We start from the raw sequence: 57671 nt of genomic DNA, 5'->3' as shown, positions 1-57671 counted from the left end.
ATTGTTATCAACCTTAAAAACTAACAATAAGGCAATCAATGTACTAGGAAGTATTTATGCAGAAGAAAACGAGCTGGAAAATTGCCTTTTACTCAATACGGATAAAAAAGTCATTGAGGCATTAAATGGTAATTTATTTCTCATCTCTGGAGAAAATATAAAGACTCCGCCTTTAGAGGATGGATGTTTAAAGGGTATTATGAGAAAACAGATTATTGATGTGGTATTAAATTCAGGTGATTACGTGCTTGATGAATCATCAATCTCTCCTTTTGAACTTCAAAAATCAGACGAGTTGTTTGTGACCAATGTTATTGTGGGTATTCAGCCTATTCTAAAATATCGTAAAAAGGAATATGTAACTAAAATTTCCGAAGATATTTTGAAGCGCTTAAATACAAAGATAAGGTTAGGCTAGTTATAGCTAGGGTTTTCTGGAGCATTGGACCAAAGTGAATAATCACCACCAAGTTCTAGCATTTTTTCTTTCCAGAATGAACCGCAGCATTTTTCAATAAGCTCATTTTGGTAAATATTTTCTGAAATTATCCATGCATTAGATTTGAGTTCCTTTTCCAATTGGTTGGCTTCCCAGCCAGAATAACCGAGAAAAAACCTAATGTCTGACGATGTTAATTTATTATCGTCTAATAACTCCAGTACAATTTCAAAATTACCTCCCCAAAAAACACCGTGTGAGATTTCTATACTGTCTGGTATGAGATGAGGTACTTTATGAATAAAATATAAATTGTCCTGCTCAACTGGGCCACCATTATGAACATTAAAAGTAGCTTCGGTTTGTGGTACTAAATCGTTGAGTTTATATTCTAAGGGCTTATTTAAGATGAAGCCAATAGAACCCTCATCATTGTAATCTGCCAAAAGTATAACAGATCTATTGAATGATAAATCGCCGATGATAGATGGTTCGGCAATTAAAAGGTGACCTTTTTTTGGCTTTTCTATGATCATGCATATATAATTATCTAACTAATCTAAAACATATTTTCTAAATAACCAACAAAATGAGTCAATTACTAATGTATTAAAAGCAAAAAAGCTCACTTTAAGTGAGCTTTTCGTAATCTATTTAATAAGATACTAGTTTACAGCACTACTTAAATCAGAACCAGCTTTAAACTTTACTACGTTTTTAGCTTTGATTTGTATTGTTTTACCAGTTTGAGGATTTCTTCCTTCTCTTGCAGATCTTTTAGAAACTGACCAAGAACCAAAACCTACTAAAGATACTCTGTTACCTTTTTGTAAAGATCCTTCGATGTCAACTAATAATGAATCTAATGCTTTTTTTGCAGCTGCTTTAGTAATTCCTGCATTCTCTGCCATTCCATTGATTAAATCTGTTTTGTTCATAAAATTATATTTTAAATTGTTAAAAAATAGTTGGGTTAACTGTTTTTGTTATAATCCCTCTACAAATTTATACGTAAAATCCATCTACGCAAGTAATAGCAAGGGAAATGCCAATTTTTGTTGATAACTTCGGGCATTTGTTAATAAAGGGATGCATTTCAACGGATTTTTTATAAATATCAATGAATATAAGGGTTTTAGAGCATTTTGGCATTTTCATTAAAATCATATCCATTTAATAATGATTTGATATCCATTTTTCGTTTTCCAGGAAGTTGTATTTCATGTATAATAATGTAACCATCTCTAACAGCAACTTTTAATTCATTTTTAGTCGCTTTAATCTTCCCATAACTCAAATTATGGTTTTCAAGTTCTTTTTCAACTTTAAAAATCTTAATATTTAATTCCTCATCTCCATTAATAAGTTGGCACCAAGCAGCAGGAAAAGGATTTAATCCACGTATCTTATTGTATATTGTATCAAGATCTAGTTCCCAATCAATTTTACAGTTATCTTTATTAAGCTTATATGCGGTTTTTAAATTTTCTGTTTTTGGTTGGATGGTTGTGATTACTTCATCTTTTTGAATCAACTCAACGGTTTTTAAAACGAGTTGGCTTCCCATATTCATTAATTTGTCATGAAGTGTACCAACAGTTTCATCATCTTCAATAGAAATAGCCTCCTGTAATATGATAGCTCCCGTATCTATTTTTTCGTCTATAAAAAACGTGGTAGCACCAGTAACTTTTTCCCCATTTATAACTGCCCAATGTATTGGCGCAGCACCTCTATAATTTGGAAGTAGCGATGCGTGCAGATTAAATGTACCATATTCTGGCATGCTCCAAACAACTTCTGGCAACATCCTAAAAGCCACAACGATTTGAAGATTGGCTTTCAAAATCTCTAACTCTTTAATAAAAGAATCACTTTTTAAATTAGTTGGTTGTAAAATATGTAGACCTTTAGAGATAGCATACGTTTTAACAGCCGATTCATTGAGCTTTCTCCCACGTCCAGCAGGTCTGTCTGGTGCAGTAATAACACCTACCACATCATATTCATTTTCTACGAGTAGTTTTAATGTGGCAACAGCAAAATCTGGAGTTCCCATAAATATAATTCTCAATGTATCTCTTTTCATGTATAAGTTATTTTGTTTTTATTCTATATGTATTAACCGCTGTCAATTCTATTACGCCAAGTTCTAAAAGTGACTTTAGTGTTTTAAAAACATCATCTTTGCTAAACGGTAGCGTTTCTACTAATTGTCTAGAACTCAATGGTGAATTTTCTAGTTCCAGAATTAAGCGAGTTCTCAATGTTCTCGTTTCAATTTTTACTTCGGAAGTTTTGCCAACAGCGCAAACAGAGCAAATCCCACAATCAACATTAGTTTTTTCTCCAAAATAGTGAAGTAGTTGTCTGTTTTTACAGATACTGTCATTTTCAATATAATTTAAAACAGCATCAATTTGCTCACGTTTTAAACGCTGTTGTTGCTCAACAACATTTGCTATTCTATTTATTGTTTTATCATCTTCTCTGGGCTGGAGAAATACAACCTCAGAGTCTGTGTTAGAAAACAAAAAATCTACAATCCCATCTTTATGGAGTTGATGCAACATGGCGATAATATGTTTTTCATCCACCGAGGATTTATCTGAAACTAGAGTTAAGTTAATGGCGAGTTGATGTTCAAAAATGCCTCCATAAGTTCTCAAAATAGTTTTCACAACAATATTGAACTGTTTGTGGGTTTCCAAATATGAAAACATAGCATTATTGCTCACAATAAATTGCAATTTCGTTTTGTAGTTAAACTGCTGTGATAATTTAATAATACTATTTCTATCTAAAATTTGAAGCGCATTAAATGTCTTAGAACTTTTAAAATCATAAGCTTTGCAAAAATCACTAAAATTAAATCGATGTGTGGTTAATTCTCCCTCACCATAAGAAATTTGAAAAAAGTTGCACAACTTACGATATATCAATTTAATCTCATCAATAGATGGTAAGCTCTTTATAAACTGATTCTTTAAAATCTGCTCATCAGACTTGTTGGTTAATAGAATAGCGTAGGCATTTTCGTTGTTTCTACCAGCGCGTCCAGCTTCTTGATAATAACTTTCAAGACTTTCGGGTAAATTGACATGAATAACCGTTTTTACATCTGGTTTATCAATTCCCATCCCAAAAGCTGTGGTGGCAATCATGATTTCCTTTTGGTTGTGCATCCATTGATACAGTCTTTCTTGCTTATCTTTTGTGGAAATGCCACCATGAAAAAACGTGGTATTAAAGCCTTTTCTTTCTAGAAAACCATGAATCTCAACACTCATTTTTCTACTACGAACGTAAATAATCGATGCGCCCTTATGTTGCTTAAGTTTTTGTTCTAGATCATATAATTTATCCTCACTGTGAATTACCTGATATGCAATATTTGGTCTGGTAAACGAAGCTTTAAATATTTTGGGTGAAATAAAATCGAGTTCTTTTATCGTTTCTTCAATGACCTCGGGCTTAGCGGTTGCTGTTAAAGCAATAACATTGACGGTAGGTTGTAATTCTCTTAAAACGGTGATGTTTTTATAAGCTGGTCTAAAATCGTTTCCCCATTGGCTAATACAATGTGCTTCGTCCACAGCAATGAGGTTAACGTTCATTTGTGCGATGCGTTGCTTGACGATGTCTTGTTGTAAACGTTCGGGCGAAAGGTAAAGGAACTTATAGTTTCCGTAGATACAATTATCGAGAAGCGTGTCTAGTTCACTGTATTTTATCCCACTAGTAATCGCCATAGCTTTTATACCTTTTTCCTTTAGGGTATTTACTTGATCTTTCATCAATGCAATCAATGGTGAGATCACGATGCAAATGCCATCTTTCACCAATGCAGGAATTTGAAAACACACCGATTTCCCTCCACCTGTTGGCAATAGTACAAAGGTATCGTTATTGTCAAGTACCGAGTTGATAATATCTTCTTGATGCGGTCTAAATGACGTATGATTCCAGTATTGCTCTAATATGTTTATTGGATGGGACATCTATAAATTTAGGACATCTAAAATGAAATCTGCGCGATGCTTAATACTTCCAAACGGAACATCAATCAACTCATAACCAAAACGCTTATAGATGTCTAAAAGCGAATGATGGATCTCTACAGCTTGGTCAAAATTTTCGTAACGTTCGCTGTCGCTTATAAAAATGTCTTGCCATGGTGCCAATATAAAAACCGTTTGATAGGTGTGATCCTCGCATGCTTTGGTGAAATCTTGCGGATAATCACTGTTGATGTAATCCATATAAGCCAAAACATCTGGTAAACCTCTGTCTAAGAAAACGATATCTTTATCAATCTTTTCGGCGTCAATAAATTGTTGGGTTCTTGCTTTTAAAAGCAATTCGCTAAAAAGCAATGGTTTTGTCAAAAAAAGCTGGTCGATTCCATCTTTTCTAGCATCGAGAGTTACTTGTCTCGAGACCTCCTCAAAACAAGTGTGATTTCTTGAAATTAATTCTTTTATAATAGACGATTTTCCTGTACCAGGACCACCTGTAATGACAATTTTTCTTGTTTTCAATTTGGCAAGATTTTGGATGTAAAATTACTAATTAATTAACAAAGTAAAATGTAAGTAAATTGTATCTTTACTTCCGAAGAAAAAAAGCTATGAGTACAGAGAAAAAAACCGAAGAATTTTATAATAAACTAAGAGTCCAGTTGTATGAGACTTCAAGTTGGCCATCTGAATATCTTTACAAATTTATTGTCCCAACAGATGCGAAAAAAATCAATCAAATAGAAGATTTGTTCAACAATCTTGGTGCTGTGATTACAACAAAAGAATCTGGTAAGGGGACCTATACAAGTATCTCTGTAAATCTTCAAATGAAAGATCCAGATGCGGTTATTGATAAGTATAAAGAGGTAGCCGACAATGTAGAAGGTGTTATTTCTTTATAAAAAAACGGTTCAATAATTATTTTTTTGTATTTTGCAAGCATGCAGAATCACTTCGTGCATTTTACACAAATACTACACAAATTTATATTTTGATAGACGACATAGAATACAATACAGAGCGTGAGCAATTGATTATTCCAGAATACGGGAGACATTTACAAAAAATGGTCAATTACGCTAAACAATTACCCACAAAAGAAGAGCGTAATAAAGTTGCAAAATCCATCATCAATGTTATGGGGAATTTGCAACCGCATTTACGTGATGTGCCAGATTTTCAGCATAAACTTTGGGATCAACTTTTTATAATCGCAGATTTTGAGCTTGATGCAGACTCTCCATACCCAACGACTTCAAAGGAGGAGCTAAATGAAAAGCCAGAGCCTCTTAAGTACCCTCAAAATTTCCCTAAATACCGTTTCTACGGAAACAATATTAAGACGATGATTGATGTCGCAAACACATGGGAAGATGGAGATTTAAAGGATGCTTTAATTTATACCATTGCAAACCACATGAAAAAATGCTTCCTCAACTGGAACAAGGATACTGTGGAAGACGATGTGATTTTTAATCATTTATATGAATTATCTGGTGGTAAGATAAATTTGAAAGAAACAGATGAAGATCTTACCGATGCAACAAGTTTGATGCGTAATAAAAAGAAGTATTCAAATAGCAATACCAAGAAATCGCATCACAAAAAAAACAACAATTCTAACCGCAACAGAAAACGCTACTAACTACACTTCATGGCAACATTTATAATTGAAGGAGGTCACCAACTAAAAGGAAAAATTCAACCTCAAGGCGCAAAAAACGAAGCTTTACAAATTTTATGTGCAGTACTTTTAACTGCCGAAGAAATTAGAATAGATAATATCCCAGATATTATTGATGTCAATAAATTGATCGCTCTTCTAAAAAAGTTGGGCGTAAAGATTGAAAATGTTGGTAGGGGATCTTATACATTTAAGGCAGATGATCTTAATTTAAAATATTTAGAGTCTGCAGAGTTTAAAGAAGATGGAAAAGGTCTAAGAGGCTCAATCATGATCGTTGGTCCATTATTGGCTCGCTTTGGGAAAGGATACATTCCAAAACCTGGAGGGGATAAGATAGGTCGTCGTCGATTAGATACACATTTTGAAGGTTTTATAAATCTTGGTGCCAAGTTTAGATATAATAAGGAAGATTTATTTTATGGCGTAGAAGCCGATAAATTAAAGGGAACTTACATGCTGCTCGATGAAGCATCTGTAACAGGAACTGCCAATATAGTAATGGCAGCAGTTTTGGCAGAAGGCACAACCACAATCTACAACGCAGCTTGTGAACCTTATTTACAGCAATTATGTAAAATGCTTAATCGCATGGGAGCAAAAATTAGTGGAGTAGGTTCTAATATGTTGATCATTGAAGGTGTCGATACATTAGGTGGTACAGACCACAGAATGCTTCCAGATATGATTGAAATAGGAAGTTGGATTGGTCTCGCTGCAATGACAAAAAGTGAGCTAACCATTACTAATGTGAGCTGGGACGATTTAGGTCAAATTCCGAATGTATTCAGAAAAATAGGGATTACCGTAGAGCGCCAAGGTGATGATATATACATTCCTGCGCACACCAATGGTTATGAGGTATCAAACTATATTGATGGTTCTATTCTTACAGTGTCTGATGCGCCATGGCCAGGATTCACACCAGATTTGATAAGTATTATTCTTACAGTATTGACGCAAGCACGCGGTAGCGCAGTTGTTCACCAAAAAATGTTTGAAAGTCGTTTATTCTTCGTAGATAAATTAATAGATATGGGAGCAAAGATCATACTTTGCGATCCGCATAGAGCAACTGTTATTGGTCACGATTTTAAATCAACACTAAAGGGAACAACAATGACCTCTCCAGATATTAGAGCAGGTGTTTCTTTATTAATTGCAGCATTATCTGCAAAAGGAACATCTACCATTCACAATATTGAACAAATAGATAGAGGTTACGAAAATATAGATGAACGTTTACGGGCTATCGGTGCCAAAATCACCAGAGTGGACGGGAATTAATTTTTCTTCGGAAATTTGGAATTAAAAACAAAAAAACCTCAAATATTTGAGGTTTTTCTGTTTTTAGATTTATCCACGAGGTCTGCCATTGATATGATCATTGATCATTTTATAATGAAAGTCACTTAGTCGTTTTTTATCGTGTTCTTTTTCAATTAATACTGAAATATCTTTAAAGTATTTTGGTTGAGAATGTCTAAAAATGAGCCAGATATTAAGTTTTTGACAATTAATCCTTTCATCACTTATCCAACCATATTGTTTTGTTAGGTCGATTAGTTTTTCGGTATTGTGATCATCAATTTTTCTTTGCAATAATTGCATAGAATCAATCTCTTTTTTGGAATATTTGCTTTTGTGTCTTGAAAATGAATCTGGGAGCTTTGATCTGTATAGTTGATCATTATTTATCATTTCTTTTAGTTCTCTACACATGTTATCGCCATCATAAATTGACTCTTGTGCAAAGCTTCCGAAGAAAAAAAATAATGCCATAATGATGATCGTATTTTTCATGATCTAGCTTTACTACTTTAGGTTTCTAAATAATTCATGAATTAATCTGCGGGTAATGATTATTTAAAATAGATTCCATTTTCTCTTTTCCTTCAATAATGAGTTGAATTTTATGCCATAAACCATCGGTTAACAATTCCCGAAGTGGTTGCTCATTCGAGACAATTTTATTGAAGACTTTTTCAATTTTACCGTCCCATACCTTGTGGTATTTAAGTAAATCATCTGGATACACAATCTTTCTATCTGTGCCTTCATCCATAGCTTCAAAAGGTTCTTTAATATTTAAATAGCCATAATCATCTGTTAATTGTTCTCCAGGATGAATATCTCTAATAGCAATCTCAAAGTCGTACGCGGTCGTTAAACAATTGGAATTAAAACTGTGATTTACATATTTACCATTGTCCCAACACAGAATGAAATTACCTTGGTTATTTCTAAAGGAATAGGTGTCTATTATATTTTGATAATAAGAATTCATTGAATCAACATCAGCTGGACTAAATTCTCTGTCCAACTTATCCAGGACCCAAGTTATGGTTCCCGCAGGAATGAATTTTGTTGCGACAACACCGTATCCAATGTGATCACTTATATGTTTTACTTCAGTATGAGGATGTATCATAAATTATGTTTGTTTAAGCTATTGTGAAATTTCTGCTATCTCGTTAACGTGTAGCATTAATTTAAATGTATTAAATTTCATTGACATTTTAATTGTTTTATTCTTGAAAGGATTTATACTTTAGAATATTACTGATCTAAAATTAATTAAATATTAAAAAGAATTTTAACTGGTTTCTAATAAAAAAAAATCAGTTTCTGTACTACAATAAACCTCGAGCCTTAATCTCTAAGTATTTATTGATGGTATCAATGGTTAAGTCTTCTGGAGAAGTAAGTATGGATTGGATCCCATATTTTTGAAGTTCGTTGACAATCAATCGTTTTTCAAAGGCAAATTTTTCTGCAATGACTTTATCATAAGCTTGCTGTACGGTCTCTGCCTTGTCGTTGATGATTTGGTTGAGTTCAGTATTTTTAAAGAATATGACTACCAATAAATGGTTTTTAGCAATCCCTTTTAAATAAGGAAGTTGCCTGTGTAAACTGTCTAACGTTTCAAAATTGGTGTAAAGCAACATTAAGCTACGTTGTGTGATGTGTCGTTTTACATCTGAGTAAAGCCTACTGTAATCACTTTCGTTAAAATCTGTACTTACATTATAAAGTGTTTCTAAAATGAGGTTCATTTGTGAGGTACGACGCTCTGCAACCACAATGTTCTCTACCTTTTTTGAAAATGCCAAAATACCAGCTTTGTCCTGTTTTTTTAGCGCGACATTAGAAATTACCAACGATGCATTAATGGCGTAGTCTAAAAGCGTCAAGCCATCAAAAGGCATTTTCATCACGCGACCTTTATCTATTATAGAATAGACGGGTTGTGATTTTTCATCTTGAAATTGATTGACCATCAATTCGTTTCGCTTTGCGGTAGCTTTCCAGTTAATGGTTCTTAAATCGTCACCTAAAACATAATCCTTGATTTGCTCAAACTCCATAGTGTGGCCAATCTTTCTTATCTTTTTAATCCCATATTGATGCAGATTATTGCTTATGGCAATCAAGTCGTATTTTCGTAATTGCATAAAACTTGGGTAGGTTGGTACCATGGCATTATCTTCGGAAATGAAACGTCTCGAAATCAGTCCAAAGACAGAAGTGACGTAGATATTCAATTTTCCGAAGTGATATTCTCCACGCTCTACAGGACGGAGTTTGTATTCAATTTCCGAAGAAGTTGAAGCTTCCAATTTCCGAAGAATACTAAAATCCCTCACTTGAAATTGCTCTGGGATTTCATCGATTATATTGATGTTTACACTAAATGTATAATAATTGTTGATGACCAAACGTACTGGGTTTTCATCACCATTTGAGAATTTCTCGGGTAATATACGTGTACCTTTTACGCCTTTTTTTGCTGCAAATAAAATGATGGTATCCAAAACTGTTAGCGTGAACAAAAGTAAGAGCAGTAATTTAACAATGGCAAAACCACGCGGAAAGATAAAGCTCAAAACAAACAATACCATTATGGCTATGCAAGCATAGAAAAATCTGTTTTGGAGAAAAAATGGTTTGATACGTTTCAAAAATGGTTATTTGTTTATTCGTTTAATGGTTGAGTTATATAGTTCTTATTATAATTATTAAATCTACCTAAAATTGTAGTCAGTCAAATCTACTGACCACTGCCTACTATTTTCACCTAGAGTTACTCGTTTTTCTAATCTTTAAATCGGTTTCATATGATTTGTTACCCAAACTATCTTTTAAATGTGTAATGTCAATATCATATTGATAACCATACATTTTGCTAATTTTATCGAGTGTGTTTTTCTTTTTTCTAGCTATTTTTAAATTCGTACTATACATATTTAAAGGAGCAAAAGCAAACCCTAAAGCTGCGAGTCCAATAGTCATGATAATTAATGGTATTGTTGAAATAATACCTTTTTCTAAAATAAATTTTCCCAATAAAAATCCTCCTAAAATTAAGGTAAAAGCAAGAATACCGTACATAATTAAGTGACCAAAAGTATCTGTTTTAGTTTTTAATACAGCTTCATATTCTATATTCACAATTTTAATTTGCTCTTCAAAATTATCTTGCATTTTTATAACACCACACTTATTTTGAAAATCAGGTTTCTTACTTGTTAAACTACATAGTGTTCCAGTCTTAAAATCTATAATTTTATGATCACATAATTTACAATGTAGCGTTAAGTCCATTTATGTTTTGATTTTTAATTCAATCTACCTAAAATTGTAGTCAGTCAAATCTACTGGCTGCTTAAGACTGACCACTGCCTACTATTTTCATCTCGGTATCTCAACAGCTTCAATAATCTGTTTGATAATTTGTTTGGTTGTTACGCCTTCCATCTCACGTTCTGGTGTGACAATCACACGATGTTGGAGAACTGGTATGGCAGAACGTTTAATGTCTTCTGGTGTTACGAAATCTCTTCCGCTCATTGCTGCAAAAGCTTTGCTGGCTTTTAAAATAGCAATGGATGCTCTTGGTGAGGCTCCTAAATATAAAAAAGGATTATTACGCGTGTTTACGATCATATCTGCAATATATTTAATGAGGTGCGATTCTATTTTTATTTGATTGACTAAATCCTGAAACTTATTAATCTGCTCCTTACTTAGATGGGCAGTCACTTGAGCGGTTTTAGATGCTCCCTTTAAATTCTGTTCTCTGTTTAAAATTTCGACTTCTTCCTCAGCACTAGGATAATCAATATCTATTTTAAAGAGAAAACGGTCAAGTTGTGCTTCTGGTAAGCGATAGGTTCCTTCTTGTTCTACTGGGTTTTGGGTTGCCAGAACAATGAACGGGAGTTCTAGTTTAAATTTTTGTCCGTCAATAGTGATTTGGCGTTCTTCCATCACCTCAAATAAAGCTGCTTGCGTTTTTGCGGGTGCTCTGTTAATCTCATCGATGAGGATCATATTGGAGAAAATCGGACCTTGTTTAAAGTCAAACTCGGTAGTTTTCATATTAAAAACAGAGGTACCCAAAATATCACTTGGCATTAAATCTGGAGTGAACTGAATTCTACTAAAACCAATATCCAATGATTTTGCGAGTAGTTTGGCAGATATGGTTTTTGCCACACCAGGAACACCTTCAATAAGCGAATGGCCATTAGCTAAAATGGACGCGATAAGCATGTCAATCATTCCTTTTTGACCAACAATGACTTTGCTAATTTCGTTTTTTATAAGACCAATACCTTCTTGAAGCTCACTAAGATCTATACGGTTTGTAAAGCTAATATCACTTTCTAGAGCCTCCTGGTTTGGTGTGTTTTCAACAGGATCTATTGCATTGGAATCTCCCAATAATGATTCATGAAATTGATCGTTCTTAGGTGTTAAATCTTCATTTTTGTTGTCGTCTAAATGTTCCATAATTTATGTGGTATAAAAATCTTCTATTGCATTATTTAATCGTAATAAATCGGCTTCAGTACAATTGTTTTTTGCTTTTAAATATACAATCTGATTGATTAATTTTTTAATGTCATCTGCGTCTTTTCCAGATTTTAAAGCTAAATTTTTAACGAATTTATCATCTAAAATTTGAGTGTCCAAATAATAAATACGTCTAATATACTCTAAAAAGTAAGTGATTTTTTTCTCTATTAAATTGTCGTGATCTTTGGTTTCGTAATATAGATTACCAATTGTTTTTGTGAAATCGACGGTTGTATTTTTTAGTGGCTCTTTTATCAAAACGATACGTTGCCTTCTTTTGGCATTAAATATCATAAACAATACTGTGGTGATCAGTGCCAAGTACCAAGCCCAGCGCAGTGGCGGTTGACTCAGTACAAAACGCAATGGGGAATCCCCTAATTCTTTGGTAGATTTATTTCTGGAGTCAAAATAAATAGTATCGTCACGCAAGTAAGACATGGCACTTGCTGCATACTTGCTATTTTCTTTTTTTAGAATGTGATAGTTTGTAAATACAATGGGCTGGATATGTAGATAAAAGTTACCGTTGCCCCAAGGTATTTGTATAAAATTGGTGTAGGTCTCATCTCCAAATTTTTGATGGCCAAGAACTGTAGTGGCAAGCGTATCAATTTCAGAAAAATAAATATTGCTCAATCCTTTTTCTACGGAAATTGAATCTCGCTCAAAAGTGGGATTTGTAAATGAAAATTCTGCTTTTCCAGACAATGAAAAGTCATTTTGAGTGTAAAATCCTAAAGAATCCAAAAGACGATCTGGAAAATAATTGCTCGCTATAAATACATCGTTGCCATGCGATGCAAAATCGAGTAATTCTTGTGCAGATGTGTTGTCTAGATCTGGATACTCGTCAATTAAAATATAGGTTCCAGTAATGAGATAGACGCTATCTTCCCAATTGTAATATTCATCGAAATACTCATATGGTGTGACTTTGATATCTTGTGTTTTACTCTCTGGGAATATGTTATTAAGCTCTTCGTAAAACACGAATGTTCCATATGGGATTTTTTGAGTTTCGTTGTAGGTCTTTTGCCAGTTTATTGGCGGAGGTGTAGAAAATTCTATGGCAATGATTCCCACAAAGAGCAGAATTAATAGACCTATGTATATTTTTAGTGTTTTACTCATTTCCAATGGGTTCTTAAAAATTGAGTAAATGCTTTTTTAGCTTTTTCAAACTGTGGCTGGTCAATATCAAATTCGCCATACCAGATGTAATTGTACAAATATGAGGTGTATGAAAATTCCTTTTTTGTGTCTTCATTGGCGATTTCAATAAAATAATCGCTATTTGTTTTTTCTACATCATAGTCAATGATTTCTTTTTCTGAAAGCGTCTTGAGCAACCATAAATAGTAAAACCTAATGGCCAGTCTGTAATTGTTCTCATTTTCTGCTTCTGCAATTAATGTTTTAAAATCGGTTTCGTAAATGTTGTTCTCTATGTCTGTAACGGGAATAATAGACTTATCGCTAGATTTTCCGAAGATCCAATTTCCTTCTTTGTTAATAATGGCTCTGACTATAAAATAAACGACGAGTAAAAAGATAACGACATAGAAAATCTTTAGGGCGATATCTGTAATATTGGCAGCTTTGGCGTCGCTATTGATATCAAATAGGTTTTTAATAAAATCGGACAGCCACTGCTTGAATCTTGTCCACCAGCCAGAGTTATCTACCGTGCGCTCGTAGATAAATTCGTCATCATTATATTTCTCTTTGAGATTGTCGTACTCTCGTTTTTCAATAGGCTCTGTATCTACGTAAACGGAATCCTGCATGGTCTGAACTGTAGTGGTAGTATCTAAACTTGATGCGTTTGATAGTGTTATTCCGAAGAAAAAAAGGATGATATGTAGGTTGATAAATCTACTCACCAGATCCTATTAGGTCAATATCGCTTTTGGTATTGATGTTTTCGTTGTCTTCTTTAAGACTGTAATACACCACGCCTTGATTGAGTTGCACAATGACATTTAAAATGCTACTTACCAAAAATGTTAATAGAAAAATGGCGAGCATCATTACGGTCATCGTTTTTTGTATTGCCATTGGCTCTGGCGCAGTATTGGTTTCAATTTCTGTAAATAGGTTCACCATTCCAAAAATGTACGGTATGAGTGCCACAACATTTTGTGCGATGTAACTCATTAAATAAAATAGCCCAACGCACCCTATTGCTGCCCAAAATTTAGAACTTATCATTTGCCAGGCATATCCAAAACTTTCCCAAATTTGCTTTTTGTTATTTAGATATTCCATGAGCGTGCCTTGATAAAACAGACTTACAGCTCCAATTACTAATGGTAATGCTAACAAACCAATAATTGTAATGGTTAGGATGAACATTAGTATGCCAACTACTAAAATTACTGGGATACCAATGATTATTCCGCAGAGAAGAAATATAAAGATCTTTCCAATATTGGCTTTATATTCATTTATAATATCTGTTGCGTTAAAGTTTTTACCATCATTTTCATTGAACAATTTTAAATAGATGGGCATAAATGAATAAGAGATCACTGCAGCAATTAAACCTACAACCACAAAGATTATAACCAATAGAATGAACACGCCCAAGTTTTCGTTCATGTAATCGTCAATAGCTGAGCCATTACCAGTTAATAAACCTCCAAAAAGAACTTGAGTATAAAACTTACTGAAGAAATAACCTATGACTACTAAGATCAAAAGAAAAATTCCATTGATAATAAAAAAATGCTTGAACAAGTGCTTTCCGTTATGCTTTAGAAATGCAAATGTATCTTGAAAGTATTCTCCAAAGCCTCTCGATTTATATAGTTGCATGGAATTTTTTTAGTTTATGTTTAAGTATAAAGGGGTAGATTAAATAGTAAAATGAAATTAAGCTAAGTGTAAAAAGTATAATCCCAACCGATAGCCAATTGGGCATAGTATTGGAATATCTGGTAACGTAACCTTCTAAAAATCCTGCAGCAATTGTAAAAGGGAAGGTGCTTATTAAAATTTTCACACCATTTTTCACTCCCATTTTAAAGGATGTCATTCTAGAATAGGTTTTAGGAAATAAAATGCTTGCCCCTAAAATTAAACCTGCAGCACCTTCAATCACGATAGCGAAAATCTCCATAGAACCGTGAATCCAAATTCCGCGAACGCTCTCCCAAAGAACTCCTTCTTTATAGAAAAAATACTGAAATGCACCAACCATAATACCGTTATACAGCAATACTAAACCAGTACCTAAGCCAACAAAAACACCATAAATAAATGATTTAATGCCAACGTAGAGATTATTGAGCGTAATCCCAATAAAACTTCCCCAATTACTGCCACTTTTATAAACAGCAACAGGATCTCCAGCTTCAATATTTTCTAAAGTATCATTAACATAGCCATCACTTAAAATCAATCTCACAAAAGAATCATCATAAGCTGCCGAAAGTGCTCCTATGGCAACAAAACTTAAAAATATTAGGAATGCATAAAGCACATAACGTCTATATTCGTAAACAATTAATGGGACTTCGATTTTCCAAAAATGTACAAATCTATTGGTGTCTTCACGCTTGGTTTTATAAATTTTTTGAAAAGCTTTGGCAGCTAAGTTGTTTAAATAAAGAATTGTTTTACTTTTGGGATAGTAAGTTTGAGCGTAAGACAGATCATTTACCAATTGAATATAAAGAGAAGCTAAATCATCAGGATCTTTTAGGGTTTTCCCAAAAATAGCCTTTTCGAAATTGAGCCATTTTTCTTTATTTTGTTTAATAAATGCCACTTCTCTCATACGCTTTCAAATTAAAGCAATTAATGGTAGAGTTACAAATAAATACCACACAAAACGTTAATATAAATTTCATCGCAGCAAGTGTTGGTGAACGCATCTTGGCGTACATTATTGATTTGATAATTAAATTGGCTTATGTGGTTGTAGCATTTCAAATTGTCTTTAACTTACTTGATTGGAACGTTGCTATTGAGCAAATGGATGGATGGTCACAAACTGCTATTTATGTAAGTTTTTTACTTCCCGTTATATTCTATTCACTTGTATTTGAAACCTTTCTCGACGGACAAACCATTGGCAAAAGAATTCTTAAAATAAAAGTCGTAAAAATTGATGGCTACCAAGCCTCATTGGCAGATTATCTAGTAAGGTGGATTTTTAGAATTGTAGATCTTAATATGATGTCTGGTATTGTGGCGCTAATTGCGATCGTTACTAGTAAAAAGAGTCAGCGATTGGGAGATATGACCGCAGGAACATCGGTAATTACCTTAAAAAATAATGTGAATATCAGCCACACTATTTTGGAGGAACTTGAGGATAATTATGTGCCAACTTACCCAAACGTCATCAAGTTGTCAGATAATGATGCTCGAATCATAAAAGAAACCTTCGTGAGAGCAAAAGCAGCAAGGGATTATGAAACACTTATTAAGCTACGAACTAAAATCGTGCAAGTCGTTGAGATAAAAGATTACAACGGTAGCGATATGGAATTTGTGGATACTATTTTAAAAGATTACAACTACTATACCCAAGGTAGTTTTATTACCAATTCATTTTAATTTTTTTTTCTTCGGAAATATGAAATCATTTAAGTAATCCATGCATTATTCATGACATTCAATAGCAGGAAAGACATCACCTTTCAACTGATCGCATTTGGTTTTAGCGCAATTTTTATCACCATCATAGCAGTAAACCTCTTTCAAAGTGGTTTAGAAAATGAGGCATCAATTTGGAATAACTTCATATTATTGATACTATCAGCATTATTGTTGTGGCTCTATTTTGGAACACGATACGAACTGACCCAAACCCATTTAAAATACAAAAGCGGACCATTACGAGGCAGTATCCAAATCGATCAAATAACCGAAATCATAACAAATAAAACCCTCTGGTCTGGATTAAAACCAGCAACCGCAAGAAAAGGGATAATCGTAAAATATGGTAACTACGATGAAATTTACATAAGTCCAGAAACAAATGATACTTTTGTAAAAAAAATATTAGAATTGAAGGCAGATATCAAAATCACAACAGCTTCAACCCTCTAATACAACAATAAAACTAGCGTCATGTTTTTTGAAGTTATAGACATTTTAGGAACAATTGCCTTTGCTATTTCGGGCGTATTGGTGGCACTTAACAAGCGAATGGATCCCTTTGGAGTGCTCATTATTGCATTCGTTACAGCAGTAGGAGGAGGGACTTTGCGAGATGTTATGATTGGCATTGAGCCAGTTTCCTGGATGCGTAACATGACCTACGTGTATGTTATTATTGGTACAACAATTTTTGCTGTTTTACTTCGGAATAAAATTAACTATCTAAGAACCTCACTCTTTTTATTTGACACCATTGGCATAGGATTATACACTGTTGTCGGTATAGAAACCGGATTGGTTGCAGGACTACATCCAATAATTTGTATCGCACTCGGTACAATGACAGCCTGTTTTGGTGGTGTAATTCGTGATATTCTATGTAACGAGATCCCAGTGGTGTTTAGAAAAGAAATCTACGCAACCGCTTGTATTTTAGGAGGTCTTACCTATTTTTTACTTCGGAAATTCATGGCAGATACTAACTTTATTTTCGTCATTGCAGGTGTAATCGTGATCGTAGTGCGGTTAATCGCAGTAAAATTTAAGATTAGCTTGCCTAGTTTGTATAAAGAGGAAGAAGTGTAATTATTAAATGGTCATTACTGCTTTCGAGGAAATAACGACTAAACCTGGAACTAACAACTTTTCAGAAGAAAAAAAACTATAACAACTTCTCAATCTCATTTACTAGCGTTTTCATACTATCTGTAGAATAACCAGTAGAAATATACCTAATCACACCATCTTTATCAATTAAATAATTTTTAGGGATATACTTTGTCGCGTACATATCCCAAATAGTTTTGTTCGGGTCAATACCAACATTAAAATCAATTCCTTTTGTTTTAAGGCTTTCCATTTTTTGTTTTACCAAAAATTCATTTTCACCCCTAGAAATAGGAATAAATACAAAATCGTCATCTTCAAAACGCTCTAATATTTCCTTAGGGATTTCCTTAAACTCACTCATACAAGGTCCACACCAAGTTGCCCAAAAATTCACAAGCACTACTTTTCCTTTTAAATCTGAAAGTGTAATCGTCGTACCATCAATCATCTCTACTGTAAAATCTGCAGCTTTGTCTTTTATATTAAGTATTGAACCTTTGTCTGCTTGAGCAGTAACTATTATACTTGATAAAACAAATAATAGAATAACAATCTTTTTCATTTCTTTTTTTTTTTTTTTTTTTTTTTATGATTTTGAGAAGCTTATCTTGGCTTTTGATTTTTTCTTACTATCTAAATATAGCTCATAACCTTTTAATAGTTCTACTTTCTCTGTCTCTTTTGGTTTAACCGTAATTAATTCTAAAACCTTGCCTTCTTTTTGAATCCTAATAACTAAATCATTTTTTCCGATATTCTCAATAATCCCAAAACTGTTACTTCCAAAATAGGGGTTTATTGCAGCATCTTGACCGGGACCTTTTCCTGTGATTGACATACTCTGGGAGGACTCAAATTCTAAAATAGTTTGTGCAGACATAGAGTATGTACTTAGACCAAATAATAGGAGTATAAAAAGTGATTTTTTCATTCCGTCTATTTTAATGTTTAACAATTAATATAAAATCACTCAATTAAGATAATTATTGAGAGAGTTTGTAAATTTATTCAGTTGGCATAGGAAATCCACGATCTTTCATCAGCGCTTCAATCTTAGCATCACGACCTCTAAATAAGCGATATGCTTCCGCAGGATCCATAGAATTTCTTGGCGCAAATAAATATTTAACGAGTTTTTCTGCAACTTCAGCATCATAAAATCCTTCAGGAGCGTCCCTAAACGCTTCAGAAGCATCGCTTGTCAACACGTCTGCCCACATATATCCGTAATATGCAGTGGCATAACCTTCACCAGAAAAAACATGTCCAAAATGTGGTGTCCTGTGTCGCATTGGTAATTCATCAGGCATATTTAATTCTGCCAAAGTTTCGCGCTCAAACGTATCGATATCAATATTGGTAGGATCTGCTAGGTGTAATTTCATGTCGATTAGTGCAGATGCAAGATATTCCGTAGTACCAAAACCTTGATTAAAGGTGGATGCTTTTTTGATTTTATCTACCAAAGATGCGGGAATTGGCTCGCTAGTTTTGTGGTGTACCAAAAATTGATTGATCACCTCGTCTGTAGATAACCAACGCTCCAACAATTGCGACTGAAACTCGGTATAATCTCTAACACCACTATTTAAGGTTGGATATTTTACATTGCTCGAAAAGAAATGTAATGCATGCCCAAACTCATGAAAAAATGTGGTTGCATCATCCCAAGACACCAAAACTGGTTCTCCAGGAGCAGGCTTCACAAAATTAGAATTGTTAGATGCCAAAACATTGGTCTCGCCTTTGTAGGATGTATAACTTCTGTAGGTTGTAGCCCAAGCTCCAGAACGTTTGCCTTCACGAGCGTAAGGGTCTAAATACCAAAGCCCAATATGTTTTCCAGAATCTTTATCGGTCACTTCCCAAACCTTCACATCTTCATGAAATATTGGTACTTTACCGTCTTCAACAGGAGTGAACTTATAATTAAACAAACGACCAGCCACGTAAAACATAGCTTCGGTTAATTTATCTAATTGGAGATATTGCTTGACTTCATCACTGTCTAGATCGTATTTTTTCTGGCGCACTTTTTCAGCATAATAGCGATAATCCCAAGGCTCGATTTTTATAGAATCACCATTGGCATCTGCAACCGCTTGCATATCTGCAACTTCTTCATCAACACGAGCAATGGCAGCAGGCCAAACAGCCATCATTAAATCCATTGCATTTTCTGGCGTTTTTGCCATGCGATCCTGCAATCTCCACTCTGCATAATTTTCATAGCCCATTAAACCAACACGCTCTTTTCTAAGTCTTAAAATCTCTGCAATAATCTCATTATTATCAAATTCATCTGCATTATCACCTCTAGAATAATAGTTGGTCCAAACGATTTTTCTTAGCTCTCTTTCTGTAGAATAGGTTAAAAAAGGATCCATGGATGAGCGCGAATTTGTAATCGCATATTTGCCATCCTGACCTTTATCTTTTGCGATTTTTGCTGCGGAATTCATAAAAGATTCCGATAATCCACCTAACTGATTTTTATTTAAGTACGTCACATAATTCTCTTCGTCGTGCAATACATTGTTAGAAAATTTGGTGTAAAGCGACGAGAGTTCTTTATTGATCGCTGCGTAGCGTTTTTTCTTTTCTTCGGAAAGATTTGCACCATTCATCTCAAAGCCTTTATACGTTAAATCGACAACACGTTGCTGATCTTCTGGTAATGGGTTTTGTTGTGACGCATCGTAAACCGCTTTCACACGCTTAAACAATTTTTCGTTTTGCGATATTTTAGAGTTGTAGTCTGATAATTTAGGAGCAAGCTCTGCTTGGATATCTCTAAATTCTGGAGACGACATATTACTGCTCAATATTCCGTAGTAAGTAAATACATGATTAAGCTCATCTGCTGAAGCTTCAAGAGGAACAATCGTATTCTCAAAAGTTGGGGCTTCTGTATTATTGGTAATGGCATCAATGTCTTCAAGACCTAATTTCATTCCAGTTTCAACAGCTTCTTTTACATCTTGAACGCTCATTTTGTCAAAAGCAGGTAAGCCTTGGTAAGGTCCTTCCCAGTCTTGAAGTAACACATTGTCATACTCGGTTTTTGCCATTTTTTCTTCTTGATTTTTATCGTCTTTACAACTAAAACATAAAACGATACTGCATAAAATTGCAGTTTTTATAGATTTTGAAATCATTTGATTTTGCTATTGGTTTTGTGAGTTTGAAGATACTCAAAATTGGGGGAACAGATAGTTTTGCTTTTGTTAATTTCTTAGCTTTTTTGCTAAAAGCTAAAAGCTAAAAGCTAAAAGCTAAATGCTAATCCAAAATCTCAACCCGACGTATGTACACATTTTTCAGAGGCCAATCGGCATCATCGGTTTCGACGTTTGCAATTTTATCTGCAACATCTAACCCACTGGTTACTTTTCCGAAGATTGTATAATCGCCATCCAGCTCATGCACATCCCTTAACATGATAAAAAACTCATAGGGCGAGGCGAGTTTATAAGGGTTCTCAATATCACTGCTTGGCATAGAAATCACGCCACGATCGTGGTGAAAGCCACGTTTGGTGTCTGTTGGTAACAAATATCTTCCAATAAAACTGCGCTTTTTCATGACTTCTCGATTGTCTGTACTACCGCCTTGAATGATGTAATTTTCTATCACTCTATAAAATTGCGTGTCATCGAAATAGCCTTTTTTGGCGAGGTAAATAAAGTTAGAACGATGGAATTTTGTTTCTTCAAACAACTCAATATCGATGTTTCCATAATCGGTCACAATACGAACTTTATTTTCTTTATGTTCTTTATCATACTGCAGAAAGAACTCCATGGCGTTCTCATCATTTAAGAGAAACTGCCCATTGATTTCTTCGGAAATGGAATCTGTATCTTCCTCTTTTGCCATTTGCTTTTTGACGGTTGTAGAATCTATAGATTGTGTAGAAGTTTTCTTTTGAGATTGTTTATCTTCACAATTAAAAATTAGCAAGCACATTAATATTACCAAATAAAACCGCATAAGGGAATGAATTTTGAAACGTTCATAAAATCTACTTCAAAAATAAAAAATCTAAAACTTCCAGGACAGAACTCACAATTTAAATTATCGCCTCCGTTTCGCGAAGAACTTATTGAAGAGAATAAAGCAAAAATGAAAAACGCCAAACAAGCTGGTGTGATGGCTTTGTTTTACCCAGATACATCTGGAGAAACCCATCTGATTTTAATTTTAAGACGCACGTATAAAGGCGTACATTCTGCTCAAGTGGGATTTCCCGGAGGTAAATATGAAGATGGTGATTTGGATTTAGAATATACTGCGATTAGAGAAACTTTTGAAGAAATTGGTGTGCCAGAAACAGCTATTGAAGTTTTAAAAGCTCTGACACCGTTGTATATTCCGCCAAGTAATTTTACGGTTTCTCCTTTCTTCGGAATTATGCACCAGACTCCAAATTTTATAAAACAAGATGCAGAGGTTGAAGATTTGATAGAGGTGAAGCTCAAAGATTTTATGGATGATGATAATATCAAGGACGTTAAAGTTATGACATCGTATCAAAGAGAATTGCCTGTTCCTGCCATTATGCTTAATGGTTATGTAGTATGGGGAGCTACTGCAATGATGCTAAGTGAATTAAAAGACTTGTTAAAAATGATGTTGTAAGCTGCAGTTTTTTGTAAGTTTGTCTTTACGCTTAATAATAAATTTTGGATGGGATTATTTAAGAGAAACCCTTTTGGGCATATACTTTTTGTAAAAAAATGGTTAATCAGAATCCTTGGTGCATTAACACACCGACGTTTTAGAGGCTTTAATGAACTACAAATAGAAGGCTCTGAGGTTATTAAAACCTTACCAGATAATAATGTACTTTTTATATCTAACCATCAAACCTATTTTGCCGATGTCATCTCCATGTTTCATGTGTTCAATGCGAGTTTAAGCAATCGTGAAGACTCAATTAAAAATATTGGTTATCTATGGAATCCTAAACTCAATATTTATTACGTTGCTGCAAAAGAAACGATGAGGTCTGGTTTATTACCAAAAATCTTAGCTTATGTAGGTTCTATTAGTATAGAACGTACTTGGAGAGCAGAAGGAAAAGATGTTAACCGCCAAGTTAAAATGAGCGATATTTCTAGTATAGGGAAGGCTTTAGATGATGGTTGGGTAATTACATTTCCTCAAGGTACAACGACACCTTTTAAACCGATTAGAAAGGGAACCGCACATATTATTAAACGATATAAACCTGTAGTCGTGCCAATTGTCATAGATGGGTTTAGACGTTCTTTTGATAAAAAGGGTTTGCGTGTAAAAAAGAAAAATGTATACCAGTCTTTTGAAATTAAAACACCTTTGGAGATCGATTATGAAAATGAATCGATAGATTCCATTGTTGAAAAGATTGAATATGCCATTGAGCAGCACCCTTCTTTTTTAAAGGTGATTCCGCAGGAGGAATTAGAAGAAAAAGAACGATTAAATCGTGAGTTGCGAGATTGGTAACTTCAAACTATTTATCATTCTTTTTTATAGTTAATTTATTGGAATCCTTGTCTTCATCTTTTTGACAGGTTGTGTTGAAAAATGAACTAAATAAACACATCAACCCAATAAATAAAAAGAATTTTGACCAATCAAAAACCATAGAAAAAACTACTAGAACCAAGCCTGTCATAAACAGATCATCGTTTGATTTCTCTTTTATGTGTGTGTTGTTTGTAAATTCAAATGCTATAAACCCTTCATCAATAAGTACATCATTGTGAAATAATTTTACGGTTACAGCTCCAGAAGAAAATGCTTGTTTTGTTTTTATATAAAAGGATTCAGTTTTACCGTAAGCCTCTATAGTGAATTTGTGTTTTCTATATGGTAGTGATAATTTTTTAGATATTTGTTTACCATTAATTACAACGGTTTCAATACCTAACCAATTTGTTTTGAAAACGATGTCGTGGTTGTAGATATTAAATATAACGTCTTTCATAATTATACCTCCAGTTTTTTCAATTCCTTATAGTTTTTGTTGAGTCTTCTAAGTAAAATTCCGTAGATAAGACGATAGAATAACCAGAATAAAAGGACAAAAATTCCAGCAAAAGCCATCATAAGTATTGCGGTAACAAACATTTGTTTATCACTAAACTTAGCAAATTGAGATGAAACCTCGGGATTATTGTATAGCGTATGATACATCGCAAATGTAAAGGACAAAAATGCCATAATGAGATTATAGATCACATAGTACTTGATGATTTTTCTTGTTTTAAGAATCTTTTCCATCAATTTTTTTGCATTATCGGTAACAGATATCGTTTTATAGGATTTATAAAGTAGATACACAAATGTTAGGATAATGGCATAACTAAAAATGGTAATTGCCAAAAGTACATTAGTGTTGCCATACATTGCAGCTAATTCTGCACGATACGTTTCCGAAGCAAAATAAGGATAGCTATTAAGTAGGATCCAAAAAACAAGCTCAGCAATACTGATGTAAAAAAGTGTTTTTACAATAGATGATGATTTCTTGTGCATCATCGGGTAAATTTCTTTGCCTGATATATGTTGATCAACTTTCGTACTGTTAGCCTGCCAATCTTTTTTTAATAATTCTAATTCATCCATCGTATCACGGATTTAGTATTGTTCTTAATTTTTTCTTTACCCTATTCATCTTCACTCGAGCATTTACCTCACTAATACCTAGGGTTTCACTTATTTCGCTATAGTTTTTATCTTCTAAATACAAAAACACCAATGCCTTTTCAATATCATTTAATTGATGTACTGCTTTGTACAATAATTTGAGTTGTTGTTCTTCGGTATCATCATATTCTACAGACTTTATCTTAAAAGAAACACTTTCAAACTCTTGTGTTTTAATGCTACGCTTTGATTTTCTATAGAGCGTAATTGCTGTATTTAAACCCACACGATACATCCACGTACTAAACTTTGCATCGCCTCTAAATTTTGGGTACGCTTTCCATAACTGTATCGTTATTTCTTGAAACAGATCATTATGAGCATCCCTATTATTGGTATATAACCTACATACCTTGTGCACAATATTTTGGTGCTGTTCAAGTTCTTCTACAAATTTATGTTCGAGTTCTTTGTTCAAAATTTGATTAGTTAGTTATCTATAGGTAGCTATAACTTTTAAAATGTTACACCTTATTAAAGATTCTTTCAAAAATAAGGTAATACGTCCCATAAACCGTATCTTTGGTAATAGCATTTATAAGTCGTTTTCCCATGAATATTCCTGAATCAAAACTCCCTAGAGTTGTTGTGATAGGTGGAGGTTTTGCTGGTGTCACTCTAGTTAAAACGCTCGCAAAAAATAAGGTGCAGCTCGTTTTGTTAGATAAGCACAACTACCATACATTCCAACCACTTTTATATCAAGTATCAAGTTCTGGTTTAGAACCAGATTCTATTGCTTACCCCTTACGTAAGATTATAAAAAATTATAAAAATTCGTTTTTTAGACTTGCTGAAGTAAAAGATATAGACCCAAATAAAAAGCAGATAAGCACAACTATTGGAACGCTGGATTACGATTATTTGGTGATTGCTACAGGAACCAAAACCAATTTTTTTGGCAATAAAACAATAGAAGCTAATAGTATGCCAATGAAGAGTATTCCGCAGGCATTAAATATTAGAAGTCTAATACTTCAAAATTTTGAAAAAGCGTCCATTGCAAAGACCGAGAAAGAACGTCAAGCCTTTTTAAATTTTGTGATAGTTGGTGGAGGACCAACAGGTGTTGAATTAGCAGGTGCCATTGCAGAGCTTAAAAACAATATACTCCCTAAAGACTATCGGGATTTAGATAGTGGAGATATGAAAATCCATTTATTGGAAGGTTCAGATCGGTTGTTGCCACCAATGAGCGAGCATGCGTCTAAAAAGTCTGAAGGTTTTTTAAAAGACTTAGGCGTTTTCGTTCATACCAATGTGGTTGTGAAAGATTACGATGGGAAACTCGTCACTACAGATTCTGATCTGTCACTAGAAACCGAAACCCTAATCTGGGCAGCAGGCGTTACAGGTGCGCCAATACATGGTCTCAAAGCCGATTCTTTGATAGAAAAAGCCAACCGATATAAAGTAAATCAATTTAATCAAATTGAAGGCTACGATGATATTTTTGCATTGGGCGATATAGCTTTAATGAGTACAGAGGATTTCCCCAAAGGCCATCCGCAAGTCGCACAACCAGCCATACAACAAGGCAAGCTTCTTGGCAACAATTTAATGCGATTCATAAATAAGCAAACTCCAAAACCATTTGTGTATAACGATAAAGGTTCTATGGCAACCATTGGTCGCAATAAGGCAGTGGTGGATTTAAAACACTATAAATTTGGTGGCTTTTTCGCTTGGTTTATTTGGATGTTCATCCACTTAATGTCGTTGGTTGGTTTTAGAAACCGAGTGATTGTATTCTTTAATTGGACGTACAATTACATCAATTTTGATAAAGCTGCGCGACTTATCATTAGACCTTATAAAAAATAAGTTGTCTTTTAGTTCTTCGGAAATGAGCCTTTAATCTTCATAATTCATCTTCAATATTTCTTGTGTTTGATCACCTTTTTATTTATAAAAGACAACATAATCGGGACGGTTACATTTCCGAAGTGATCCTATTTTACGAGTGATTTTTGACGAAAAACGCAATTCGGTAATGGTTTTTGACAATTCAGTAATCTAGAATTTTATGAATGGTCTTTGTTTCTAATATTTGACCCATCAATAAGAAACGAACAGTTAAAACCAACACTCATGAAATCATTAATCACCACCATCGCCATCTTAATCTCATCAATTTTGGTGGCGCAGACGTCTATCTTCGGAAAAGTAACCGACACCAAAAATCAACCGGTTTTTGGAGCAAACGTCTATCTCGATGGCACCTACGATGGCGCAACAACCGACGAAAACGGAAACTTCAAATTCACAACCACCGAAACAGGAGCACAGGTTCTAAAAATTTCATTTCTATCTTACGAAAGCAAAACCATTGCTGGAGAGGTATCCACTTTAAACGAACTAAAAATCGTGCTAAGGGAAGATATGGAATCCTTGGATGCAGTGGTGATTTCCGCAGGAACCTTTGAAGCTAATGATAATAGCAAGGTTTCGGTTTTAAAACCCTTAGATGTTGTCACAACTGCCAGCGCTTTGGGAGATTTTGTGGGAGCGTTGCAAACATTGCCAGGAACATCAACCGTGTCTGAAGACGGACGATTGTTCGTACGTGGAGGTGATGCAGACGAAACGCAGATTTTTATAGATGGGATTCGTGTGTTCACGCCTTATTCTCCATCGCCAAATAATATCCCAACACGTGGTCGTTACTCACCATTTTTGTTTGATGGGATTACATTTTCTACAGGTGGTTATTCTGCGGAATATGGCAACGCACTATCCAGCGTACTCCTTTTAAACACCATTGATGAGCCAGACCAGGAAAAAACCAATATTGGCATCATGACCGTTGGAGCAAATCTTGGACATACCGAAAAATGGGACAAAACCTCGTTGAGCGTGAGTGCATCTTATATTAATTTAGCGCCATATATTGCCTTGTTTCCAGATCGTAACGATTGGGAGAAACCGTATGAAGGAGCTCAAGGTGAAGCTGTTTATCGTCAGAAATTAAATAATGGCATGCTTAAATTTTACGCAGCATTTGATACCTCAAATTTTGAATTGACCCAAGAGGATATCAATACAACAGAAGGCGTGAGGTTTAAACTCAATAACCGAAATTTTTATACCAACACATCATATCAAGGTGTATTGGGTAGCGGTTGGTCCCTAAATACAGGATTAAGCTACACGATTGCAAAAACAGATTTTGAATTTATTGATAATGATATTACAGATGATGAAAATTCTGCACACCTTAAATTGAAATTAAAAAAACGATTTAATAGTAGGTTCAAATTATACTTTGGAGCAGAGCATTTTACAACAAAATTTGAGGAGCGTTATTCTTCGGAAATCGTCTCACCGGTTAACTATGGTTATACGAATAATAATACTGCGCTTTTTGCTGAGTCTGATATTATTTTCAGTAAAAAATTCGCTGCAAAAGTAGGAGTGAGAGGTGATAATTACGAGTTGTCCAATGAGTTTAAAGTGGCTCCACGTATCTCATTGGCTTATAAAACCTCACAAAACGGACAGTTATCTCTTGCCTACGGTAGTTTTTACCAAAATGCAAATAGCAGTGCCTTAAAGTTTGATCAAACTATTAATTCTCAAAGCACCAACCACTATATCATGAACTACCAATATGTTAATGACGGTCGTTTATTTAGAGCAGAACTTTACCGAAAAGATTATGATCAATTAGTAAAGTATGATACCAATTTTGAGTCTTTTGATAGTAATTTTGATAATTCTGGTTCTGGTTTTGCACAAGGTTTAGATATTTTTTGGAGAGACAATAAGAGTATAAAAAATGTAGATTACTGGTTGAGCTATTCGTACTTAGATACAGAGCGTGATTATCGTAATTACCCAACCAAAGCGCAACCTAGCTTTGCAAACACACATAATTTTTCGGCAGTGGCTAAATATTGGATCGAGGACTTGAAGAGTCAAGTAGGCTTTAGTTATACGTTTGCTTCTGGTCGTCCATATACAGATCCAAACACAAACCAATTTCTTGGTGAAATGACAAAAAGTTACAATAGTGTGAGTTTAAATTGGGCGTATTTAATTTCACCTCAAAAGATTTTATACCTTTCTGTTAACAATGCGCTAGGTTTCAAAAACATAAATGGCTATCAATTTGCAAACACGCCAGATGCGAGTGGTAATTTTGCAAGTAGATCACTACGACCAGCAGCAGACCAATTTTTCTTTATAGGTTTCTTTTGGACGATTAGTGAAGATGGAACAGATAATCAATTGGATAATTTGTAGAGGAACTGGGTTTTTGGATGAGGTTTTTGGGTTATCGTTTAACGTTGTTGTGTATGAGCCGTTGCGTGTCTCGGCACGAACCATTAAAGGTACAAAACTGCGCTGGAAAATTCCAAAGAATTTTCCAGATGAGCGATGACCAAGCAATGGCTTATACACGGTGTTGCCAGTAGTTTTTTACTTCATAAAATGTTTCATTATTTTTTTATGTAAGTCATGAAATTCCATTATTAGTTCGTCTGTAGCTGTTTGTTTAATAACTCCATTTGAATTCATATATCTTATTTGTTTTGGGATAAATAATTTTTGAGAGTTTTCTCCTTGAGTTACAGTTAGGTTTAGTGGTCCACTGATTCGTGCATGAGCAAAATAATTTCGGATTGCACTTATCTTTTGTATATCATTAATAATTTTTTTGTCAAATGAGTTAATATTCTTTAATATTTTAAATTTTCCTCCAATGCTAACTATTGAAGTATTAAGCATAATTTCTATAAAGTCTCCTTTATCTTTTGGTTTAAAATAATCGGAAATTGCTAAATTCATTTGTGATTCAATTTCGTTCATTTTTTCAATTATCAAACCTCTCAATTCTCTATCGCTCTCATTAAGTTTTTCTTTGGATTCAGACATTTTCGTGAATGTGTTTTTAAATTACTGGCAATGCTCTGATAAAAAATTGTTTCAATGTTTTTTATCAATCGTTAAACGAAGTTCGACTAAATTTTTAACAAAGTCAAGTTATTGGATGTTATGGTTTTGAAGTTGTTTTAATGCCTGTTATCACACAATATTTGAATTGGCGGTTCGGTTTTATCTAAAACAGTAAGTGAAGGGCACCCAAAACTGTAACCTAAAAAGTCAAAAATAATAGGTGGTTTGTTTTTGAATAATTTACCTGTCCAATGGGATTGTGAATCTTGATTATTATCCTGCCCTTCAGTAGTTAATCCTGTTAAATAGGTGCCCTCAGTATCATTGTAATATTGGTTAAGCAGTTCTTGTTTTGAGTTTTTGTCTATAATTACTATATGGTAACTGTCCATGTTTTGATTGGATTTCTTTAGATAGAAATCTTGTTCTTTGGTTGAAAATTTATAGGTATTAGCCTTGATCTTAGGGTTTTCTTTTTCAGTTTTAATAGGAAATTGATCATTATCAATCGCTTTCCAAACCATTGGTTTTAATTCGCCAGTTTGAAATGGGTTCTCGTTACCTATATAAACTAAATTTTCCCAATTTGAAATGCCCTCTCCCAAATCAAACCCAAAATAATAATCGTACTCTACATTTTGGTGGTCTTCAGCAGGACCATATGCATTCATACTAGCTATAGCTGGCAGGTCTTTGATGGTCAACGTTTTCACTTCATCTGTTTTCATGGTGTAAATGAATACGTGGTCTGATTCAGAGAGTTTAAGTTTTTCCAGAAATTTTTTCCGTTGACTTTTATTTAATGTAATGAGGTTATTTTCCAGGTTGCTTTCGGTTAAAATCAAATTCGGGTCTTGATTAGCATCCTCGCTGTAGGCGTTATTAAAATAGGTTTCTGAGACATTTAGAAAAGAGGTTGCATTATATAATTTTAAATCTGACTGTACATAAACATCTGATAAAAAACCGTTAAAGACATAAACGGTATCTATTCCTTTTTCTACACCAACCCATTCTCCTTTTATTGTTTTTTCACCGTCCCTAACTTGGTCTGGTATTTTTGTGTAATCGATAATTTTTAATGGAGTGTTTAAATCAAATTTCCCTAAAATTGTTCCTTTTGGTGAGTCTCTATAATGCAAGCCTAAATGTGCAGTGACGTAAAGGTGTACGTAGTGTTTTGGTGCTTCCGCTTTTTCGTCTTTTATAACAGAATCATGATTTTTATTTTGAGTTTGTTTCTGTTGGACTTTTTGCTCAGTTTCAAATGTGTTTTGCTCCTTTACTGCTTCTTTACAAGAAAGCGCAAATAGAGCGAAAGTCATTAAAATGCGTGTTACTGTAAATTTTAGACTTGGTATGTATGGCGTTTTAGAATTAAGGATAAAACTATTTTATGTCGTGTAAATATAAGTTGATCTTTTATTTTTCCACAGTAAAACAAAGTTCGACTAATTATTTAAACATGCCAAGTCTCAAAATATCATGATTTTGCCTTTAAATTTTTAAAGGATTTTTTTTATTCTGAAATGTATATTCTACGATTTTTGAAATAGTAGTAAAAACTCGTTATAATGGCGAGCGAGGAAATTAGGGTCATAATTGTTCCCGGAACAAATTTCACAAAACCACCCAAGTCTAGAAATAGGAAGTAGCCTAGATCTGCCAAACCACCAGTTAGAGCTGCCAAAAAAATAGCATTTTTATTTCCTTTCCAAACAAAAAATGCTGAAATGAAAGTCACAAGGCCAATCCACAATAAGTTAAATCCGTGCTGGCCTATGATAGCTCCTACCGCATTTGGGTAGTCCATTTGTAAAGTCGCTGGATCAGCTGCATCTGCAATACCTGTAATTGAAGAGGAGATATCTTGAGTTAAAATTCCTTTCATGGTCATTACTCCTGCCAGAATATGAACAAGTCCCCAAATAATCCACAAAACAGCAGAAATTTTTAATAGTATAGATACATTTTTCATTTTTATAAATATTGGTTTCTACAAATATCTCTTACTATTTACCAATTTCCATTAATGTAGATTAAGAAATGATTGGATTTTTATTTTAATCGTTCCCTTTTTATTTTGCTTAATGTTTCTGGCGCTATACCTAAATAGGAGGCAATCATTTTTTGAGTTACGCGTTGAATAATTTCTGGATACGTTTCCTCAAAATGTTCATATCGCTTAAGTGCAGAAAAACTCATTAGCATGATTACTCTAGTTTGTAATACAGCAATACGTTTGATAAATGCACCAATATTTTGGGATTCTCTTTTAATGTCTTTGTTCAAAACAATTATTACAGAGTCTTCTAAGGCATCAATAAATAAATCACAAGGTTTTTCTTTTGGTTGACTATCTGCTATAGTCCAATGTTCTGGTGCAAACATAAAGATGTGCTCTTTTCCTTTTTCGTCAATTGTGAAACTTCTTAAAAGCCCAGACACTACTTTATAGATATGAATGTTTAAGTCACCGCTCTTTTGTAAAATGTCTCCTTTATTAACCTTTATTTGTCTCAATTGTAGATTTGTTTTGAAATGTATTTTGAATAAGGCTCAACGAATTTTGTCTCAATTTACGAAATAATCAAGTTTGAATCGCAATAGCTTTTGGGAGAGTACAAAACAAAAAAAGCATTCACAAATGTGAATGCTCTTAAGATTGTGTAACATTAAAGTTACCGTTAGTTAGCTATCAATCTATGCTTTTTTAGCTTTTACCATAATTTTTAATTCCATATCGTCGTTGATGAACTTGTCACCAAGGTTATCGAAAACAGATTTTGAACCGTAGTTTACTCCCCATTTTGTTCTATCAATTGTAAATGGTTCACTTTCAATAGTCATCATGTCACCTTCGTTAGTTATGGTCACAGGAAATGAGATATTATGCTTTTGACCTTTAATTGCTAAGTTACCAGAAAGTCTGGTTTTACCAGCAGCTAAAGATTCTGTGCTCGTAATTTCAAAAGCTGCACTTGGAAATTTAGTTACGTCAAAAAAATCACCTTCTTTACCTTCTACAGTTCCTTTTAAGTGAGCCTCAAGATTTTCTTTTCCATCACCAGCTTCTAAATCTGTCACGTTGATTGATGTCATATCAATTAAAAATGTACCGCTCTGTAATTTACCGTCGTCGGTCTTGAAAATTCCACTTTCTAGACCAATAGTACCAGTATGGGTTCCTGTTGGTTTAAAGCCTTTCCATTCTATCGTAGACTCTCCAATGTTAACCGTGTATTTTTGTGATGTGCTCTCACTTACAGCAGCAGATTCTGCGTTGCTTGTATTCGCTTCCGCAGCTTTATCTTTACAACTTGTAAATGCCATTGCAATAGCTAAAACTATTGAAAATTTAAAAATTTTAGTGTTCATTATATGTTTTGTTTTAGTTGTTAATTGCAACAAAAATAAGCATTGGCAAACGTATCTGCAATACACTACAAAATAATTTGGTGACATTTTGACATTTTATTAATAATGGCAGTACTTTTGCAAACTTAAATCGAAGATTTATAAAATAATCCAGAATATGAGTAAAAAAGATAAAGACCAAACTATAGAAGATTCACAATTTCAAGACAATGAAAATGAGATGATTGATGATTCTCAAACCGAAGAATTATCTATAGAAGACAAGCTTAAAGAAGATTTGGCAAAAGAAAAAGACAAATTTATGCGTCTCTTTGCTGAATTTGAAAACTATAAAAAACGTACGACCAAAGAGCGTATCGATTTCTTTAAAACCGCAAGCGAAGACGTTATGTTGTCAATGCTTCCAGTTTTAGATGATTTTGAGCGCGCTTTACTTCACATAGAAGATGATAAAGAGGCAGAAGAGCTTAGAAAAGGCGTACTGCTCATCTACAACAAATTATTGTCGACACTTGAGAAAAAAGGATTGTCTAAAATTGAAGTCGAGCAAGGTGACACTTTTAATGCAGACGATCACGAGGCAATCACGCAAATACCTGCACCAAGCGATGATTTGAAAGGAAAAATCATTGACGTCGTAGAAAAAGGATATAGACTTGGAGAGAAGGTCATCCGTTTTCCAAAAGTTGTGATAGGACAATAATTAACCAATAAAACAAAACATTTTTTCTTCGGAAAAAAGGAAGCATGCAAGCATGGCAAAAAGAGATTATTACGAGATATTAGGCGTTGATAAAAACGCTACAGCAGCAGAAATAAAAAAAGCCTACCGTAAAATGGCTATCAAATTTCATCCAGATAAAAATCCAGATGATAAAGAAGCAGAAGGTAAATTCAAGGAAGCAGCAGAAGCCTACGAGGTATTAAGCAATGCAGATAAGAAAGCACGTTACGACCAGTTTGGTCATCAAGCTTTTGAAGGTGCTGGAGGATTTGGCGGAGGAGGTATGAATATGGATGACATATTCAGCCAATTCGGTGACATTTTTGGAGGAGCCTTTGGAGGTGGAGGAGGATTCTCAGGCTTTGGTGGTGGTTTTGGCGGAGGCCAAAGACGCGTAAAAGGAAGTAACCTTAGAATACGAGTTGCTCTTACCCTTGAAGAAATTGCCAATGGTGTTGAGAAAAAAATAAAAGTAAAACGTAAAGTCCAGGCAGAAGGTACAACCTATAAAACCTGTTCTACCTGTAATGGTCAAGGTCAAGTTACCAGAGTGACAAATACAATTTTAGGTCGTATGCAAACCGCATCTGCTTGTCCAACATGTGGAGGAGCAGGACAAAGCATCGATAAAAAACCTGCAGATGCTGATGCGCAAGGGCTAAAAGTACAGGAGGAAACCGTTTCTGTAAAAATACCTCCAGGAGTTGTAGATTCTATGCAGCTTAAAGTTACCGGTAAAGGAAACGACGCACCAGGAAATGGTATTTCTGGAGATTTATTGGTAGTTATAGAAGAGAAAGAGCACGAGACCTTAAAGCGTGAAGGTGACAACTTACATTACGATTTGTATGTAAGTTTGCCAGATGCTGTTCTAGGGACTTCAAGAGAAATAGATACCGTGACGGGCAAAGTGAGAATTAAGGTTGAGGCAGGAGTGCAATCTGGTAAGATTTTACGCCTACGCGGTAAAGGAATACCAAGTATAAATGGCTACGGTAGTGGTGATCTTTTGGTACATGTTAATGTATGGACGCCTCAAACATTGAACAAACAGCAAAAAGAATTTTTTGAGAACATGAAAAATGACGAACATTTTGAGCCAAAACCTCAAAGCTCTGATAAATCGTTTTTTGAAAAAGTAAAAGATATGTTTTCATAACAAGATACTTTTTTAATAAAAAACACTATATTTGATTTATCGCTAAATTAAATTAGTGATAATTTTTCTTTTTCATAGCAATTTTTTCCCATCCTTGACTAACCTTAAGGGTGGGTTTTGTTTTTGTAAAAACAGCACTTAAAAACATTTTACAAATCCATTTCAAAACCCTAATTTTTGCTTATAATAGTTAAAAATTTACTTAGATAAGATTACATTACGTCATTAACATTTTTATCTTTACTGTTATTAAATTCAACCAATTTTATCATTACTTATGAATAATTTATTAGTTGTAGATTCAGTATCTAAAAACTTCGGAAACTTTAAAGCATTAAACGATGTTTCTATTACAGTTCCTAAGGGAAGTATCTTTGGTTTATTAGGTCCAAACGGTGCAGGAAAAACAACTCTCATTAGAATTATAAATCAAATCACAATGCCAGATACTGGCAGTGTTACCTTAGATGGTGAGCCTTTAAAGCCTGAGCATATTCAAAATATAGGATACCTGCCAGAAGAGCGAGGTTTATACAAGTCCATGAAAGTTGGTGAACAGGCATTATATCTCGCACAACTAAAGGGGTTGACAAAACAAGAAGCCAAAGATCGCTTAAAGTACTGGTTTGATAAACTGGACATTGGAGATTGGTGGAACAAGAAAATTCAAGAATTGAGTAAAGGACAAGCTCAAAAAATTCAGTTCATAGTTACAGTTCTTCATCAACCTAAATTATTGATTTTTGATGAGCCATTTTCAGGATTTGATCCTATAAATGCTAATTTGATTAAAGATGAAATTCTTCAGCTAAGAGATGAAGGTGCAACAGTTATATTTTCAACACACCGTATGGAATCTGTTGAAGAACTTTGCGACCATATTGCCTTAATCCATAAATCCAATAAAGTACTGGATGGCAAATTAACGGATATCAAACGACACTACAAAACCAATACTTTTGAAGTAGGTTTGCAAACCAACGATGTCAAATTTGTGACCAATGCCATTAAAGAAAAATTTGAGGTCATGCCAGCTACCTTTAAAAACCTTAACGACGACGTGAAACTCAACATTAAGCTTCATAAAAATGACAGCTCCAATGACTTACTTTCATTTTTAACATCTAGAGCGCAGGTACATCATTTTGTAGAAGTGATACCAACTGCCAGTGATATTTTTATTCAAACAGTAAAGAACAATTAAAATGAACCATCTACCACTCATTATAAGAAGAGAATATCTAACTAAAGTAAGGAACAAATCATTTATCATAATGACATTTGTGAGTCCTTTGATTATGGTGGCTTTAATCTTAGTAGTTGCCTATCTGTCACAATTAAATAATGATAAAGAACGCACCATTTCTGTTCTTGACGAGACAGGATTGCTAAGTGACGTTTTTGTAGATACAGAGCATACAACTTACAAGATTTTAGACAAAGACACAGACTTGGAAGCTGCTAAAACTCTGACTAAAGCAAAAGAAGATTTTGGCTTGCTTTACATTGAAAAAAGTTTAGATACAGCAAACATATTTTCTGGAGTTCGTTTTTATTCCGATGAATCCCCATCGCTGGGAATCATGTCTAGTTTAGAGGAAAAAATTGAAAAGAAGCTATCAGATACAAAACTATTTAATGATGGTGTAGATCTCGAAAAAATTGAGGCATCTAAAACGAATATTACAATAGCACAAGAAACCTTTACCGGTGAAAAAACATCCAAAATTGATAGTTATTTAAAGTTAGCTTTTGGTGGAGCAGCGGGATATTTGTTGTTCATGTTTATTATTATCTACGGAAACATGATCATGAGAAGTGTCATCGAGGAAAAGACCAGTAGAATAATCGAAGTTATAATATCCTCAGTGAAACCGATACAACTATTGATGGGAAAAATTATAGGAACATCATTAGCGGGAATTACGCAATTTGTGATTTGGGTATTTTTAGGAAGTATTTTGATGTTAGTGCTGTCTCTAATTTTTGGAATAAGCTTGTCAGAATTACAAACACCACAGCAAGAGATGATGAATCAGGCTATGCAAAATCCAGATGTAGCCAACGAAGTACAAGTGGCAATGCAGTCCTTTTTTAATTTGCCAATTGCTAATCTTATCATTGCATTTATGTTCTTTTTTATAGGAGGGTTTTTATTATACAGCTCATTATATGCTGCAGTTGGAGCAGCAGTTGATAATGAAACAGATACGCAACAATTTATGATGCCTATTATAATGCCTTTAATCTTGGCAGTTTATGTTGGTATTTTCACAGTTATAGAAGATCCTCACGGTACGGTTTCCACCGTTTTTTCATTTATTCCATTCACATCACCTGTAGTTATGTTAATGCGCATCCCGTTTGGTGTTCCCATTTGGCAACAAATACTGTCTTTCGCGATTTTGTTGGGAACTTTTATGTTCACCGTTTGGTTTGCTGCCAAAATATATCGAGTAGGTATTTTGATGTACGGTAAAAAGCCAAGTTATAAGGAACTCTATAAATGGATTAAATACTAAAAATGGTACAGGATTTATCTAAGATAGAAGAAACTATTACCGAAAGTTCAATTTGGGAAAACATTAGATCGTTTCTAAAACAACATGTCGACCTAAGTGAGGACATTAGTATTTCTATTTTTGATGTATTCGTTATAATAGCTGTAATATTTTTAACAACCTTAGTATTAAGGCTTGTTTTAAGAATCATCACTAGAAATCTCCCAGAAGACGATAAAAGCAAGTTCAATGTCGTCTTTGGATATTTTAGGTGGCTTATTTACTTAATTATATTTTTAATAACACTCCATACCGTTGGAGTTAATGTTACTGCTGTTTTCGCAGCGTCTGCAGCGTTGTTAATTGGTGTAGGTCTTGCGTTGCAAACATTGTTTCAGGATATTATTTCTGGAGTTTTTATCTTAATTGATCAATCTGTTCATGTTGGTGATATTATAGAAATTGATGGTAAAGTAGGTCGAGTCGAAGAAATAAAGTTAAGAACAACAAGAGCTGTTACTATTGACAACAAGGTTTTGGTCATACCAAACCATTTATATTTAGAGAACAGTCTCTATAACTGGACACAAAACGGAACGACAACAAGGGAAAATGTAGAAGTGGGTGTGGCCTATGGGAGTGATGTTCAGTTAGTAAAAAAAATATTGCTACAGGCAGCTAGCACGCATCCAGATGTTTTGAGTGAACCAGAACCAACAGTAGTTTTTATGAACTTTGGAGAAAGTTCTCTAGATTTCAAAATCGTATTCACATTGGCAGATAGTTTTAAGGCCCAATTTCCTAAAAGTGATATTCGTTTTGAAATCGATAAACTTTTTAGGGAAAATAATGTTACAATTCCTTTTCCTCAAAGAGATATTCATATTATTCAGAAGCCTGTAAAGTAAAATTGTTTAATTATTTTAATAATTTATGAATCACATATTTAAAAACTTTTTTTTAGTAATTATCTGCACGTTTTCAATTCAAATTGCAAATGCGCAACTCACAGATTTGGCACGTTTAGAATACTCGTTTATACCAAAAAGTGATTCTGAGGATCAATACACCAGATTACGAGCTATGGTCAATTACCCGATCGAAATAAAGCCAGATACTTATTTTATTTTAGGAGCTGAGTATAACAGGATCATTCTTAATTTAGAAGATGATTATCTATTTGATAAATCCCTGTTCGAAACCATTCATATTATAGATTTAAATCTTGGCTATACATTTAAGACAAGTGAAAAGTGGCGCTGGGGTTTTAGGCTTAATCCTAGAATTGCATCCACTTTAACAGAGAAAATTACCATGGATGATTTTTTTATAAACGGAGGTGTGTTTGCGATTATTGATAGAACAAAGGATGAGTCTATGAAACGCCCTTATCGTTTAATTTTAGGATTAACCTATAATGCAACTACAGGTGTTCCATTTCCTTTACCGTTTGTGAGTTATTACAGACGTATTAATGAAGAATGGTCTTTTTCCGCAGGAGTACCAAAATCAAACTTGAAATATTTTTTTGATGAAAAGAATATCGTGCAGGTGTTTGCATCCTTAGATGGATACTTTGCACATTTGCAACGTCCTCAAACAATATTGGGGAAACAGGTTGATGATATTTCGTTATCCTTAGCTGTTGGCGGTTTAGGTTACGAATATAATTTTACAAAGCATTTAGTGGGCTATATGTACACAGGATATACCTTTAGACTTAATAATGTTTTAAGAGATGATAATAGAGATGATGTTTTTAAATTGGATGATGTCAATGCATTTTATTTAAGAACAGGAATTAAATTTAAAATATAAATATGGCGAAGATTTTAGTAATAGAAGACGAAGCAGCAATTAGAAGAGTGTTGGTAAAAATTCTTTCCGAAGAAAGCGATACCTACGAAGTGAGCGAAGCAGAAGACGGTCTAGCAGGAATAGAAATGATCAAAAAAGACGATTATGATTTAGTGCTATGTGATATTAAAATGCCTAAGATGGATGGTATTGAGGTATTAGAGGCTGCTAAAAAAATTAAGCCAGAAGTACCTATGGTCATGATTTCTGGGCATGGCGATTTAGATACAGCTGTCAACACAATGCGTCTGGGAGCGTTTGATTATATCTCAAAACCACCAGATCTAAACAGATTGCTCAATACCGTTAGAATTGCTCTAGATACTAAAGTTTTAGTTGTAGAAAATAAAATGCTCAAAAAGAAAGTGAGCAAAAAATATGAGATGATTGGCGAGAGTGAAGCCATTGACCATATCAAAGACATGATAGAAAAAGTATCTGCTACAGATGCCAGAGTACTAATTACGGGACCCAACGGAACTGGAAAAGAACTCGTTGCACACTGGATCCATCAAAAAAGTGATCGCTCAAAAGGACCATTAATTGAGGTTAATTGTGCTGCGATTCCTTCGGAATTAATTGAAAGTGAGCTATTTGGTCACGTCAAAGGAGCATTCACAAGTGCTGTTAAAGACAGAGCAGGTAAATTTGAAGCTGCCAATGGAGGTACCATTTTTTTAGATGAAATTGGAGATATGAGCTTATCTGCTCAAGCAAAAGTATTGCGTGCTTTACAGGAAAATAAAATTCAGCGAGTTGGTAATGACAGGGATATTAAGGTCGATGTTCGGGTGGTTGCTGCAACTAACAAAAACCTGAAGGAAGAAATTTCCGAAGGTAGATTTAGAGAGGATCTATATCATAGATTGGCGGTAATTCTTATAAAGGTGCCAGCCTTAAATGATAGACGAGAAGATATTCCTTTGTTGGTCGATTATTTTACTAATAAAATTTCCGAAGAACAGGGAACTGCAAAAAAATCGTTTTCTGATAAGGCCATAAAACTGCTTCAAGAATATGATTGGACAGGAAATATTCGTGAACTGCGAAATGTAGTAGAACGTTTGATTATTCTTGGCGAAAAAGAAGTGAGTGAGAACGATGTAAAACTCTTTGCTTCAAAATAATATATTATGAAAAAGGACATAAACATCAACGATTTTAAAGTCACCTCACCAGTCAAAATAGAAGATCTTTCAACAACTTTTGATTTGGATGCCGATAAAAAAGACATTGAAGATGAGTTGCAGGATGTATGCAAGGATTTAGCAAAAATCCAAAATGCCATGTATGCGCACGGTAAATATGCAGTTCTTATTTGTATTCAAGGTATGGATACAGCTGGTAAGGATAGTATGATTCGAGAGGTTTTTAAAGAATTGAATGCAAGAGGCGTTGTAGTTCATAGTTTTAAGGTGCCTACGGAATTAGAGCTAAATCACGACTATTTATGGCGTCATTACATCGCACTTCCTGCTCGCGGGAAATTTGGTGTTTTTAATCGTACACATTATGAAAATGTCCTTGTAACCCGAGTTCATCCTGAGTATATTTTAGGAGAAAGCCTGCCAGATGTAAATGATCTTAATGATATAGATGATGCTTTTTGGGAAAAGCGTTTTACACAAATCAATAATTTTGAAAAGCACATCGCTCAAAACGGGACCATCATTTTTAAATTCTTTCTACACCTTTCAAAGGACGAACAAAAAAATAGATTGTTAAGACGACTTCATAAAGAAGAAAAAAACTGGAAATTTTCGGCAGGAGATCTTGAAGAGCGAGAATTGTGGGACGAGTATCAAGAGTGTTATGAGGATGCTATCAATAGAACTTCTAAAGACCATGCACCATGGTTTACTATACCTGCAGATGATAAACCTACTGCACGCTATATTGTTGCTAAAATATTATACGATACGCTTAAAAAATACGACGATATAAAAGAGCCAGAACTTGATGACGAAACCAAGGCTAATTTAGACGAGTACATTAAGAAATTAGAAAATGAATGACTATTTTAATAGTTTCTTTTAAATAGTATTTATTTAAAAATGTATCTTTAGCTTCAACGATAAAATACACTCATGAAGCATTGTCTTACATTATTATTACTCTGTATTAGTTTTCAATTTTCGGCACAGACCGATGAAGAAAATGTAAAGAATATATACTCAAATTCCTTAACAAATGGGATGAGCTACCTATGGTTAGACCATTTGTCTAATCAAATTGGTGGACGGTTATCTGGATCCTTAAATGCAGAAAAGGCAGTAGAGTACACAAAGGCAGAATTCGAAAAACTAGGTTTAGATAAGGTTTGGCTCCAACCCGTAATGGTACCACGTTGGGTTAGGGGAGCTCCAGAGTTTGCTTATATAGAAACGTCTCCTGGCATGACTACAAATGTAAATATTTGTGCATTGGGTGGCTCAATTGCGACACGTGCAGGTGGTTTAAAAGCCAAAGTTATAGAAGTGAAAGGATTAGAAGAGCTCAAAACTTTGGGTGAAGATAAAATAAAAGGGAAAATTGTTTTTTTTAATAGACCAATGCAAGCCGATTTAATTAGCACGTTTGATGCTTATGGAGGTTGTGTAGATCAACGTTATGCAGGAGCAATGGAAGCTGCTAAATTTGGAGCAGCGGGAGTTATTGTAAGATCTATGAACTTAAGATTAGATGATTTTCCCCATACAGGCAGTATGAGTTATGGAGATTTGCCAAACAGTAAACGAATCCCTTCTGCAGCAATTAGTACTAACGATGCCGAATTATTGAGCGGAATGTTAGCGCTCGATAAAAACATAAATTTCTTTTTCAGTCAAAATTGTAAACAGCTTGACGATGTACAATCGTACAACGTCATAGGTGAAATTACCGGAAGCGAATTTCCTAACGAGATTATCGTTGTTGGTGGTCATTTAGACTCTTGGGATTTGGGAGACGGTTCTCATGATGATGGAGCAGGAGTAGTACAATCTATGGATGTTTTACGATTGCTGAAAGAAAGCGGAATTAAACCAAAGAGAACTATAAGAGCTGTTTTGTTTATGAATGAGGAAAACGGTTTGCGTGGTGGTAATAAATATGCAGAGGTCGCCAAATCCAAAAACGAAAAGCATGTGTTTGCATTAGAAAGTGATGCTGGCGGATTCACGCCAAGAGGTTTCAGTTTTGATTGTAGCGATGTTATGTTTGCAAAGATTGAAAGCTGGAAACCACTTTTCAAACCCTATTTAATTCATTATTTTGAACAAGGCGGTAGTGGCGCAGATATTGGTCCGCTTAAAGACAACAATATTGTTCTTGCAGGCTTGCGACCAGATTCCCAACGTTATTTTGACCACCATCATGCAGCAAACGATATGTTTGAGCATGTCAATAAACGCGAGCTAGAATTGGGAGCAGCATCGATGACAGCATTAATTTATTTGATGGATAAATACGGGACGGAGACAATTTCTAATACTTCAAAATTAAAGGATTAATAAACTGCTTTCTTCGGAAATTTTAAAACTTCAAATAATTTAAAAGACATAAACAATTTTATGATGAAATATTATTTTGTAATACTATTCATGTTTACAACCATATCTGTTACTGCTCAAGATGAAAATAAAGTAGAACTTCCATATTATGAAGTTCCAGAATATTCTAAAGATTATACAGCAGGTACAATGGCTGCAAGAATGGTTGACGCATTGGGTTTCAGATTTTATTGGTCTAGTGAAGGTTTGAACGAAAAAGATTTAGCATACCAACCAAGTGAGGGCGTGCGCTCAACAGCTGAAACAATTGATCATATTTTAGATTTGTCTTACGTAATTGTAAATTCTACTTTGAAAAAACCGAATGGCAAAGTAGATAAAACAGAGATGACTTTTGAAGATAAGCGAAAACAAGCATTATTCAATCTAAAAACTGCAGCAGATCTATTAAGGAAAAGCGATGATATTTCACAGTTCAAAATTATTTTTGGAGAGAATGAAATTCCGTTTTGGAACTTAGTTAACGGTCCAATTGCTGATGCTATTTGGCATTGTGGCCAGTTGGCATCTTTCCGAAGAAATTCTGGAAACCCTATAAATCCCAATGTGAATCATTTTAGTGGAAAAATTAAAGAGTAGTTATGATCAAATTTATTTTAAAACCAAAAAGTTAAAATTTTAAAGATGCTCATTCTCGGTTTCCGGTTGGTTTTTACCATATTCTTCCTTATATATTTTAACCAATGCCATAAACAAGCTAACGAGAAGAGGTCCAAAAATCAAACCAATGAACCCAAATAACGGTACACCTACAATAACACCTATTAGAGTTACTAAAGGATGGACATTATCAAGTTTTTGGAGTACGTACAATCGTATGATATTATCTGTTGAGCCAACAACTACCAAACCGTAAATAAGGATTCCCCACGCTTGAAAATCTTGACCACTTGAGAGTGTCAAGATAAATACCGGTAATATGCCTATAAGTGTTCCAACAAAAGGGATCATCGACCCTATTGTCACAATAACGAACCAAAAGAATGGATCTTCAATACCAAAAATAAGAAATCCAATAAGTGCAATTATTCCTTGAGCTAGGGCCACCAATGGTATACCAATGGCATTTGATTTTACCATGGCTTGAATTTCCTTGCCAATTTGATTTAGATTATCGGTATTCATTGGGATGTATTCACGAAGAGAGTGACGCAGTGCTTTACGATTTGTAAGCATGAAATAGAGCATAAAATACATTAATCCAATCGCAATAAATACATTGAATGTACTGCCTGCCATATTTTGTAAATTTTCTGCAAGCCAGGATGTTATAGATTTTGTATCGATTTGAGAGTTTATATCCATGCCCGTTTTAGTTTCAATGCCAGAAATTTGATGTTTGAATGCTGTAACTACTTTTTCACTATTATTCGCAGCTTCTCCTATTTTGTTGCCTAACATCAAAGCAAAGCCACTTAAAGGAATCAACACTCCAAAAAACGAAGCTAACATTAAAGTTATAGCAGCTAGAGAAGATTTCCATTTATAGTGTTTTACTAATTTAGTCATGGGCTTTCTTAGTAAAATGTAGAAGGTAATAGCTCCCAAAACGCCACTCAAATAAGGGGTGATTTCTCGAAAAATCAAAATACCAGTGAGAATAATAAGCAGTAGAATAAAAATTTGGCGAATGACCTTAGGTGCGATCTGTTTCATGTAATGGTTTAGCAAGATTGATTAATGTATAAATGTACTTTCTATTTCTTCGGAAAAAGTATCTTAAACATTATTTTTTTAATCCATTCAAAGGAGATGGTATTATTTAATTAAAAAATATCAAAAATTTTTAAAAATGAAACAGGTACAATAAAAAAATGCAAGACCTCAATCTTGCATTTTAATTTATAAACTAATTTCAACTTGATTATTCAAAATATCATCAAAAGTCTCCCTTTTTCTAATAAGGTGTGCTTTTTTATTATACCATAGTACTTCTGCTGGGCGATAACGCGAATTATAATTTGATGCCATCGAGTAACAATAAGCACCAGCATTTTTAAACGCTAAAATATCATCCTCGTTGATTTCATTGATCCTTCTGTTATTGGCAAAGGTATCTGTTTCGCAGATATAGCCAACAACAGAGTAAAAACGCTCACGCCCTCCAGGATTTGAAATATTAATAATCTCATGTTGCGATCCATAAAGCATTGGTCTAATTAAATGATTAAAACCACTATCTACTTGTGCAAAAACGGTTGAGGTGGTTTGTTTTACAACGTTTACACGCGTTAAAAAGTAACCAGCCTCACTAACCAAAAACTTACCTGGTTCAAAGGCTAAGGTTAATTGCTTTCCGTATGATTTACAAAAGTCATTAAAACGTTTGGATAATTTTTCGCCCAGTTCTTCAATATTGGTTTCAATATCTCCTTTTTTGTATGGAACTTTAAACCCAGATCCAAAATCTATAAAATCTAAATTCTTAAAGTTTTTAGCAGTATCAAACAATATTTCGCTAGCGTATAAAAAGACATCAATATCAAGAATATCACTGCCTGTATGCATGTGAATTCCGTTGATATTCATTTTTGTATTCTCAACAATGCGAAGCAAATGCGGAATTTGATGAATAGAAATCCCAAACTTACTATCAATATGCCCTACAGAAATGTTAGTGTTACCACCAGCCATCACATGTGGATTGATACGAATACAAACAGGTACTTTGGGGTGTTTCGTTCCAAATTGTTCTAATACCGAAAGATTATCGATATTTATTTGAACGCCAAGTTTTGCAGCTTTTTCAATTTCCGCTAGGGAAACTCCATTAGGCGTATAAATGATTTGCTCAGGTTTAAAACCCGCTTTTAATCCCAATTGTACCTCTTGAATCGAAACAGTATCCAATCCAGAACCCAATTGATCAAATAATTTTAAAACAGAAATATTAGACAACGCTTTAACTGCATAATTGAGTTTTAGTTTTTTTACCTTACTAAACGCAGAGGTTAAACGTTTATACTGAAATTGGATTTTCTCAGCATCGTAAACATAAACCGGACTTCCAAACTCTGCTGCTATTTGCAATAACGTGTTATTTTCCATTAAAAATTTGAATTTATTTAATATTTGAAGGATCAAAAATAAATCTAATCTTTAGTTAAAACATAAAAATTAAAAAATAAGGTTAATTTTACACAAAATGTTAAATAATTAACAATATGAAAACCATTGCATCTTGTGTCCAAGAGATTATCATTTCTAGTCCGTTTTTAGAAGAAGGTCTTTCTCGTGAGATTATAAATTTTTCTGCATTGGCCAAAGATCTAAATAAGCCAATTTCAAATATGTTGAGAAAACCCGTTAAAAATGGTGCGATCATGATGGCTTTACGACGTTATCAACAACCTTTAAATCTTGAAAATTCTAATCGCTTAAAAACAACCTTTAAAGCATTGGGAGATATTACGGTACGCTCCAATTTGAGTGATTTTACATTTCAAAATTCAAAAACATTAATTCGCAGTCATTCTCAAATTTTAGAGAAAATAAGCGCCAACTCTCAAATATTTTATGCCTTTACAAGAGGGATTTTAGAAAGTAATATTATTATATCTTCTTCGGAAAAGGAGAGTATTACAAATGCATTCAAAAACGAAACGCTTATTGGCTCAAAAGATAAATTAAGTGCCATTAGTATTTATTTACCAAACGGAAATTCTGAAATTGCAGGATTATATTATCAAATATTCAAACGATTGGCTTGGGAGAATATCACGCTTTATGAAGTGGTCTCAACAACAAATGAGTTCACTATAGTTGTTGAGGATGATTTGGTGGACAAAGCATTTTCAGTAATAAAACGATTGAAGGATTAATCCCGATAATTATTGGGACCGAAGAAAAAATAGGACACATCTAAATCAATATTAAAAACTATTGGTAAAAACTATTAGTATGTTTATTTTTGTGTTCAATAATTAATACTGAAAAATACTTCGGAAATTATTACGAAGACAAACCATAAATTTCTAAACCAAATGAATTTACACGAATATCAAGGAAAAGAATTATTAAGCAGTTTTGGCGTACGTATTCAACGTGGTATCGTTGCACAAAATGCTGAAGAAGCAGTTGCAGCAGCTAAGAAATTAACTGAAGATACTGGCACAGGATGGCACGTTATTAAAGCTCAGGTTCACGCAGGTGGACGCGGTAAGGGTGGTGGTGTAAAACTTGCTAAAAGCCTTGACGAAGTGAAAACAATCGCGGGACAAATTATTGGGATGGACTTAGTGACACCTCAAACGTCTGCGGAAGGTAAAAGAGTTCACCAGGTTTTGGTAGCAGAAGATGTGTATTATCCTGGAGATTCTGAGCCAGAGGAATATTACATGTCTGTACTTTTAAATAGAGGCACAGGTCGTAATATGATCATGTATTCTACAGAAGGAGGTATGGATATCGAAACTGTTGCAGAGGAAACTCCGCATTTGATTTTCCATGAAGAAATTGATCCAGCAACTGGGATTTTACCTTTTCAAGCGCGTAAGATTGCCTTTAACTTAGGGTTGTCTGGAGCAGCTTTTAAGGATATGACAAAGTTTGTTTCGGCATTATATAAAGCTTATGAGCAATCAGATTCTTCATTATTCGAGATCAATCCAGTTTTAAAAACAAGTGATGATAAAATAATGGCAGTAGATGCTAAAGTGTCTTTAGATGACAATGCTTTATTTAGACATAAGGATTTAGCAGATCTACGTGATTTACGTGAAGAAAATCCAATAGAAGTTGAAGCTGGAGAAAAAGGACTTAACTACGTTGACCTTGACGGTAACGTTGGTTGTATGGTAAATGGAGCAGGTTTGGCAATGGCAACTATGGATTTGATCAAACAAGCAGGAGGAGAGCCAGCAAACTTTTTGGACGTTGGAGGTACTGCAGATGCAGCTAGAGTAGAGGCAGCATTTGAGTTGATCTTAAGAGATCCAGCTGTAAAGGCTATATTAATAAACATATTTGGTGGTATCGTTAGATGTGATCGTGTTGCCCAAGGTGTGATTGACGCTTATAAGAATATGGGTAATATTGAAGTGCCAATTATTGTACGTTTACAGGGAACGAATGCAGATATTGCTAAAAAATTAATTGATAGTTCTGGATTAGATGTAATGAGTGCAACTGAATTTCAAGAAGCTGCAGATAAAGTACAGCAGGTTTTAGCGTAACTTACTAATAATTAAAATGATAAACTCACAAAATTGTATAATTTTGTGAGTTTTTTATGGTCTAATTTTTAGTTTGAACTCTTACATTTTAGTATTTTTGAGCATTAATTAAAAATTGATCTCATGAAAACAAAACTACTCTTATCTTTTTTTGCTTCAATATTATTTGCTGGTGCTCAATCACCTATAAGTAATTATTTTAGTGCCCCATTGTCAGAATTTGCTGTGGTCTCTGGTACAATAGACCAAACTCCAACTGGACCAAATGCAAATTGGAACTTTAGCGGTTTAACATCAACCGAAACCAACGTTGACACCTATACAACGCCAACTGCTGCGCAACTTGCAGATTATCCAGGCACAACACAAGTGTTTACGATTACAGATGGAGCAATGAATACCAATCAAACATTCTACAAAGTTGTTGGGTCTGAACTTTCATTAACTGGAGCAGGAAACACTCAATTTACTTTAGACTATAATACAGACAATGCGTTTATTGGGACCTATCCTTTAACTTATGGTACGTCACCTACTGTAGATAATATTGCAGGTCAAATAGAGGCACAAGGCCAGACGCCAAATTATACTGGAACGATCACGACCGAAGTTGATGCATACGGGACGTTAACTTTCAACGTTACAGTTCAAGGCTCATATACAGGAAACGTAACACGAGTTAGAACTGTACAGGTAATTTCATTTACTGTCGTTATATTTCCAGGAACTGCTACGATTGTTACTAATACCTATTACAAAGATTCAGATGGATCATTGGTTTTTAGAACAAATGACGGTTCCGTAAGTGTTCCAGGTGTTGGAGTTAATGAGTCTTTTTCTACTTCCGAAGCTTTAATCACAAACACATTATCTGTTGAGGATAATAATCCAGTTTCTAATCTTATAGAGATGTATCCAAATCCAGCTCGTGATGTGTTGACGATAAGATCTAACTCTATCGCTATAGAAGATGTGAGCATCATGGATATCAACGGTAGAAGGGTACTAACTTCTAATACAGAAAATGAAACTATCAACATCAGTTCATTAAAAACAGGGATCTATTTGGTTGCGATTTCTTCGGAAAGTGGTACGATCACAAAAAAGCTGATTAAGCAATAAACTTTTACACATATAAAAAAAAACCAGTCAGCTTTTAAAACTGACTGGTTTTTTATGAGTATATGCGGTCTTATTTAAAAGATTCTATAGTTTAAAAATAGTTGAATATTAGTTATTACAAATGTAGTCCGCATTCCGTTTTAGGGCTGTTATTCCAACGACCATCCCGATCTTCACCAGGTACTGTGCAGTGTTTACATCCAATAGAATTATAGCCTTTTGCTACCAAGGGATGAAAAGGTAAATCGTGCTCTTTTATATATGCGTCACGTTTTTCCTTAGAAATATCCAACAGAGGATAAAACTTTAAAATCTCACCTCTCAACTCAAAAATATCGAGCGTCTTACGATGGTCACTTTGCCATTCCATCAACCCAGAGACCCAAACCTTATATTGATTTTTGATGATATCCAAAGGCTTGACCTTATTGATTGAGCAACAAAAATCAGGATTTTTTTTCCAAGTTTCATCTTTTGTAGTGAATTCGTGTTCCTCTTTGAGCGCACTAATAGACGAGACATTTAACCCATAACGCTCGGTCAATTCTTCCTTATATTTAATTGTATCTTCAAAATGATAACCTGTATCAATAAAGAAAACGTTTTGTTCTTTATTTACTTCGGAAAACAGCTTCAATAAAAAAGCTGAGGTCGCAGCAAAGGAACTGGTAAGCATCACCTCAGACACATCAAAATCTTTGTAAAGTTGTTTGATTCTTTCAGTAGCAGATAACGGTTTGTACTTAATGTTAAGTGCTTTTATTTCTGCTTCTGAAATATTAGGAACGACTTTATTTATTGAGGTTGTTTCAAACATAGATTATTTAAATAACGTTGCAAGTTACTATACAATTCCGAAGAATTTATAAGCAGGCATTATTTTTACGATATTGATAATTTAAGGCTTCTTTTTTTGTGGTTTTGGTAAGGGACCTCTCAAATGGATGATTAATGCATTAAGAAAATTTCTCAATACTTGATCACCACACTCCATGTAATTAGGGTGGTCTTCACGTCTAAACATTGCATTTAGTTCACTTTTTGTCATCCTAAAATCTACGAGTTCAAGAATTTTTACAATATCGTCATCACGCAATTTATGGGCTACTCTTAGTTTTTTAAATATATCGTTGTTTGTCATTTTTTAAGTTTTTGGCTATTGGGTTTTTAATTAAAGAGCCATTGAAATGCTTCTGGGAAATTATTGCTCCAAAGTGATTCATTATGTTCTCCTCCTTCTATTACTATGTTTTTAATGTTGTTACTTTCAACACCTTTCTGTTTAAGCAATTTTACCATTTTTTCTTGATCGGGAACCATCGATTCGCTTTCCTTACTTCCAGCCAAAAGGTAAAATTTTGAATTTTTAGATATTTCCGAAGTGGAAACCAAATCATAAATTTTGTCGCTCACCCAAAACGAGGGTGAAAACACACCAGCTTTACTAAAGGTTTCTGGGTATTTTATGGTTGCATAAAATGCCATAAGTCCGCCAAGTGATGCTCCAAAAACACCTGTGCTCTCAGCTTCTGGATGTGTGCGATAAGTGATGTCGATATGTGGTTTTACGGTGTTGATTATAAATTGCATAAATGTATCACCGTTGCCACCACCATATTTTTCGTTTGGGTAAGGCGTAAGTTCTTCTAAACGCTTGTCATTTCCATGTTCAATACCCACAACGATAACATTTTTGTTTTCCAATGTATCGAGATATTCATCAATTTTCCATTCTCCAACATAAGATGTTTCCGCATCAAAAAGATTTTGCGCATCAAACATATATATTACGGGATAGGAGCTTTTAGAATTGGAGTAATTATTTGGTGTGTAAACCCAAATTGTCTTTGTCGTTTTAAGTTGTGGTGCTTCTATTGTAAAGGTATTTACATTTTTGGAAGCAGTACTTTGGGCATTAGAAAAATATAAGGCAACCGTGAGAAATAGTAAAAAAAATAGATGTTTTTTCATTGACATTTTGCTTATAACGAAAGTAATTAAAAATTAATGATTTTATAACATGTATTTCACCGATACTATTTTTTTTAAGTCTAAAAATCGATGAACGGTAAGTTGTTTTTAATTTATTGATTATCAATTGATTAAAAAATAATTAAGTGCAAACGTAGGAAAAATGGGACGAAAAGCACTATATTTTTCGATAAGCTACAACTTATCAACGATTATAAATTAAACATACTTATTAAATTTATAAAAGTAAAAATCATGAATCCCTCTAATATGATAAATCGCGTTGAGAAGCTTAGTTTACTATCAGAAATGATCGCCTTTGCTCAAGCAGATGAAGCTATAAAATCTATTGAATATAAATTCTTGTTTAGTATCGCTAAACAATTAGACATTTCTAAAGAAGACTTTGATTACTTATTTGAACATCCCGTTACTTACGTACATCTAAAATCTCATAGCGAGCGCATCGTACAATTTCACAGGTTGGTTTTGTTGATGAATCTAGACCAGCACATTTCAAATAAAGAATTGGTAAAACTCCATAATTTTGGCCTACGAATGGGATTAAGCCATGAATCTATAAATCGTGTTCTTGATTTAATGGAAAGTTTCCCTAATAAAATGGTTCCACCAGATTTTTTAATTGATATATTTAAAGTGCAGTATAATTAGCATTTTATAATAACTAAGAAGTATTTGAAAAGAGATCTTTTAGTTTTCAGCTAAAACCTAATCAGCCTTCACTTTTTCTAGCTTTTCTTGATAGCCTTTGACTTCGTCTCTCAACTTTGCAGCAACAATAAAATCTAAAGCTTTTGCAGCTTGCTCCATTAGTTTTCGTTTCTCACGGATTTTCTTTTCAAGCTCACCTTTTGTTAAATACTCACTTTCAGGTTCCGCAGCTCTGGCAGCTTCCAGTTCATAACTATAGGTGCTCACTGAATTTTTAGCCAGTACACTGTCTAAGCTCTTTTTCAATGCAGTAGGAGTAATGTTGTGTTTTGTATTATAAGCGATTTGTTTTTCTCGACGATACTCAGTCTCGTCAATCGTTTTTTGCATACTGTTTGTAATCTTATCTGCATACATTATCGCTTTACCATTTAAGTGACGTGCTGCTCTTCCAACGGTTTGGGTGAGTGAACGATTCGATCTTAAAAAGCCTTCTTTATCTGCATCTAAAATGGCAACAAGAGAAACCTCTGGTAAATCCAAACCTTCACGAAGTAAATTAACACCAACCAAGACATCAAAAATTCCTTTTCTCAAATCTTGCATGATTTCTACACGCTCTAAGGTATCTACATCACTATGAATATATCGACAACGTATTTGAATGCGATCCAAGTATTTAGTCAGCTCTTCTGCCATACGCTTGGTTAGCGTCGTGACCAATGTACGCTCATCTTTTTCTATACGTTGCTGCATTTCTTCAATTAAATCGTCAATTTGATTTAAGCTTGGTCGTACTTCTATAATGGGATCTAATAATCCCGTTGGTCTAATTAATTGCTCAACGTAAACACCATCGGTTTTTTGTAGCTCATAATCTGCAGGTGTGGCACTCACATAAATTACTTGGTTTTGTAAAGCTTCAAATTCCTCAAATTTTAATGGTCTGTTATCCATTGCAGCGGGAAGTCTAAATCCGTAATCCACCAAATTCACTTTTCTACTTCTATCGCCACCATACATGGCGTGAACTTGGGAAATAGTCACGTGACTTTCATCAATGACCATTAAATAATCCTCTGGAAAATAATCTAAAAGGCAAAAAGGTCTTGTGCCAGGAAGTCTCCCGTCGAGATAACGAGAATAATTCTCAATCCCAGAGCAATAGCCTAACTCTCTAATCATTTCTAAGTCAAATTCGGTACGTTCTTTTAAGCGTTTTGCTTCAAGATGTTTACCGATATCCTTAAAATAATCGTGTTGTTTTACCAAATCATCTTGAATTTCCCTAATCGCACCTTGCAGTACATCTGGAGATGTAACGAACATATTAGCTGGATAGATATTCAATCTGTTATAATGTTCAATAACTTCATTGGTCTGGATATTAAACTGCTCAATATCTTCAATTTCATCACCAAAAAAGTGAATTCTAAACGCGTCATCTGCATAACTTGGAAAAACATCAACCGTATCTCCTTTTATTCGGAAATTTCCATGCTTGAAATCTGCCTCTGTTCTAGAATATAAGCTCTGGACGAGACGATGGAGTAATTCTGTACGTGAGATTTCCTGATTAATTTCCAAAGAAATCACATTTTTTTGAAATTCAATAGGGTTTCCAATTCCGTATAAACAAGAAACCGAAGCCACTACAATCACATCACGACGTCCCGAAAGTAGGGAAGACGTGGTGCTTAATCTCATTTTTTCAATTTCCTCGTTTATAGAAAGATCTTTTTCTATATAAACTCCCGAAACTGGGATGTAAGCCTCTGGTTGATAGTAATCGTAATAGGAGACGAAATACTCAACTGCATTATCAGGGAAAAACTGTTTAAATTCAGAATATAGCTGAGCTGCCAATGTTTTATTGTGCGCTAAAACCAACGTTGGTTTTTGCACCTCTTCAATCACATTTGCGACTGTAAATGTTTTACCTGAACCTGTAACACCTAAAAGAGTTTGGTATTTTTCTTCGGAATTTATTCCGCCAACCAATTGCTTAATAGCTTGGGGTTGATCTCCAGTAGGCTTAAAATCTGATTTTACTTTGAATCGCATTTAGCAAAGTTACGATAAAGCGATTATATTTTAATTTAGTGTTGGGTTCAATTCTGTTAAAAGTTTTATAACAAATAGATTATTTTATGTAATTAAAAAATAATCAAAAAAAAACTGGGAGTAACCTTTAATCTAGGCTACTTCCAGTTATTGATTCAATAATCTGCGATTATTTACTATTCTATAATAACCTTTTTAGTAATATATCCTTTATTCGTTCCTATTTTTAGGATATAATTACCAGCACTCAAGTGATCTACGGTTATAGATTTAGTGTCTTTTGCAGAGATGACTAACTTCCCTAAAATAGTATAGAGCTTCATTTCATCTACATCTAAATTAGAGGTTACTGATAATATTTCGATTGCTGGATTTGGATGGACCGAAATAGTATGATTTTGTAATTCAACATCGTTTAAACCTAAGGTTTCAAACATAAAATCTTCTTGACCAGGTACCAATCCATTAAAGTAGTTTTGGGTTGTGGTACTATCAATGTTAGAATTATAAAAACTATCTACAGCACCTCCAAGACCTATTGCAATAGGATCTGTATTTGTTAGAAATGCAATTAGTCCAGTACTTGGCATATTGGTGACATCAAAGTTCATAAGTACAAATGGCGTATCCTGAGTATGTGATAAAATGGTTTGTCCAGGAGGCATGTTCATCACGAAAGCATCGCGAGTACCATCTCCCAATCCAACTCCGGTTAATTGTGATGCTGTGACTTGGTTTAGCGTCCAGTTTCTACCATTAAATTGTGAAATGTTTATGATATCTGCATCACCAGCAGGAAGCATTAATGCGAATCCAATATCTGAAATATCTGTGTTTGTGGCATCAAAATCTGGAACAGCTACAATAGAGAAATTATAATTTGAGTTGTGAACAATCCCAAATTGGTACCCTTGCGAAAAGCATACGATTGTGAATGAAAATGCGAAAATAAATAAGTATAGATTTTTCATGATTTTTTAATTTTTTGGTGGAACTGTTGTGTTTATTGTAAAAGTTGGAAGACTGGTTAAATTTGCTGGATGGTTGAGAATATTATCTTTAATTACATTACTGTCACTTGGTGATCCAGAAAATATGGTGGCACTATTTAAATCAATGTCGTACATGAGATAACCTGCGGATACGTATGTAATAAAGTTTAAAATATTGCTAGGATCTGCCAGGATATAATCTTTAATGGCGTTGACATCATTATTGCTTCCAGAGAAAACAATACTATCATCTGCATTAGCGTCTCCAGCCCAAAGTGCTTTACTACCAGAATCTAAGATGACCAAGGCATTGCTTCCAAAAGTTGAAAATCCACTAGTTGTAAAATCAACAGTGCTCGCTGTATTATTAGATAAATTAATTGTTGCTGCACTCATTGCTCCCAAATGGTTTCTATGTTTTACGACCACAAAATAAAAAGTAGGAGCTGCTTGCATGATTACAGATGATGTGCCATCAAAATCTACAACATCACCATCTCGTTGCACTAGTGCAGAACGTGCATTTATGAGCTCTTGATTATCATTGGCAGCTCTCAATTCTAACCAAATCCAATCTACAATTGCATTGTTTCCTGTGGCATTAAATACTGAAGCACTGCAGGTCGCATTATCCTCATATGGACTCGTTGTTGGCAACAGCCCACTCTCTCTAAGGTCATCATTCATGAGTCCGTTTGTGAGAGGTGATAACGAAGGTCCTTGTAAAAAGACTATAGGGTCAATTAAAACTCTAAAATCTGAATTTATAAATCCTTCAGAAATGGAACCACTCGCAGTACTGAACTCCTGCACATTTACTTCGCCAATGGTATAAAGGATTTGAATATTTCCTTCGGAAGCGGATGCACCTCCAGAATCGATACTGAATTTTTGTATGGATTGCGCGTTTCCGAAGAAAAAGCACAATATTAATATGTGTAAAGTTATTGTAGTTTTCATAAGATTATTGTTTGTTGATTAATGTCGTAACAAGTGTTTTGAGTTCATCAATCTGTTTTTGTTGGTTTTCAATAAGCACTTGCTGTTCCTGTATCGCTTTAATGGCAATCACTCCAAAAGCTGCATAGTCAACACCAAATAGATCATCAACTTTAGAATATTGAACGACCTCAGGAAGTATTTTTTGTACTTCTTGGGCTATTAGACCAATAGTTTCTGTTTTACTATCATCACTCTTATAGTAGTAAGTTTTTGGACGTAATTTTAAGATCTTGTCCAATACTGGGTTTAGTTGATTAATATTGTCTTTTAGACGTATATCAGACGCTTGTATATAAGCTCCGTTAACTGCGCTAATTGTGGCCCTTAAACTTCCACCATATATAAAGCTGAGTCCAAAACCATGTCTTATGTCCCAATCTTGGTTTGCTGTACCGTCAGTAAATCGAATACCAGAGTTAGAGGCTTGACCACCCTGAAAAATTTGAAGTCTTCCACCAGTTGGTGTCCCATTAATACCAACTCTACCATCACCTGTAACTACCATTTTATTTCCAGCTCCAGAGCTATTTCTGAAATAAAAATTAAGTCTTGCATTTTCTGCTGTTGTACTTGGAAGTCCTGCGATGTCCCAATTACCATCTGTGCTAGTATTTGTAAATCCTAATCTAGCATAATCTGTACCTTCTTCTTCTAATAATATATGTTGTTTAATTATTGATGAATTTTGTTTTATATGCACCCATGCATCTAGTGTACTAATGTCTCCAACTTGAAACTCCCCATCTTGTCTCATTCTAAATTTGGTTAGGAAAGTATTAGAACCAGATTCTTTTGATTGAAATTGCCAATCAGCTCCTTGATTTCTTGTGCTCAATTGCCATTGATTGCCATTGTTGGGAAATCCCATCACTAGGTCGCCTAAGTTGGTTTGTATAAATAAATCTCCACCTACATGCATCTTCATTTCTGGTTCTTCAATACCAATACCAACGTTTCCTAAGCCAGTGGTTAACGCTGCTTGACCGCTAGAGGTTGTATAAAAGTGACCACCAACACCTCCTCCAATACCATAACCTTGAACACCAACTCCTGTTGATGATTCTGAAACACCTTGTACACCCGCGAAAAAGCTTGTTTTTGCAACACCATATACACCATGTCCTTCAACACCTTGTCCAAAAACTCCAGCATTGTTGCTAGGCAGAGTTTCCGCGCCTGTTCCAACAGATCCTGCAATTCCGTATCGACCATTGCTAAAATCATTTTGTACGTGAAATGCTGCTCCAGATTCACTGGTTTCATCATAGTAGGGTAAATCTACTTGTTGTGTGGTTAATGCTTTATTTGCGGTTAAGGCATATGGGACAGATTTAAACGCGGTAGTTTCTTCAATATCATAGCTGCCATTTTGTTCTAGGTCTATTTCTGATCTTAAAGAAAAGACTCCGTTTCCCCATACTAGTGTTGAGAAATTTCCTGATACTAATGTACCTTCACCAATGTTTACAATTATGATTCCATTGCTATCTGTCGTTACATCGTGAGTTTCTTGGTAAGAGTTAATCGCACCTTGTAAGATTGTAAATCTTATGTCAATATTTTGATTGGCTACTACATTACCGAGATCATCTTTAATGACCGCTTTGTAATTGATTCCGTTTTGTGCAAATCCTATTAAACTAAATAATAGGATGAGCAGTGAGATTTTTGTTTTCATGGTTGTTCATTTTTTATGTTTTGATATGAGATAATTAGAAAGATCAATTATTTTTTTTGTGAGCTGCTCATGTTGTTCTTTAGTTCTTTCTTGTACGGAATTCTTATTTCCGTAGGAAATCATAAAATAGGGATCGTAATTTTCGTTTAAAATGAGCACTCTGCCTTGCAGTAATTGTAAAGTGATATAACCTTCTCCAGCATCTGCAAGAATGATATCCCGTCCCATGATCATGCCTTGAGGTCTTTCTTTTTTTTCTTTTAAGTGATTTGTAATTACTTTATTGTTATGTTTTTTGGAACTGGGAATTGGTCCAAAGGATAAAGGAGTTCCTGAATTTTCATACCCTTTACCAAATCCTTGAAGTTTAAAATTGCATTTATTGTCTGAAGAGCTATTTGCAACAGATATACTAGATTCTGGCAATTGTAATACCTCTGCGAGTTCACTGGATGTGATGTCGCAAATGTAGTTGTCAAATAAACTGCTAAAATCTA

General features: G+C 34.3%; 61 protein-coding genes (2 of these 61 only partly in view). 25 read left to right on the top strand and 36 right to left on the bottom strand.

All coding sequences use genetic code 11. The features are described from left to right. Positions 1 to 418: the 3' portion of an aminotransferase class IV gene (locus GQ40_RS07825; RefSeq protein WP_047547272.1), read on the top strand. The gene continues 428 nt to the left of window position 1, outside the view; 418 of the gene's 846 nt are visible here — the last part of the coding sequence; its start codon lies off the left edge, out of view; the stop codon is at positions 416 to 418. Here GQ40_RS07825 and GQ40_RS07820 read toward each other — a convergent pair. The 5 genes from GQ40_RS07820 to GQ40_RS07800 form a co-directional block, all read right to left on the bottom strand. Next, complete coding sequence (locus tag GQ40_RS07820) at positions 415 to 975, bottom strand: YqgE/AlgH family protein (RefSeq protein WP_047547270.1); 561 nt, start codon at positions 973 to 975, stop codon at positions 415 to 417. The two genes, GQ40_RS07825 and GQ40_RS07820, sit on opposite strands and share 4 nt — an antisense overlap. 129 nt (positions 976 to 1104) lie before the next feature. Next, positions 1105 to 1377 (bottom strand): HU family DNA-binding protein, encoded by a 273-nt coding sequence (locus GQ40_RS07815; protein ID WP_047547268.1) that lies wholly within the window; start codon positions 1375 to 1377, stop codon positions 1105 to 1107. 197 nt (positions 1378 to 1574) lie between these two features. Next, the gene (gene fmt, locus GQ40_RS07810) at positions 1575 to 2528 is read right to left on the bottom strand and encodes a methionyl-tRNA formyltransferase (protein ID WP_231565555.1); all 954 of its coding nucleotides are present in this window, start codon (positions 2526 to 2528) and stop codon (positions 1575 to 1577) included. A 7-nt stretch (positions 2529 to 2535) separates the two neighbouring features. Continuing rightward, positions 2536 to 4440 (bottom strand): ATP-dependent DNA helicase RecQ, encoded by a 1905-nt coding sequence (locus GQ40_RS07805; protein ID WP_047547264.1) that lies wholly within the window; start codon positions 4438 to 4440, stop codon positions 2536 to 2538. Beyond that, positions 4441 to 4980 carry an AAA family ATPase gene (locus GQ40_RS07800; RefSeq protein ID WP_047547262.1) on the bottom strand — a complete coding sequence of 180 codons (540 nt, stop codon included), beginning with the start codon at positions 4978 to 4980 and terminating at the stop codon, positions 4441 to 4443. An 89-nt stretch (positions 4981 to 5069) separates the two neighbouring features. Between GQ40_RS07800 and GQ40_RS07795 the strand changes: the two genes are divergently transcribed. The 3 genes from GQ40_RS07795 (at position 5070) to murA (ending at position 7432) form a co-directional block, all read left to right on the top strand. After that, entirely contained in the window at positions 5070 to 5363 is a 294-nt protein-coding gene (locus tag GQ40_RS07795; protein WP_047547259.1) for a DUF493 family protein, read from the top strand. A gap of 89 nt (positions 5364 to 5452) precedes the next feature. After that, the gene (locus GQ40_RS07790) at positions 5453 to 6106 is read left to right on the top strand and encodes a DUF4290 domain-containing protein (protein ID WP_047547257.1); all 654 of its coding nucleotides are present in this window, start codon (positions 5453 to 5455) and stop codon (positions 6104 to 6106) included. A 9-nt stretch (positions 6107 to 6115) separates the two neighbouring features. Beyond that, positions 6116 to 7432: a UDP-N-acetylglucosamine 1-carboxyvinyltransferase gene (gene murA, locus GQ40_RS07785; protein ID WP_047547255.1), complete on the top strand. Its 1317-nt coding sequence runs from the start codon at positions 6116 to 6118 to the stop codon at positions 7430 to 7432. Positions 7433 to 7501: 69 nt separating this feature from the next. Here murA and GQ40_RS07780 read toward each other — a convergent pair whose 3' ends face one another. The 9 genes from GQ40_RS07780 to GQ40_RS07740 form a co-directional block, all read right to left on the bottom strand. After that, positions 7502 to 7948, bottom strand: a complete 447-nt coding sequence (locus GQ40_RS07780; protein WP_047547253.1) for a hypothetical protein — start codon at positions 7946 to 7948, stop codon at positions 7502 to 7504. 34 nt (positions 7949 to 7982) lie between these two features. After that, positions 7983 to 8576, bottom strand: coding sequence for an SET domain-containing protein (locus GQ40_RS07775; protein ID WP_047547251.1), 594 nt, complete (start codon positions 8574 to 8576; stop codon positions 7983 to 7985). 202 nt (positions 8577 to 8778) lie between these two features. Beyond that, positions 8779 to 10110, bottom strand: coding sequence for a DUF58 domain-containing protein (locus GQ40_RS07770; protein WP_047547249.1), 1332 nt, complete (start codon positions 10108 to 10110; stop codon positions 8779 to 8781). 112 nt (positions 10111 to 10222) lie between these two features. After that, on the bottom strand, positions 10223 to 10753 hold the full coding sequence (locus tag GQ40_RS07765) for a hypothetical protein (RefSeq protein ID WP_156115539.1): 531 nt from the start codon (positions 10751 to 10753) through the stop codon (positions 10223 to 10225). Between the two features lie 87 nt (positions 10754 to 10840). Further along, positions 10841 to 11857 carry an AAA family ATPase gene (locus GQ40_RS07760; RefSeq protein WP_047551685.1) on the bottom strand — a complete coding sequence of 339 codons (1017 nt, stop codon included), beginning with the start codon at positions 11855 to 11857 and terminating at the stop codon, positions 10841 to 10843. Between the two features lie 90 nt (positions 11858 to 11947). Continuing rightward, a complete protein-coding gene (locus GQ40_RS07755) occupies positions 11948 to 13144 on the bottom strand; it encodes a DUF4350 domain-containing protein (RefSeq protein ID WP_047547245.1) in 1197 nt (398 codons plus the stop codon). Next, positions 13141 to 13896 carry a hypothetical protein gene (locus tag GQ40_RS07750; protein ID WP_047547243.1) on the bottom strand — a complete coding sequence of 252 codons (756 nt, stop codon included), beginning with the start codon at positions 13894 to 13896 and terminating at the stop codon, positions 13141 to 13143. Before GQ40_RS07750 ends, GQ40_RS07755 begins: the two co-directional genes overlap by 4 nt. Further along, positions 13889 to 14830, bottom strand: coding sequence for a hypothetical protein (locus tag GQ40_RS07745; RefSeq protein ID WP_047547241.1), 942 nt, complete (start codon positions 14828 to 14830; stop codon positions 13889 to 13891). Before GQ40_RS07745 ends, GQ40_RS07750 begins: the two co-directional genes overlap by 8 nt. Then, on the bottom strand, positions 14817 to 15794 hold the full coding sequence (locus tag GQ40_RS07740; protein WP_047547239.1) for a stage II sporulation protein M: 978 nt from the start codon (positions 15792 to 15794) through the stop codon (positions 14817 to 14819). The genes GQ40_RS07745 and GQ40_RS07740 overlap by 14 nt, the downstream gene beginning before the upstream one ends. A gap of 23 nt (positions 15795 to 15817) precedes the next feature. On the opposite strand from GQ40_RS07740, the gene GQ40_RS07735 reads away from it, so the two are divergent. Genes GQ40_RS07735 through GQ40_RS07725 form a run of 3 tightly spaced genes read left to right on the top strand, consistent with a single transcriptional unit; the run spans position 15818 to position 17710 of the window. After that, positions 15818 to 16579 (top strand): RDD family protein, encoded by a 762-nt coding sequence (locus tag GQ40_RS07735; RefSeq protein WP_047547237.1) that lies wholly within the window; start codon positions 15818 to 15820, stop codon positions 16577 to 16579. Positions 16580 to 16630: 51 nt separating this feature from the next. Then, positions 16631 to 17074, top strand: coding sequence for a PH domain-containing protein (locus tag GQ40_RS07730; RefSeq protein WP_047547235.1), 444 nt, complete (start codon positions 16631 to 16633; stop codon positions 17072 to 17074). A gap of 21 nt (positions 17075 to 17095) precedes the next feature. Further along, positions 17096 to 17710 carry a trimeric intracellular cation channel family protein gene (locus GQ40_RS07725; RefSeq protein ID WP_047547233.1) on the top strand — a complete coding sequence of 205 codons (615 nt, stop codon included), beginning with the start codon at positions 17096 to 17098 and terminating at the stop codon, positions 17708 to 17710. Between the two features lie 76 nt (positions 17711 to 17786). On the opposite strand, the gene GQ40_RS07720 is transcribed toward GQ40_RS07725, so the two are convergent. From GQ40_RS07720 to GQ40_RS07705, 4 genes are all read right to left on the bottom strand, one after another. Further along, positions 17787 to 18296, bottom strand: a complete 510-nt coding sequence (locus tag GQ40_RS07720; protein WP_047547231.1) for a TlpA family protein disulfide reductase — start codon at positions 18294 to 18296, stop codon at positions 17787 to 17789. Positions 18297 to 18320: 24 nt separating this feature from the next. Further along, positions 18321 to 18665 carry a hypothetical protein gene (locus GQ40_RS07715; RefSeq protein WP_197052657.1) on the bottom strand — a complete coding sequence of 115 codons (345 nt, stop codon included), beginning with the start codon at positions 18663 to 18665 and terminating at the stop codon, positions 18321 to 18323. 73 nt (positions 18666 to 18738) lie between these two features. Beyond that, positions 18739 to 20892, bottom strand: a complete 2154-nt coding sequence (locus tag GQ40_RS07710) for a M3 family metallopeptidase (protein WP_047547229.1) — start codon at positions 20890 to 20892, stop codon at positions 18739 to 18741. Between the two features lie 124 nt (positions 20893 to 21016). Continuing rightward, entirely contained in the window at positions 21017 to 21703 is a 687-nt protein-coding gene (locus GQ40_RS07705; RefSeq protein WP_231565600.1) for a peptidylprolyl isomerase, read from the bottom strand. A 30-nt stretch (positions 21704 to 21733) separates the two neighbouring features. Here GQ40_RS07705 and GQ40_RS07700 point away from each other — a divergent pair, with 30 nt between their 5' ends. Next, entirely contained in the window at positions 21734 to 22375 is a 642-nt protein-coding gene (locus GQ40_RS07700) for an NUDIX hydrolase (protein WP_047547225.1), read from the top strand. Between the two features lie 48 nt (positions 22376 to 22423). Next, positions 22424 to 23224: a lysophospholipid acyltransferase family protein gene (locus GQ40_RS07695; protein ID WP_047547223.1), complete on the top strand. Its 801-nt coding sequence runs from the start codon at positions 22424 to 22426 to the stop codon at positions 23222 to 23224. 7 nt (positions 23225 to 23231) lie between these two features. Here the strand turns inward: GQ40_RS07695 and GQ40_RS07690 are convergent, their stop codons facing one another. From GQ40_RS07690 to GQ40_RS07680, 3 genes are read right to left on the bottom strand one after another with little or no spacing between them, the layout of a single operon-like run. Beyond that, complete coding sequence (locus GQ40_RS07690; RefSeq protein ID WP_047547221.1) at positions 23232 to 23708, bottom strand: hypothetical protein; 477 nt, start codon at positions 23706 to 23708, stop codon at positions 23232 to 23234. 2 nt (positions 23709 to 23710) lie between these two features. Beyond that, complete coding sequence (locus tag GQ40_RS07685) at positions 23711 to 24349, bottom strand: hypothetical protein (RefSeq protein ID WP_047547219.1); 639 nt, start codon at positions 24347 to 24349, stop codon at positions 23711 to 23713. A gap of 4 nt (positions 24350 to 24353) precedes the next feature. After that, positions 24354 to 24848, bottom strand: a complete 495-nt coding sequence (locus GQ40_RS07680; protein ID WP_047547217.1) for an RNA polymerase sigma factor — start codon at positions 24846 to 24848, stop codon at positions 24354 to 24356. A gap of 134 nt (positions 24849 to 24982) precedes the next feature. Between GQ40_RS07680 and GQ40_RS07675 the strand changes: the two genes are divergently transcribed. Together GQ40_RS07675 and GQ40_RS07670 are read left to right on the top strand one after the other, a co-directional pair. Continuing rightward, positions 24983 to 26254, top strand: a complete 1272-nt coding sequence (locus GQ40_RS07675; RefSeq protein ID WP_047547215.1) for an NAD(P)/FAD-dependent oxidoreductase — start codon at positions 24983 to 24985, stop codon at positions 26252 to 26254. Positions 26255 to 26521: 267 nt separating this feature from the next. After that, the gene (locus GQ40_RS07670) at positions 26522 to 28675 is read left to right on the top strand and encodes a TonB-dependent receptor (protein WP_047551679.1); all 2154 of its coding nucleotides are present in this window, start codon (positions 26522 to 26524) and stop codon (positions 28673 to 28675) included. 177 nt (positions 28676 to 28852) lie between these two features. Here the strand turns inward: GQ40_RS07670 and GQ40_RS07665 are convergent, their stop codons facing one another. From GQ40_RS07665 to GQ40_RS07645, 5 genes are all read right to left on the bottom strand, one after another. Beyond that, a complete protein-coding gene (locus GQ40_RS07665) occupies positions 28853 to 29308 on the bottom strand; it encodes a hypothetical protein (RefSeq protein ID WP_047547213.1) in 456 nt (151 codons plus the stop codon). A gap of 137 nt (positions 29309 to 29445) precedes the next feature. After that, on the bottom strand, positions 29446 to 30654 hold the full coding sequence (locus GQ40_RS07660) for a hypothetical protein (protein WP_047547211.1): 1209 nt from the start codon (positions 30652 to 30654) through the stop codon (positions 29446 to 29448). Positions 30655 to 30848: 194 nt separating this feature from the next. After that, on the bottom strand, positions 30849 to 31307 hold the full coding sequence (locus GQ40_RS07655; protein ID WP_047547209.1) for a hypothetical protein: 459 nt from the start codon (positions 31305 to 31307) through the stop codon (positions 30849 to 30851). A gap of 80 nt (positions 31308 to 31387) precedes the next feature. Continuing rightward, positions 31388 to 31852 (bottom strand): Crp/Fnr family transcriptional regulator, encoded by a 465-nt coding sequence (locus tag GQ40_RS07650; RefSeq protein WP_047547207.1) that lies wholly within the window; start codon positions 31850 to 31852, stop codon positions 31388 to 31390. Between the two features lie 180 nt (positions 31853 to 32032). Beyond that, positions 32033 to 32707, bottom strand: a complete 675-nt coding sequence (locus tag GQ40_RS07645; protein ID WP_047547205.1) for a YceI family protein — start codon at positions 32705 to 32707, stop codon at positions 32033 to 32035. A 157-nt stretch (positions 32708 to 32864) separates the two neighbouring features. On the opposite strand from GQ40_RS07645, the gene GQ40_RS07640 reads away from it, so the two are divergent. From GQ40_RS07640 to GQ40_RS07595, 10 genes are all read left to right on the top strand, one after another. Next, complete coding sequence (locus GQ40_RS07640) at positions 32865 to 33410, top strand: nucleotide exchange factor GrpE (protein WP_047547203.1); 546 nt, start codon at positions 32865 to 32867, stop codon at positions 33408 to 33410. A 52-nt stretch (positions 33411 to 33462) separates the two neighbouring features. Then, positions 33463 to 34590, top strand: a complete 1128-nt coding sequence (dnaJ, locus tag GQ40_RS07635) for a molecular chaperone DnaJ (RefSeq protein ID WP_047547202.1) — start codon at positions 33463 to 33465, stop codon at positions 34588 to 34590. Between the two features lie 277 nt (positions 34591 to 34867). Next, positions 34868 to 35794, top strand: coding sequence for an ABC transporter ATP-binding protein (locus GQ40_RS07630; RefSeq protein WP_047547200.1), 927 nt, complete (start codon positions 34868 to 34870; stop codon positions 35792 to 35794). A 1-nt stretch (position 35795) separates the two neighbouring features. After that, positions 35796 to 37112 carry an ABC transporter permease gene (locus tag GQ40_RS07625; RefSeq protein WP_047547198.1) on the top strand — a complete coding sequence of 439 codons (1317 nt, stop codon included), beginning with the start codon at positions 35796 to 35798 and terminating at the stop codon, positions 37110 to 37112. Between the two features lie 2 nt (positions 37113 to 37114). Next, entirely contained in the window at positions 37115 to 37999 is an 885-nt protein-coding gene (locus GQ40_RS07620) for a mechanosensitive ion channel family protein (RefSeq protein WP_047547196.1), read from the top strand. 25 nt (positions 38000 to 38024) lie between these two features. Continuing rightward, entirely contained in the window at positions 38025 to 38909 is an 885-nt protein-coding gene (locus GQ40_RS07615; protein WP_047547194.1) for a DUF6268 family outer membrane beta-barrel protein, read from the top strand. A 2-nt stretch (positions 38910 to 38911) separates the two neighbouring features. Further along, a complete protein-coding gene (locus tag GQ40_RS07610; RefSeq protein WP_047547192.1) occupies positions 38912 to 40075 on the top strand; it encodes a sigma-54-dependent transcriptional regulator in 1164 nt (387 codons plus the stop codon). A gap of 6 nt (positions 40076 to 40081) precedes the next feature. After that, complete coding sequence (locus GQ40_RS07605; RefSeq protein ID WP_047547190.1) at positions 40082 to 40963, top strand: PPK2 family polyphosphate kinase; 882 nt, start codon at positions 40082 to 40084, stop codon at positions 40961 to 40963. Between the two features lie 72 nt (positions 40964 to 41035). Further along, complete coding sequence (locus GQ40_RS07600) at positions 41036 to 42439, top strand: M20/M25/M40 family metallo-hydrolase (RefSeq protein ID WP_047547189.1); 1404 nt, start codon at positions 41036 to 41038, stop codon at positions 42437 to 42439. 60 nt (positions 42440 to 42499) lie between these two features. Further along, positions 42500 to 43078, top strand: coding sequence for a hypothetical protein (locus tag GQ40_RS07595; protein ID WP_052184188.1), 579 nt, complete (start codon positions 42500 to 42502; stop codon positions 43076 to 43078). 39 nt (positions 43079 to 43117) lie between these two features. Here the strand turns inward: GQ40_RS07595 and GQ40_RS07590 are convergent, their stop codons facing one another. After that, positions 43118 to 44155 carry an AI-2E family transporter gene (locus tag GQ40_RS07590; protein ID WP_047547185.1) on the bottom strand — a complete coding sequence of 346 codons (1038 nt, stop codon included), beginning with the start codon at positions 44153 to 44155 and terminating at the stop codon, positions 43118 to 43120. Positions 44156 to 44341: 186 nt separating this feature from the next. Continuing rightward, positions 44342 to 45547, bottom strand: coding sequence for a diaminopimelate decarboxylase (gene lysA, locus GQ40_RS07585; RefSeq protein WP_047547182.1), 1206 nt, complete (start codon positions 45545 to 45547; stop codon positions 44342 to 44344). 116 nt (positions 45548 to 45663) lie between these two features. On the opposite strand from lysA, the gene GQ40_RS07580 reads away from it, so the two are divergent. The 3 genes from GQ40_RS07580 to GQ40_RS07570 all read left to right on the top strand — a co-directional run bounded on the left by GQ40_RS07580 (position 45664) and on the right by GQ40_RS07570 (position 48795). Next, positions 45664 to 46320, top strand: coding sequence for a hypothetical protein (locus GQ40_RS07580; protein WP_047547180.1), 657 nt, complete (start codon positions 45664 to 45666; stop codon positions 46318 to 46320). Positions 46321 to 46482: 162 nt separating this feature from the next. After that, positions 46483 to 47673, top strand: a complete 1191-nt coding sequence (sucC, locus tag GQ40_RS07575) for an ADP-forming succinate--CoA ligase subunit beta (RefSeq protein ID WP_047547178.1) — start codon at positions 46483 to 46485, stop codon at positions 47671 to 47673. 123 nt (positions 47674 to 47796) lie between these two features. Continuing rightward, positions 47797 to 48795, top strand: coding sequence for a T9SS type A sorting domain-containing protein (locus GQ40_RS07570; RefSeq protein WP_047547176.1), 999 nt, complete (start codon positions 47797 to 47799; stop codon positions 48793 to 48795). A 115-nt stretch (positions 48796 to 48910) separates the two neighbouring features. On the opposite strand, the gene GQ40_RS07565 is transcribed toward GQ40_RS07570, so the two are convergent. The 3 genes from GQ40_RS07565 to GQ40_RS07555 all read right to left on the bottom strand — a co-directional run bounded on the left by GQ40_RS07565 (position 48911) and on the right by GQ40_RS07555 (position 50766). Next, positions 48911 to 49612, bottom strand: coding sequence for a phosphoadenylyl-sulfate reductase (locus GQ40_RS07565; protein WP_156115538.1), 702 nt, complete (start codon positions 49610 to 49612; stop codon positions 48911 to 48913). Between the two features lie 81 nt (positions 49613 to 49693). After that, positions 49694 to 49936 carry a DUF1456 family protein gene (locus tag GQ40_RS07560; protein WP_047547174.1) on the bottom strand — a complete coding sequence of 81 codons (243 nt, stop codon included), beginning with the start codon at positions 49934 to 49936 and terminating at the stop codon, positions 49694 to 49696. A gap of 26 nt (positions 49937 to 49962) precedes the next feature. Continuing rightward, positions 49963 to 50766 (bottom strand): alpha/beta hydrolase, encoded by an 804-nt coding sequence (locus GQ40_RS07555; protein WP_047547171.1) that lies wholly within the window; start codon positions 50764 to 50766, stop codon positions 49963 to 49965. 270 nt (positions 50767 to 51036) lie between these two features. Here GQ40_RS07555 and GQ40_RS07550 point away from each other — a divergent pair, with 270 nt between their 5' ends. Beyond that, on the top strand, positions 51037 to 51438 hold the full coding sequence (locus tag GQ40_RS07550) for a hypothetical protein (RefSeq protein ID WP_047547169.1): 402 nt from the start codon (positions 51037 to 51039) through the stop codon (positions 51436 to 51438). A 57-nt stretch (positions 51439 to 51495) separates the two neighbouring features. Here the strand turns inward: GQ40_RS07550 and uvrB are convergent, their stop codons facing one another. The 5 genes from uvrB to GQ40_RS07525 all read right to left on the bottom strand — a co-directional run. Continuing rightward, complete coding sequence (uvrB, locus tag GQ40_RS07545; protein WP_047547166.1) at positions 51496 to 53502, bottom strand: excinuclease ABC subunit UvrB; 2007 nt, start codon at positions 53500 to 53502, stop codon at positions 51496 to 51498. A gap of 176 nt (positions 53503 to 53678) precedes the next feature. Then, a complete protein-coding gene (locus GQ40_RS07540; RefSeq protein ID WP_047547165.1) occupies positions 53679 to 54473 on the bottom strand; it encodes a T9SS type A sorting domain-containing protein in 795 nt (264 codons plus the stop codon). 6 nt (positions 54474 to 54479) lie between these two features. Continuing rightward, on the bottom strand, positions 54480 to 55454 hold the full coding sequence (locus tag GQ40_RS07535) for a hypothetical protein (protein ID WP_047547163.1): 975 nt from the start codon (positions 55452 to 55454) through the stop codon (positions 54480 to 54482). A gap of 4 nt (positions 55455 to 55458) precedes the next feature. Continuing rightward, the gene (locus GQ40_RS07530; RefSeq protein ID WP_047547161.1) at positions 55459 to 57174 is read right to left on the bottom strand and encodes a tail fiber domain-containing protein; all 1716 of its coding nucleotides are present in this window, start codon (positions 57172 to 57174) and stop codon (positions 55459 to 55461) included. 6 nt (positions 57175 to 57180) lie between these two features. Further along, positions 57181 to 57671, bottom strand: partial view of a hypothetical protein gene (locus tag GQ40_RS07525; RefSeq protein WP_047547159.1) — the 3' portion only. 130 nt of this gene lie beyond the right edge of the window; only the last 491 of its 621 coding nucleotides appear in the window; its start codon lies off the right edge, out of view; its stop codon occupies positions 57181 to 57183.

This window comes from Psychroserpens sp. Hel_I_66 (genome assembly GCF_000799465.1).
In the GTDB taxonomy this organism is placed as follows: Bacteria; Bacteroidota; Bacteroidia; order Flavobacteriales; family Flavobacteriaceae; genus Psychroserpens.
Note: the sequence above shows the minus strand (reverse complement) of the source record. Positions and strands in the feature narration are given on the sequence as shown.

What these genes read in the sequence shown, in the direction of transcription:
- GQ40_RS07820 (WP_047547270.1), bottom strand. Translation starts at nt 975, where the DNA reads ATGATCATAGAAAAGCCAAAAAAAGGTCACCTTTTAATTGCCGAACCA.
- GQ40_RS07815 (WP_047547268.1), bottom strand. Translation starts at nt 1,377, where the DNA reads ATGAACAAAACAGATTTAATCAATGGAATGGCAGAGAATGCAGGAATT.
- fmt (WP_231565555.1), bottom strand. Translation starts at nt 2,528, where the DNA reads ATGAAAAGAGATACATTGAGAATTATATTTATGGGAACTCCAGATTTT.
- GQ40_RS07805 (WP_047547264.1), bottom strand. Translation starts at nt 4,440, where the DNA reads ATGTCCCATCCAATAAACATATTAGAGCAATACTGGAATCATACGTCA.
- GQ40_RS07795 (WP_047547259.1), top strand. Translation starts at nt 5,070, where the DNA reads ATGAGTACAGAGAAAAAAACCGAAGAATTTTATAATAAACTAAGAGTC.
- murA (WP_047547255.1), top strand. Translation starts at nt 6,116, where the DNA reads ATGGCAACATTTATAATTGAAGGAGGTCACCAACTAAAAGGAAAAATT.
- GQ40_RS07780 (WP_047547253.1), bottom strand. Translation starts at nt 7,948, where the DNA reads ATGAAAAATACGATCATCATTATGGCATTATTTTTTTTCTTCGGAAGC.
- GQ40_RS07775 (WP_047547251.1), bottom strand. Translation starts at nt 8,576, where the DNA reads ATGATACATCCTCATACTGAAGTAAAACATATAAGTGATCACATTGGA.
- GQ40_RS07765 (WP_156115539.1), bottom strand. Translation starts at nt 10,753, where the DNA reads ATGGACTTAACGCTACATTGTAAATTATGTGATCATAAAATTATAGAT.
- GQ40_RS07755 (WP_047547245.1), bottom strand. Translation starts at nt 13,144, where the DNA reads ATGAGTAAAACACTAAAAATATACATAGGTCTATTAATTCTGCTCTTT.
- GQ40_RS07745 (WP_047547241.1), bottom strand. Translation starts at nt 14,830, where the DNA reads ATGCAACTATATAAATCGAGAGGCTTTGGAGAATACTTTCAAGATACA.
- GQ40_RS07740 (WP_047547239.1), bottom strand. Translation starts at nt 15,794, where the DNA reads ATGAGAGAAGTGGCATTTATTAAACAAAATAAAGAAAAATGGCTCAAT.
- GQ40_RS07735 (WP_047547237.1), top strand. Translation starts at nt 15,818, where the DNA reads ATGGTAGAGTTACAAATAAATACCACACAAAACGTTAATATAAATTTC.
- GQ40_RS07730 (WP_047547235.1), top strand. Translation starts at nt 16,631, where the DNA reads ATGACATTCAATAGCAGGAAAGACATCACCTTTCAACTGATCGCATTT.
- GQ40_RS07725 (WP_047547233.1), top strand. Translation starts at nt 17,096, where the DNA reads ATGTTTTTTGAAGTTATAGACATTTTAGGAACAATTGCCTTTGCTATT.
- GQ40_RS07720 (WP_047547231.1), bottom strand. Translation starts at nt 18,296, where the DNA reads ATGAAAAAGATTGTTATTCTATTATTTGTTTTATCAAGTATAATAGTT.
- GQ40_RS07715 (WP_197052657.1), bottom strand. Translation starts at nt 18,665, where the DNA reads ATGAAAAAATCACTTTTTATACTCCTATTATTTGGTCTAAGTACATAC.
- GQ40_RS07710 (WP_047547229.1), bottom strand. Translation starts at nt 20,892, where the DNA reads ATGATTTCAAAATCTATAAAAACTGCAATTTTATGCAGTATCGTTTTA.
- GQ40_RS07705 (WP_231565600.1), bottom strand. Translation starts at nt 21,703, where the DNA reads ATGTGCTTGCTAATTTTTAATTGTGAAGATAAACAATCTCAAAAGAAA.
- GQ40_RS07700 (WP_047547225.1), top strand. Translation starts at nt 21,734, where the DNA reads ATGAATTTTGAAACGTTCATAAAATCTACTTCAAAAATAAAAAATCTA.
- GQ40_RS07695 (WP_047547223.1), top strand. Translation starts at nt 22,424, where the DNA reads ATGGGATTATTTAAGAGAAACCCTTTTGGGCATATACTTTTTGTAAAA.
- GQ40_RS07690 (WP_047547221.1), bottom strand. Translation starts at nt 23,708, where the DNA reads ATGAAAGACGTTATATTTAATATCTACAACCACGACATCGTTTTCAAA.
- GQ40_RS07685 (WP_047547219.1), bottom strand. Translation starts at nt 24,349, where the DNA reads ATGGATGAATTAGAATTATTAAAAAAAGATTGGCAGGCTAACAGTACG.
- GQ40_RS07675 (WP_047547215.1), top strand. Translation starts at nt 24,983, where the DNA reads ATGAATATTCCTGAATCAAAACTCCCTAGAGTTGTTGTGATAGGTGGA.
- GQ40_RS07670 (WP_047551679.1), top strand. Translation starts at nt 26,522, where the DNA reads ATGAAATCATTAATCACCACCATCGCCATCTTAATCTCATCAATTTTG.
- GQ40_RS07665 (WP_047547213.1), bottom strand. Translation starts at nt 29,308, where the DNA reads ATGTCTGAATCCAAAGAAAAACTTAATGAGAGCGATAGAGAATTGAGA.
- GQ40_RS07660 (WP_047547211.1), bottom strand. Translation starts at nt 30,654, where the DNA reads ATGACTTTCGCTCTATTTGCGCTTTCTTGTAAAGAAGCAGTAAAGGAG.
- GQ40_RS07655 (WP_047547209.1), bottom strand. Translation starts at nt 31,307, where the DNA reads ATGAAAAATGTATCTATACTATTAAAAATTTCTGCTGTTTTGTGGATT.
- GQ40_RS07645 (WP_047547205.1), bottom strand. Translation starts at nt 32,707, where the DNA reads ATGAACACTAAAATTTTTAAATTTTCAATAGTTTTAGCTATTGCAATG.
- GQ40_RS07640 (WP_047547203.1), top strand. Translation starts at nt 32,865, where the DNA reads ATGAGTAAAAAAGATAAAGACCAAACTATAGAAGATTCACAATTTCAA.
- dnaJ (WP_047547202.1), top strand. Translation starts at nt 33,463, where the DNA reads ATGGCAAAAAGAGATTATTACGAGATATTAGGCGTTGATAAAAACGCT.
- GQ40_RS07630 (WP_047547200.1), top strand. Translation starts at nt 34,868, where the DNA reads ATGAATAATTTATTAGTTGTAGATTCAGTATCTAAAAACTTCGGAAAC.
- GQ40_RS07625 (WP_047547198.1), top strand. Translation starts at nt 35,796, where the DNA reads ATGAACCATCTACCACTCATTATAAGAAGAGAATATCTAACTAAAGTA.
- GQ40_RS07620 (WP_047547196.1), top strand. Translation starts at nt 37,115, where the DNA reads ATGGTACAGGATTTATCTAAGATAGAAGAAACTATTACCGAAAGTTCA.
- GQ40_RS07615 (WP_047547194.1), top strand. Translation starts at nt 38,025, where the DNA reads ATGAATCACATATTTAAAAACTTTTTTTTAGTAATTATCTGCACGTTT.
- GQ40_RS07610 (WP_047547192.1), top strand. Translation starts at nt 38,912, where the DNA reads ATGGCGAAGATTTTAGTAATAGAAGACGAAGCAGCAATTAGAAGAGTG.
- GQ40_RS07605 (WP_047547190.1), top strand. Translation starts at nt 40,082, where the DNA reads ATGAAAAAGGACATAAACATCAACGATTTTAAAGTCACCTCACCAGTC.
- GQ40_RS07600 (WP_047547189.1), top strand. Translation starts at nt 41,036, where the DNA reads ATGAAGCATTGTCTTACATTATTATTACTCTGTATTAGTTTTCAATTT.
- GQ40_RS07595 (WP_052184188.1), top strand. Translation starts at nt 42,500, where the DNA reads ATGATGAAATATTATTTTGTAATACTATTCATGTTTACAACCATATCT.
- GQ40_RS07590 (WP_047547185.1), bottom strand. Translation starts at nt 44,155, where the DNA reads ATGAAACAGATCGCACCTAAGGTCATTCGCCAAATTTTTATTCTACTG.
- lysA (WP_047547182.1), bottom strand. Translation starts at nt 45,547, where the DNA reads ATGGAAAATAACACGTTATTGCAAATAGCAGCAGAGTTTGGAAGTCCG.
- GQ40_RS07580 (WP_047547180.1), top strand. Translation starts at nt 45,664, where the DNA reads ATGAAAACCATTGCATCTTGTGTCCAAGAGATTATCATTTCTAGTCCG.
- sucC (WP_047547178.1), top strand. Translation starts at nt 46,483, where the DNA reads ATGAATTTACACGAATATCAAGGAAAAGAATTATTAAGCAGTTTTGGC.
- GQ40_RS07570 (WP_047547176.1), top strand. Translation starts at nt 47,797, where the DNA reads ATGAAAACAAAACTACTCTTATCTTTTTTTGCTTCAATATTATTTGCT.
- GQ40_RS07565 (WP_156115538.1), bottom strand. Translation starts at nt 49,612, where the DNA reads ATGTTTGAAACAACCTCAATAAATAAAGTCGTTCCTAATATTTCAGAA.
- GQ40_RS07560 (WP_047547174.1), bottom strand. Translation starts at nt 49,936, where the DNA reads ATGACAAACAACGATATATTTAAAAAACTAAGAGTAGCCCATAAATTG.
- GQ40_RS07555 (WP_047547171.1), bottom strand. Translation starts at nt 50,766, where the DNA reads ATGAAAAAACATCTATTTTTTTTACTATTTCTCACGGTTGCCTTATAT.
- GQ40_RS07550 (WP_047547169.1), top strand. Translation starts at nt 51,037, where the DNA reads ATGATAAATCGCGTTGAGAAGCTTAGTTTACTATCAGAAATGATCGCC.
- uvrB (WP_047547166.1), bottom strand. Translation starts at nt 53,502, where the DNA reads ATGCGATTCAAAGTAAAATCAGATTTTAAGCCTACTGGAGATCAACCC.
- GQ40_RS07540 (WP_047547165.1), bottom strand. Translation starts at nt 54,473, where the DNA reads ATGAAAAATCTATACTTATTTATTTTCGCATTTTCATTCACAATCGTA.
- GQ40_RS07535 (WP_047547163.1), bottom strand. Translation starts at nt 55,454, where the DNA reads ATGAAAACTACAATAACTTTACACATATTAATATTGTGCTTTTTCTTC.
- GQ40_RS07530 (WP_047547161.1), bottom strand. Translation starts at nt 57,174, where the DNA reads ATGAAAACAAAAATCTCACTGCTCATCCTATTATTTAGTTTAATAGGA.